Here is a 56,565-nt window from a genome sequence, read left to right on the forward strand (position 1 = left end):
ATTTCGCCACGGTTGGCGATGAGCACCTTGCGCACGATTGAGGCTCCCTCCTTGAAACAAGCCGAGTTTAGGGACTGCCGACACGGCGCATCGACCCGTCCCCACTGGTGAGCTTGCCCACACGGAGCGTGATGCGAGGCTCGCCCTACCCGTGAAATCCCTTGTCGCACCTATGTACGCGGGACTCCATCCGGAAACCCTAGCCCCCTGATGTGGTCAAGGTCTCTGTGAGAGCGTGCTGCGGCCCACTCGGTTTCTTTGTGGACACCCTACGAACGGCCCAATGATTCTTTGCCCGCCGATGAACCTCCGCCGAACCCTTGTCCGGGCGTTTACCGGTTAGTAGCGTTCAGGATGTAGCGAACGTAGTACCAACTGAACGTACTAGTGGTAACAGCAGCCTTGCTCGTACGGCGTCCGCGCGGCGGCCGTGCGCAGTCGAAAGTGGGTGGGGGCCGGTGGTCCGCAGACCGGTGGCATGGATTCTCGCGATCGTCCTCTTCGTGGAGGCGTTCGGCATAGCCGCCGTGAACTGGCTCCTGGGGATCGTGGTCGACAACCAGAAGATGTCACTCGCCGGTCTCGACCCGGACATGATGTCCGTCTCCTCGAAGATCGGCGGCGTGGTCTTCGGTCTGTACTTCGCGCTGTGCGGTGTGGTGGCCCTGCTCGTCGGCTGGCGCGACCGCTCACCGGCCGGGCTCGGCCGCATCCTGCTGATCAGTGTGGCCGTGGTGCACGCGCTGCTGGGGGCGTTCGTCTGGGGTCTCGTGGGTGTGCCGGCGTTCCTCACCATGGTCGTGGTGCTGACGCTGGTGGTGCTCCTGCTGATGACGTACGACAAGCAGAGCCCCACCGAGCCCGAGACTCCCGAGGACGCCTCCCCGCTGACGCCCCCGCCGGCCCCCAGCACCCCCTGACCGCTACGACTGCTTCTCCCGGGGCGTCCACAACTCCGTGATGCCGATGCCCAGTTCGGCCAGCAGCCTGCGTACCAGCGGCAGGCTGATGCCGATGACGTTGCCGTGGCCGCCGTCGATGCCGTCGATGAACGGCGCCGAGCGGCCGTCGAGCGTGAACGCCCCGGCGACATGGAGGGGCTCGCCCGAGGCGACGTACGCGGCGATCTCCTCGTCCGTCGGCTCGCCGAAGCGGACCACGGTGGACGCGGTGGCGGAGACGGAGCGTCCCGTCGCCGTGTCGTGGACGCAGTGCCCGGTCTCCAGGGTGCCCGACCGGCCGCGCATCGACTTCCAGCGGGCGGTGGCCTCCTCGGCGTCGGCGGGCTTGCCGTACGCCTCGCCGTCCAGGTCGAGGACGGAGTCGCAGCCGATCACCAGCGCGCCGTGCGCCTCGGGCCGCGCGGCCACCACGGCGGCCTTGGCCTCGGCGAGGGCGAGGGCCAGTTCGGCCGGGGTCGGCGCGGTCACGGCGTCCTCGTCGAACCCGCTGACGATCACCTCGGGGTCGAGTCCGGCCTGCCTGAGCAGATTGAGCCGGGCGGGGGACTGGGAGGCGAGCACGAGACGGCGGCGCGGCTGATCATCGGTCATGCGGCCAGGGTATCGGCGGGATACGGGGCCCGGACAGGTCCTACAGCACACCGAGCACGATCATCGCGAGCAGCATGGCCAGCGCCATGAGAAACCCGAGCCGCCGAAGCATCTGCTGCGCGTCGCGCAGTTCCTTCGGCGGCTCGTTCTCGGGATCGGACCACAGCATTCCACTAGCGTGGGGCTCGGCGGGTGGGGTGCGCCTGAGTACGCGTACTCAACTTGCGCCCGCGGTTCCTTCCCCGCGCCCCCACAGGGGCGCGATCGCTCAGCCCGGCCAGTAGGTCCGGCCCCAGGACGACGGGCCCGGCTGGGGCAGGTGCTGGGCGGCGATCCTTGAGGGGTCCGCCCACGCGTCCTTCGTGCCCGGTGCGCCGGGCGCCGTGGAGGACGCCGCCACGGCGCGGGCTCGGACCACCGCCAGGGCGGCGGCAAGCTCCTCGGGGGTCGGATTGCCCCGTACGACCTTGATGTTCACAACGGCTCCTGAACAGCAGTCGGGACGGCTTAGAGGGGGATGTTGCCGTGCTTCTTCGGGGGCAGGGACTCGCGCTTCGTACGGAGCTGGCGCAGGCCCCGTACGACCTGGCGGCGGGTGTCGGACGGCAGGATCACCGCGTCGACGTAGCCGCGTTCGGCCGCGATGTAGGGGTTGAGGAGGTGGTCCTCGTACTCCTGGATCAGCCGGGCGCGGACCACGTCCAGGTCCTCCCCGTTCGCCTCCGCCTCGGCGATCGTGCGGCGGTGCAGGATGTTGACCGCGCCCTGGGCGCCCATGACGGCGATCTGGGCGGTCGGCCAGGCGAGGTTGAGGTCGGCGCCCAGGTGCTTGGAGCCCATGACGTCGTAGGCGCCGCCGAAGGCCTTGCGGGTGATGACCGTGATGAGCGGGACCGTCGCCTCGGCGTAGGCGTAGATCAGCTTCGCGCCTCGGCGGATGATGCCCGTGTGCTCCTGGTCGACGCCCGGCAGGAAGCCGGGAACGTCCACGAAGGTGATGACCGGGACGTTGAAGGCGTCGCAGGTACGGACGAAGCGGGCCGCCTTCTCCGACGCGTCGATGTCGAGGCAGCCCGCGAACTGCATCGGCTGGTTGGCGACGATCCCGACCGGACGGCCCTCGACCCGGCCGAACCCGGTGAGGATGTTGGGCGCGAACAGGGACTGCGTCTCGAAGAACTCGGCGTCGTCCAGGACGTGTTCGATCACCGTGTGCATGTCGTACGGCTGGTTCGCGCTGTCCGGGATCAGGACGTCCAGCTCGCGGTCCTCGTCCGTGACGGTGAGGTCCGCCTCCTCGGGGAACAGCGGGGGTTCGCTGAGGTTGTTGGACGGCAGGTACGACAGCAGCTGCTTGACGTACTCGATGGCGTCCTTCTCGTCGCCGGCCATGTGATGGGCCACGCCCGAGGCGGAGTTGTGGGTGCGGGCGCCGCCCAGCTCCTCGAAGCCGACGTCCTCGCCGGTGACCGTCTTGATGACGTCCGGGCCGGTGATGAACATGTGCGAGGTCTGGTCGACCATGACCGTGAAGTCGGTGATGGCCGGGGAGTAGACCGCCCCGCCCGCACAGGGTCCGACGACCAGGCTGATCTGCGGGATGACCCCGGACGCGTGTGTGTTGCGGCGGAAGATCTCGCCGTACGCGCCCAGGGAAGCCACGCCCTCCTGGATACGGGCGCCGCCGGAGTCGTTGATGCCGATGACCGGACAGCCGGTCTTCAGCGCGAAGTCCATGACCTTGACGATCTTCTGCCCGTACACCTCGCCCAGCGCGCCGCCGAACACGGTGAAGTCCTGCGAGAACACGGCGATCGGACGGCCGTCGACGGTGCCGTAACCGGTCACCACGCCGTCTCCGTACGGGCGGTTGTTCTCCAGCCCGAAGTTGGTCGAGCGGTGGGTGGCGAACTCGTCCAGTTCCACGAACGAGTCCTCGTCGAGGAGCAGTTCGATCCGCTCACGGGCCGTCAGTTTGCCCTTGGCGTGCTGCTTCTCGACAGCCCGCCCCGATCCGGCGTGCGTCGCCGCCTCGACGCGGCGTTGCAGGTCGGCGAGCTTGCCCGCGGTGGTGTGGATGTCGATCTGCTGCGGCTGTACCGGCTCGGCCATCGGGATGCGGCTCCCTGCAAAGAGTGACGTGCTCAGAAGGGGGGTTGGCTACTCATCCGTAGCGTAGTGGCGCGCCTACCCATCGGCAGTGCGGCGTTTACCACATCTAGTGTGGCTTGCATGACGCCGCGAGATGACGCAGACAACACCGCAGGCATGGACGAGGACAACACCGAGGGCGCAGCGGGATCAGAGGGCGCGGGGGGTGCGGCGGGAGGCGACGGGCGCTGGTCCGACCTGGACCGGCCGCCGCTCAACGCCGTCGCGCTGCGCCGGGCGCTGGTCCGGGAGGGCGGGCTCTGGTCCGGGGTGGAGGTCGTCCGCAGTACGGGGTCCACGAACGCCGACCTGGTCGCCCTCGCGGGCGCGGGCAAGGCGGAGGAGGGGCTGATCCTGCTCGCCGAGGAGCAGACCGCCGGGCGCGGCCGGCTGGACCGGCAGTGGACGGCGCCCGCACGCTCCGGGCTGTTCTTCTCCGTGCTGCTGAGGCCGACGCAGGTCCCGGTGGCCCGCTGGGGCTGGCTGCCGCTGCTCACCGGGGTCGCGGTGGCGACGGGGCTGTCACGGGCCGCAGGCGTCGATACGTCCCTCAAATGGCCCAATGACCTGCTGGTGAACGTGGGGGGCGCCGAGCGCAAGGCGGGCGGGATCCTCGCGGAGCGTTCCGGTACGGACGGCGTGGTGATCGGCATCGGCATCAACGTCACCCTGCGCGAGGACGAGCTGCCGGTGCCGACGGCCGGGTCGCTGGCGCTGGCCGGGGCGGTGGGGACGGACCGGGATCCGCTGCTCAGGGCGGTGCTGCGGTCGCTGGAGCAGTGGTACGTGCGGTGGCGCTCGGTGGAGGGCGACCCGGTGTCGTCCGGGCTGCAGGAGACGTACGCGGCGGGATGCGCGACATTGGGGCGGACGGTGCGGGCGGAGTTGCCGGGCGATCGCAGTGTGGTGGGGGAGGCGGTTGCCGTGGACGGGGAGGGCCGGCTGGTGCTGGCCACGGGAGAAGGGGTGCAGGAGCCTGTGGGGGCGGGGGACATCGTGCACCTGCGGCCTGCCTAGGAAATTTCCCACCTGCCCACCCGGTCTCGGCCGTTTTCCAGCGCGGGTCGCATCAATTCCTGTGCGTCGTCCCTGCTGGACCTGACGGAGCGAGGCCGTATCGTTGAGGGCGGTCGATATCTGACCGTGACAGATCGGAAGGGCAGCAGGCGTGACCGTCGACGACACGGGCTCCGACACGGCGGGCAGCCGGGTGGACGGGCATGACGCCGACTCCGGCGAAGACCCGCTCGCCCTGCGCCTCGAACAGCTCATCCTCGGCGCCGAGCGCCGCTACACCCCTTTTCAGGCCGCCCGCAGCGCCGGTGTCTCCATGGAGCTCGCGTCCCGTTTCTGGCGGGCGATGGGCTTCGCCGACATCGGCCAGGCCAAGGCGCTGACCGAGGCGGACGTACTCGCGTTGCGCCGGCTCGCCGGTCTCGTCGAGGCGGGGCTGCTGAGCGAGGCGATGGCCGTGCAGGTGGCGCGGTCCACGGGGCAGACCACCGCCCGTCTGGCCGAGTGGCAGATCGACTCCTTCCTGGAGGGGCTGACCGAGCCGCCCGAGCCCGGAATGACGCGCACCGAGGTGACGTACCCGCTGATCGAACTGCTCCTGCCCGAGCTGGAGGAGTTCATCGTGTACGTGTGGCGGCGCCAGCTCGCCGCCGCGACCGGGCGGGTCGTGCAGGCCGCCGACGACGAGGAGATGGTCGACCGGCGGCTCGCCGTCTGCTTCGCCGACCTCGTCGGGTTCACGCGACTGACCCGTCGGATGGAGGAGGAGGAACTCGGCGAACTCGTCGAGGCCTTCGAGACCACGGCCGCCGACCTGGTGGCGGCGAACGGCGGGCGGCTCGTCAAGACGCTCGGCGACGAGGTCCTGTACGCGGCGGACGACGCGGGTGTGGCCGCCGAGATCGCGCTGCGGCTGATCGAGACGATGGCGCACGACGAGACGATGCCCGAGCTGCGGGTCGGGATGGCCTTCGGCACGGTGACCACCCGTATGGGTGATGTGTTCGGCTCGACGGTGAATCTGGCCTCGCGGTTGACGTCGATAGCGCCACGGGACGCCGTGCTCGTCGACGCGGCGTTCGCGGAGGAGCTGATCCGGACCGGGGACGCGCCCGCCTCCGAGGCGGAGGCGGCCGAGGCCGCGGCCGCCGCGGAGAAGGAGGGCGAGGAGCCGCCCGTGTACCGCTTCGCGCTTCAGCCGATGTGGCAGCGGCCGGTGCGCGGGCTCGGCGTGATCGAGCCCTGGCTGCTGACCCGACGGGCCGGCTCCGTCGCGTAGGACCGGCCATCGTACGTTCCCGCCGGTCAGTGGCGGTGGTTCAGCGCGTCCACGCACAGGCCGATGAGCGGTACGCACACCCCGCCGGGCGTCGAGGGCCGCGGGGCCGGCGCGGGGGCCTGCGAGGGCTCGGGCGCCGGTGCGGGGGCCGGTGCCCCTTGCTGCGGGGGCTGTGGCTGGGGCTGAGGCGCCACCGGGGCCGGCGCCGGTGCCGCCGGGCGCACCTGGCCGGGCGTGGTGACGGGCGTCGGCGCGTCCGGCTGCTGCGGGATCGTGGTGGCGTCGGCGGCGGGCCCGAGCGTCGTGGGGAGCGCGCCGAGGGGGAAGGGCCGCAGCGGGCCCGTCGCACTCGGCAGAGAGGTCGGAAGCGCTGTCGAGGGCCCCGTCGGGGCGGGGGTCGCGCCGCCCATCGGGGCGCTCGCCGACGGGTTCGCCGTGGGGACGCCACCGACGGTGGCCGCTGTGTTGCCGGTGCGGTCGGACGACGTGGCTGCGTCTGTGTCCGAGTCCGAGTCCACGTTCGTGTCGGTGTCCAGGTCGGACTGGGCCTGTGCCCTGCCGACGCCCATTCCGCCGTCGGGTGCCAGCCGTACGAGGCTCAGGACTCCGGCGGCCAGCGCGAAGCCGCCCGCCGCGAGCAGGACCTTGCGGGGGCGGGGCTTGCGGTGCCGGCCCCGGGGGCGGTTGACGAGGGGTGCGGCCGGGGCCTCGGGGGCCGGGGGCGTGGTGGGCGGCGGGGGAGGGGCCCATGGCCTGGCCGGGCCCTGGAACTGCGGTGGGACCCGGGGCGGGACCTGCGCGTGCCTGGGTGTGCCTGTCTCGACCGGCCTTGTCGTCGTGTCCGTCATCGCGATCCCTCCCCGTTGCGCTCGCGCCCCGGGTGCGCCGCGGCGGTGCGCACGTTATGCCCTCCCGGGAGGGGAATATCAGGAGATCAGCGCCATGTCACCCGAACGAGGAGAGGGCCCCTTCTCCGTCCGTTCTTCCCCTGGGCGTGGGCGGGCTGCGATGATCGGGGCGGCCGTAGTTAACCTGCGTTAACCAGGAGGGTGTCATGGGCGAGGAACGGTCCGAGGAGCGGTTCGGGGAGTTCGTCGTGGTGCGGCGGCACGGGTTCGTCGCCGAGCTGGTCCTCGATCGGCCGAAGGCCATGAACGCGGTCTCCTCCGCCATGGCCCGGTCCATCTCCGGTGCGTGTGCCGCGCTGGCCGCCGACCGCGACGTACGCGCGGTGGTGCTGACCTCCACCCATGAGCGGGCGTTCTGCGTCGGGGCCGACCTCAAGGAACGGAACTCGATGACCGACGCCGAACTGGTCCGGCAGCGGCCGGTGGCGCGGGGTGCCTACACCGGCGTACTGGAGCTGCCGATGCCGACGGTCGCCGCGGTGCACGGGTTCGCGCTGGGGGGCGGGTTCGAGCTGGCGCTGTCCTGCGATCTGATCGTCGCGGACTCCACGGCGGTGGTGGGGCTGCCCGAGGTGTCCGTGGGCGTGCTCCCGGGGGGCGGCGGTACGCAGTTGCTGCCCCGGCGGGTGGGCGCGGCGCGGGCCGCCGAGCTGATCTTCACCGCGCGGCGGGTGGAGGGGGGTGAGGCGCGGGAGCTGGGGCTCGTGGATGTGCTCGTGGAGGAGGGGCGTGACCGGGAGGAGGCGCTGGCGCTGGCGGCCCGGATCGCGGCGAACTCCCCGGTGGGGCTACGGGCGGCGAAGCGGGCGCTGCGGGTGGGGTTCGGGCTGGATCTGCGGGCGGGGCTGGAGGTGGAGGACGCGGCGTGGCGGTCGGTCGCCTTTTCGGGCGACCGGACGGAGGGGGTCGCGGCGTTCGCCGAGAAGAGGGCGCCTGTCTGGCCGGGGGAGTAGCTCTCCCGCCTCCGGTGACCTTGAAGGGACCCCTGTTCGTCCTCTCGATGTCTCAATACTGCCCAAACCTTCCTAATCTGGATCAATGGGTGAGGAAAGCCGGCTCCACGCCGTCGTGACGCTCGCGCAGGGCATGGCCGCAGCGCAGAGCTCCCGCGAGTCCTGGCGTGCCGCCGCGCTCGGTGCCTGTCATGCGCTGACGGGGAACTTCGCCGCGCTGTCCGTATGGGAGCGGGAGCTGGGGCGGCTGCGGGTTCTGGTGAACGTGGGGGAGCGGGCCGCCGACGAGGAGGAGTTCCCCGAGGGGGAGGCCTACCCCGTGCACCAGTTCCCGGAGATCACCGAGTTCCTGCACGAGCGGTGGGCGGGCGGTGGTGAGCCCGACGCGTGGGTCGAGACCGCCGAGGGGCCCGCGCACGGGTCGTCGGCCGGTCGCGCGGGGTACTGCCATCAGCGCGTCGCCGCACTGCGGCGCCGGGGGCGCGGCTGCTGTGTCGTGGCCCCCGTCGTGCTGCACGGCCGGGCCTGGGGTGAGCTGTATGTCGCCCGGCCCGTCGGTGCCCCCGTCTTCGACCGTGCCGACGCCGACTTCGCCACCGTCCTGGCCTCCGTCGTCGCCGCCGGGATCGCCCAGACCGAGCGGCTGGAGGAGGCTCGGCTGCTCGCGTTCACCGACGCGCTCACGGGGCTCGCCAACCGCCGTGCCGTGGACGCCCATCTCGACGAGGCGATCGAGCGGCACCGGCGGGACGGCGTGGTGGTCAGCCTCGTCGTCTGCGATCTGAACGGGCTCAAGCGTGTCAACGACACGCTGGGGCACGCGGTCGGCGACCGGCTCCTCGAACGGTTCGGGTCGGTGCTGTCGCTGTGCGGGGCCATGCTGCCCGGCGCCCTCGCCGCCCGTCTCGGCGGTGACGAGTTCTGCCTGCTGGTGGTCGGTGCGCCCGCGGACGACGTGGTCCGGGCAGGTGTCGAACTGTGCCGTCGTGCCGCCGAGTTGGAGCTGGGGGAGGGGGTCGCCTGCGGGATCGCGTCGACCGGCGACGCGATCGGGCCGGTGCGGACGGCTCGCCGGTTGTTCCGGCTCGCCGACGCGGCGCAGTACCGGGCGAAGGCCGTCCACTCGGACCGGCCGGTGGTCGCGGGGCGCGAGGGCCCCGACGACCCGGTCGTCCGGCTCGCCGAGGAGCCCTCCGGGGAGGGGGCGGTTGAACGGCGGCGGTTCCGTGGGCGTTCGTTGTGAGGTGCGGGGTGTCGGGGTGGGCGTCACAGGGGGTGCGGGCCGGTGTGCTGTAAGGGGTGTACCGGCCACCCGGTAGTGACATCTCCGAATTCACTGGCTACGCTCCTGAATATGGATATGCACACAGTGGTGGTGGGGACGACCGGGGCGACCGCGGCGGACGTGCTCGCCGTGGCGCGTGGCGGGGCCCGGATCGAGCTGTCCGGGGAGGCCGTCGCCGCCCTCTCGAAGGCCCGCGGGATCATCGACGCGCTGGCCGCCAAGCCCGAGCCCGTGTACGGCGTGAGCACCGGGTTCGGTGCCCTCGCGAGCCGGCACATCAGCCCCGAGCTGCGCGCCCAGCTCCAGCGCAACATCGTCCGCTCGCACGCCGCCGGCATGGGACCGCGGGTCGAGCGTGAGGTCGTACGGGCGCTGATGTTCCTGCGGCTCAAGACCGTCTGCTCGGGGCACACGGGCGTGCGGCCCGAGGTGGCGCAGACCATGGCCGACGTGCTCAACGCCGGGATCACCCCGGTCGTCCACGAGTACGGCTCCCTCGGCTGCTCCGGCGACCTCGCGCCCCTCTCCCACTGCGCCCTCACGCTCATGGGCGAGGGCGACGCGGAGGGGCCGGACGGAGTCGTGAAACCGGCCGCCGAACTCCTCGCCGCGCACGGCATCGTCCCCGTCGAGCTGCGCGAGAAGGAGGGCCTTGCCCTTCTCAACGGCACCGACGGCATGCTCGGCATGCTGATCATGGCCCTCGCCGACCTCGACACCCTCTACAAGTCCGCCGACGTCACCGCCGCCCTCTCGCTGGAGGCGCTCCTCGGCACGGACAAGGTGCTCGCGCCCGAGCTGCACGCCATCCGGCCGCACCCCGGACAGGGGGCCAGCGCGGCCAACATGCTTGCCGTGCTGAAGGGTTCGGAGCTCACCGGGCATCACCAGGACGGCGCGCCGCGCGTCCAGGACGCCTACTCCGTGCGCTGCGCCCCGCAGGTCGCCGGTGCCGGGCGCGACACCATGGCCCATGCGCGGCTCGTCGCCGAGCGGGAGCTGGCCTCGTCCGTCGACAACCCCGTCGTCCTGCCCGACGGGCGGGTCGAGTCCAACGGGAACTTCCACGGCGCTCCGGTGGCGTACGTCCTCGACTTCCTCGCCATCGCCGCCGCCGACCTGGGATCCATCGCCGAGCGGCGCACGGACCGCCTCCTCGACAAGAACCGTTCGCACGGGCTGCCGCCGTTCCTCGCGGACGACGCCGGTGTGGACAGCGGGCTGATGATCGCCCAGTACACGCAGGCAGCCCTGGTCAGCGAGTTGAAGCGGCTCGCCGTACCCGCCTCGGCCGACTCGATCCCGTCCTCCGCGATGCAGGAGGACCATGTCTCGATGGGCTGGTCGGCGGCGCGCAAGCTCCGTACGGCCGTCGACAACCTCGCCCGGATCATCGCCGTGGAGCTGTACGCGGCCACGCGGGCCATCGAGCTGCGGGAGGGCCTGACGCCCGCGCCCGCGTCCCGGGCCGTCATCGACGCCGTACGGGCGGCGGGTGTCGAGGGACCGGGGCCGGACCGGTTCCTGGCGCCCGACCTCGCCGCGGCGGACGCGTTCGTGCGGGGCGGGCACCTGGTCGCGGCGGTGGAGCCGGTGACCGGGCCCTTGCGGTAACTCCCGTACGCGGGAAGGCGAACGGGGCCCCGCCGGTGTTGCCGGACAGGGCCCCGAATCGTCTTCCGGCGGCTGCTTTCGCTTTCGCTACTTCAGTTTGGCCGACTGTGCCTTCACGACGGGGGCCGAGATGGCGTACGGCTTTCCGGACACGACCTTGCCGAGGTTGATCGTGGTGTACGCCGCGATGGTGTTCCCGTAGCGCACGACCTCGCCGTACGTGAAGCCGGTCGCGCCGTTCGGTTCCTCCGGTTCGCCGGTCGCGGAGAACGCCACGGACTCGTCACCGAACCCGGACGTCTTCACCGACGCGATCTTCGTGTACTTCGTCCTGTCCGTGCTGCCGTTGACCGAGAAGCCGCCCCCGCAGCCGGCGACCGCGTCGGAGACTGCCTTCATGGCCTTCTCGGCGCCGTCACCGTCGTACGAGGAGAGCGTCAGGAAGGTCATGTCGATGTTCATGGACTCCGCGAACTCGGCCTGCCACTCCGCGTCGGAGACGTCGTCCGTGGACTCGGAGGCGGTGTCGGTGGGCTTCTTCGCGTCCTGGGTGACCTTGCTCTGCACGACGGCCGCCTCGTCGCCGGGAGCGAAGCCCGAGACGGCGTACGCGATCGGCGCGCAGACCTCGGCGGCGACCTTGAGGTCGCTCTTGGAGTCCCCGGCCCTGGCCTCCGCGGTGGCCGATTCCGCCTTGTAGCCGGTCACCTCGGCCGTGGTGACGAGCAGCTTCTCCAGCTCGACCTCGGTCGCGGCCTTCGCGGTCTTTCCGGCCTGCGTCGTCGCCGACGCCCCGGACTCCTTGGACTTGCCGGAGTCCTCGCCGCCACACCCCGTGATGAGGGCGAGCGCCAGTACGCCCACGGTCGTCGTGGCGCACGCGCGCACCCTCGATGATCTCTTCATGGGCGGACTATGAACCGACGGTCAAATAAACGTCAAATCATTAAAGTTCCCCAAAAGCCTGCTGCCCCGCCCGGGAACCCGTCAGAACCCCAGTCGCTCCCGCCGCAGCGAATACACCACGAACCCGGCGCCCATACCGAGGCAGAACGTGCCGCCGACGACGTACGGCGTGGTGTTGAAGCTGCCGGTGTCGGCGAGACGGGTGCCGTCGTCGGCCGAGTCCGAGGTCGTCGTGGCCGTGGTGGCGGTCGTACTCGCACTCGTGCTCGTACGTGCACTCGCAGCCGTGCTCGTGCCCGCGGTTCTGGTGGTGCTCGTGATGGAGATCTGCCGGGTGTGGTCCGACATCGTGGACATGGACGTGTCCGCTCTGTGTCGCTGCTCCACCGACTTCTCTGCCGTCGCGTTGGCGGACGGGACGAACCACAGGGCACCCAGCAGGGTGCCCGCGGCGGTGGCGGTCAACAACGATCGACGTGCGGATGACACGGAATATCGATCCCCTTGTGGCGCTGGCGAATTGGCCGTGACCCCGATGTTAATGACAGGGGTGGGTCGTGGGAAAGTTGCGGGAGCTGTGAGCCGTACGCTCTCCGACCATGAGCACATCAGAGACATCACGTTTTGTACGACTTCGCGTGGAACTGATCGTCGAGGTCGACGACGTGGACGCCCTGACGAAGGCAGCCCTCCAGCGGATCGCCGGCGACACCGAGATGCCGGCCGACGAGCGGGTGCACGCCGAGGACACTGTGACGGAAGACACCGCGGAGGCGCTCGCTTACCTCGTGGACCCGTTCGACCTGGTCGGCGAGGTGCCGGGGACCGAACTGGCGCAGGCCTCCTGGAGCAGCGAGGAGATCGACTACGACCCGGATTCGCCGGATTGGGATCTGGACGAGGATGATGAGGCGGACGGCGACGAAGTGGTCGGGGAGCGGGTGGGCGGCTGACGCGGCTGGGGAAAAACCTGACCCCGGACGGCAACCGCCGACCGGGGTTTCGTCGTCTCAGGAGAAGCAGTGACCGGCAGTGGCACCACGCGACCCGGTGGAGTACGGGATGAGCGGACAGCTCCCTGTGACCCAGGCGACGTGGTGTGACCCACACATCGGGTGAATGTGGAACGGGGCGTACCGGTCGTAGCGTTGAGTTGAAGCGTGTTACGGGGATCTGCAGGTTCCGTACGGGGACCCTCGCTGGTTTTGGTTGGGGATTCGGCAACGATGGAGAAGCGTGTGATGACGGACAGTAGGCGGCGCAAGGGTCTGATGGCCGCGTCCGCCCTGCTCGGTGGCGTGCTGGTGCTCTCTGCGTGCAGCGGAGGCGACAGCGACAGTGCCTCCAAGGGCGACAGCGGTACCGACACCTCGCAGGCCAAGGCCGACGAGGCGGCGGCCGAGAAGGCCTCCGAGGCCCAGATCAAGATCACACCCGGGGACGGCTCGAACAACGCCTCCATCAACAACGCCGCCCAGGTGGCGGTGACCAAGGGCACCCTCACGTCCGTGCAGATGACGACGGCGGACGGTACCGCGGTCGCCGGTGAGATATCTGCCGACAAGACCAGCTGGAAGCCGAGCGCCCAGCTGGAGCGCGCGACCACCTACAAGGTGGCGGCGGAGGCGAAGGACGCCGACGGCCGTGCCGCGCACGAGAACGCCTCGTTCACCACGGTCGCCGCGGCGAACAGCTTCGTCGGCTACTTCACCCCCGAGGACGGCTCGACCGTCGGTGTGGGCATGCCCGTGTCGATCAACTTCGACAAGGCGATCACGGAGAAGGCGGCCGTGCAGAAGGCCGTCACGGTCTCCTCGACCAGCGGGCAGGAGGTCGTCTGCCACTGGTTCAACGACACCCGCATGGACTGCCGGCCCGACGACTACTGGCAGGAGAACTCCACCGTCACGCTGAAGCTGGCGCTCGACGGAGTGGAGGGCGCGAGCGGCGTCTACGGCGTGCAGCAGAAGACGGTCACCTTCAAGATCGGCCGCAACCAGGTCTCCATCGTCGACGCCAAGACGAAGACGATGAAGGTCATGCACAACGGCACGGTCATCAAGACCATCCCGATCTCCGCCGGTTCGCCCGAGAACAAGACGTACGAGGGCAAGATGGTGATGTCGGAGAAGTTCAAGGAGACGCGCATGAACGGCGCGACCGTGGGCTTCACCGACGACGACGGCAAGGGCGAGTACGACATCAAGGACGTGCCGCACGCCATCCGGCTGACCACCTCCGGCACCTTCGTGCACGGCAACTACTGGAGCTCCGACGGCACCTTCGGCAGCGCCAACGTCAGCCACGGCTGCGTCGGCCTGAACGACACCAAGGGCGCCAACGACAAGAACTCCGCGGGCTACTGGTTCTACGAGCACTCGATCATCGGTGACGTCGTCGACGTCCGGAACACCGGCGACAAGACCGTCGACCCGGCCAACGGTCTCAACGGCTGGAACCTGAACTGGGCGGACTGGAAGGCCGGTTCGGCCGTCTGATCCTCAAGCAGCTCACAGCTTTCCGATGCCGCCCCCAGGGGCGGCATCGGTGTTTGCCGGGACTTTCCTTGGCTGATCACAGCCTTCTCATGCATCTCTTATGCAGGACTTATCCCGCCATCACGCGCTGTACCTAGCTTGCGGCCATGTTCTTCACCTACCTGAGGCGCGAACTGCGCCGCCGCCGTAAAGCGGCTCTCGTCGTCGCCTCCGGGCTCGCGCTCGGCATCGCCCTGGTCATCGTGGTCACCTCGGTGTCCTCGGGCATGTCGAAGGCGCAGGACAAGGTCCTGGAGTCGCTGTACGGCCTCGGTACCGACATGACCGTCACCAAGGCCGCCGCGGCCCAGACCGGCACCGGTGACACACAGCGCCGACGCTTCCAGTTCGACGCGCGGCCCGACGGCGATGACTCCGCCGCGGAACAGAGCAGCGACCGGGTGATGGTTCAGGGCTTCCAGACCCTGGCGGCCTCCACGGTCACCAAGGTCGGTACGCAGAAGGGTGTCTCGGACGCCGTCGGCGGGCTGAGCCTTCAAGTCATCAAGGTCAGCGGCCAGTTCCGCCAGGGCCAGTTCCAGCAGGACCAGCAGGCCAACGGCGGCAACCAGGGCGGACGCCCCGGCGGCAACTCGACGGCCGCGCCCCAGGGGCGCGTCGAAGGCGGTGGCGCCGAGTTCGACGTCAACAACTACTCGGTGTACGGCACCGACGTCACCAAGCCGGCCCTCGGCCCGCTGACCTCCTCGAAGATCACCAGCGGCCGTACGTTCACGACCTCCGAGACCGACGCCAAGGTCGTGGTCGTCGACGCCTCCTACGCCAAGGAGAAGAAGCTCAAGGTCGGCAGCACGGTCACCATCAAGAGCGTCAAGTACAAGGCCATCGGCATCGCGACCCCCGAGAGCGGCGACGCGGCGGCCAACCTCTACATCCCGCTGAAGCAGGCCCAGACCCTCAGCGACTCCAAGGACAAGGTCACCACGATCTACGTCCAGGCGACCGACTCCCAGCAGATCAGCGCGGTCAAGTCGACGATCCAGAAGAACATCTCGGGTACGACCGTCACGACGTCCGCCGATCTCGCCGACACCGTCTCCGGGTCCCTGTCCACCGCCTCCGACCTGGCCTCCAACGTCGGCAAGTGGCTGTCCATCGCGGTGCTCGTGGCTGCCTTCCTGGTCGCGGGCCTGCTCACCTCCTCGGCGGTCTCCCGCCGGGTGCGCGAGTTCGGCACGCTGAAGGCGCTCGGCTGGAAGTCGGGCCGGGTCACCCGGCAGGTCGTCGGCGAGGCTGTCGTCAACGGGCTGGTGGGCGGCGCCCTCGGTATCGCGCTGGGCCTCGCAGGTGCGTACGTCGTCACCGCGATCAGCCCCGAACTCCAGGCGGAGGTGGGCAGTTCGGGCGGTAACGGCGGTCCCGGCGGAGGCGGTGGCTTCCCCGGCGGTGGCGGCGGCTTCGGCCGACAGGCCGCGACCAAGGCCCTGACGGTCGCGCTCACCGCGCCCGTCGCGCTCTCCACCATCGTCCTCGCGGTCGGCCTCGCCGTCGCCGGCGGCCTGATCGCCGGCGCCTTCGGCGGGTGGCGCGCGTCCCGCCTGCGCCCGGCGGACGCGCTGAGGCGAGTCGAGTAGCGCGGGGGTTCGGCCGCAGCCGACAAACGACGACGCACCACCCCGAACCTCACCCAGGAGTCACCCATGTACGAACTCAAGGGCGTAACCAAGCGCTACACCCGAGGCAAGGAAACCGTCGACGCCCTCGCCGGAATCGACCTCACCATCGCCGACGGCGACCGCCTGGTCATCCAGGGCCCCACCGGCGGCGGCAAGTCCACGCTGCTGCAAATGCTCGGCGGTCTCGACCGTCCCACCGGCGGCAGTATCGACCTCGACGGCACAGATCTCGCCAAACTGTCCGAGACCAGGCTCACCAAAGTCCGCAGCGAGAACATCGGCTTCGTCTTCCAGAGTTTCAATCTCATTCCGACTTTGTCGGCCCAGGAAAATGTCGAGACCGCTCTCGTACCACTCGGTGTGAAGGGCCGAGAACGGCGTGAACGGGCCGCCGAGGCGCTCAAGTCGGTGGGGCTCGGGGAGCGGCTCGGACATCTGCCGGGGGAGATGTCCGGCGGCCAGCAGCAGCGCGTCGCCATCGCCCGTGCGCTGGTCAAGCAGCCGAAGGTGCTGCTCGCCGACGAGCCCACCGGGAACCTCGACGAGTCGATGCGCGACGAGATCATGGACGTACTCGAAACCATGTGGAAGGAACTCGGGCTCACTTTCATCATGGTCACGCACGATTCGGCGATCGCGAAGAAAGCCCCGCGGCTGGCGATCATCCGCAAGGGGAAGATCACCGTCAAGGAGAACGCCGGTTCGTAGGGTCCTTGGGTTCCGCAAGATTTCGTAACTGGCTCGTAACAGCCAACGCGCGCAATCGTCCAGTCTATTGAGCGGCTGATCACCCCTCGGCATAATTCACGGTCGGGGGGTGTGCGCGCATGCGTACGGGACTCCCCTCGGCCGGGTGAACGGGGAAACTGCCCGGCACTTCAGCCAGCTCCAGGGGGAGACTTGCGCACAGAAGTGAAAAGAGCATGGGCGGCAACCGTGGCCACGGCGGCGGCGGTTGCCCTCGCGGCGGGCATGACCGGCCCGGCGTCCGCGAAGGCCGACGTGCAGGCGGAGCAGCAGCGTGTGACCGACGCCGCCCAGAAGCTCAAGCCCACGCACCGCATCACACTGATCACCGGTGACCGTGTCGCCGTCGACGCCAAGGGCCGCGTCGTCGGCCTGGAGCGGGCGGCGGGCCGCGACAAGATACCCGTACAGATCCGCAAGTCCGACGGGCACACGTTCGTCGTCCCGGCCGACGCGGCCCGGCTGGTGTCGAGCGGCAAACTCGACCAACGACTGTTCGACGTAACGGAGTTGAACAAGGCGGCGACCCGCAGGTCCCAGCAGAAGGGACTGAAGGTCATCGTCGGCTACACGGGGGCGGCGACCGCCACCAAGGCCGATGTCCGCGACGCGGGCACCCTCCGTCAGACGCTGAAGTCCCTGAACGCGGACGCTGTACAGACCCCGCAGAAGGACACTCCCGAACTCTGGGACGCGGTGACCAACGGCGACAGGACCGCCGCCGGGATCGCGCACGTCTGGCTCGACGGCACCCGTAGGGCCAGCCTCGACAAGTCCGTGCCGCAGATCGGCGCGCCGAAGGCGTGGGCGGCCGGTTACGACGGCAAGGGCGTCAAGATCGCCGTCCTGGACACGGGCGTCGACGCGACCCACCCGGACCTCAAGGACCAGGTGATCGCGGCCAAGAACTTCTCCGCGGCCACGAGCGCCACCGACAAGTTCGGTCACGGCACGCACGTCGCGTCCATCGCGGCGGGCACCGGGGCCAAGTCGGGCGGCAAGTACAAGGGCGTCGCGCCCGGCGCCAAGATCCTCAACGGCAAGGTCCTGGACGACAACGGCGGCGGCGACGACTCCGGCATCATCGCCGGCATGGAGTGGGCGGCCGAGCAGGGCGCCCAGGTCGTCAACCTCAGCCTCGGCGGCCAGGACACCCCCGAGGTGGACCCGCTGGAGGCGACGGTCAACAAGCTGTCCGCCGAGAAGGGCATCCTCTTCGCGATCGCGGCGGGCAACTCCGGTCCGGAGTCGATCAGTTCGCCGGGCAGCGCCGACAAGGCGCTCACCGTCGGCTCGGTCGACGAAAAGGACCTGCTGGCCGACACCTCCAGCACCGGCCCGCGCATCGGCGACGGCGCCATCAAGCCGGACGTGACCGCGCCCGGCGTGGACATCACGGCCGCCTCCGCCAAGGGCAGTCTCATCGAGACGGAGGTCGGCGAGAAGCCGGCCGGCTACCTCACCCTCTCGGGTACGTCGATGGCGACCCCGCATGTGGCGGGCGCGGCGGCGATCCTCAAGCAGGAGCACCCGGACTGGACGTACGCCGAGATCAAGGGCGCGCTCACCGGGTCCGCGAAGGGCGGCAAGTACACGCCGTTCCAGCAGGGTTCGGGCCGTATCCAGGTCGACAAGGCCATCAGGCAGACCGTGATCGCCGACCCCGCGTCGGTGAGCTTCGGCACGCAGCAGTGGCCGCACACCGACGACACCCCGGTCACCAAGCAGCTGACGTACCGCAACCTCGGCACGGCCGAGGTCACGCTGAAGCTGACGGCGACCGCGACCAACCCGAAGGGCCAGGCCGCTCCGGCCGGCTTCTTCAAGCTGGCCGCGACGACCCTGAAGGTCCCGGCGAACGGCAGCGCCTCGGTCGGCTACACCGTCAACACCAAGCTGGGCGGCACCCTCGACGGCGCGTACTCCTCGTACGTGACGGCGACGGCCGGTGCCCAGACCGTCCGTACGGGGGCCGCGGTCAACCGTGAGGCCGAGTCGTACGACGTCACGATCAAGCACATCGACAAGGCCGGTCGGCCGACGGGCGACTACAACACGATCCTCCTCGGCTACGCGGGCCTGGGCGCCGACCGCGGTTACCAGGTCCCGACGTCCGCCACCGGCACCACGACCATGCGGCTGCCCAAGGGCACGTACCTGCTGGACGGGTGGATCGCCAAGGACTTCACCAAGCCCGACCTGGGCGGTGAGGGCCTCGACTGGGTGGTCCAGCCGAAGCTGGCGGTCACCAAGAACACCTCGGTGACGATCGACGCCCGCACCACCAAGGCGCCGGACATCACGGTGCCGGACGCCGCCGCCAAGCCGCTGACCGCCACGGTCAACTACCTGTACGCCGTGCCGGGCATCAGTATCGGCGTGAGCCTCGACTCCTTCGCGAACATTCGGATGGCCCACCTCGGCGCGGAGGTCACCGGCCTCTCGCAGACCTGGTTCGGCCAGTTCACCAAGGGCGCGGGCGCGGAGTACGACGCGATCACCACCGCCAAGGTCAAGAAGATCCAGGGCGACAAGGTCCGCCACTTCAAGGCGAGCGAGTTCGCCACGGTGTCGAACCGGCTCGGCGGCGGAGCGCCCGACAAGACCGGCGCCCTCGGCGTGATCGCCTTCCTGCCCGAGGACTTCGCCTTCGGCGCACTGGTCGAGCAGGCACTGCCGGGCACGCGTACGACGTACATGTCCACGGGCGACAAGGTCCAGTGGCTGTTCGACTTCGCCCAGTTCAAGGGCAAGGACGCACAGGGCTTCCCGATCCCCGAGGCCTACTACACGCTCGGTATGGCGCAGACGCTGAAGGCGGGCGGCACGTACGCGCGCACCTTCAACACCGCGGTCTTCGGACCCCGGCTGCTTCCGGACTACGGCATCTTCCGTGACGGCAACTACCTCTACGGTGTGGTGCCGCTGTTCGCCGACGGTGCGGGCCACCCCGGCTCGTCCGACTTCACGTCGGTGACGACGACCCTCTACCGCAACGGCCAGAAGATCGGCACGAACGCCGACCCGCTGTTCGGCGAGGCGTTCACGGTTCCGGCGGGCGACGCCGCGTACAAGCTGACCACGTCGGTCAAGCGCAGCGTCAAGGTCGCCCAGGCGTCCACGCGGATCGACGCGAGCTGGACGTTCCGGTCGAAGAAGCCGGGGGAGGACGGGGCCCAGCTCCCGGCGTCCTCGGTCCGCTTCAACGCGCCGGTCGGCCTGGACAACAAGGTCGCGGCCGGTACGAAGGTCACGTTCCCGGTCGTCGTCGAGGGCTCGGCGCGCGGCAGCAACCTGAAGTCGCTGTCGGTGTACGCGTCGTACGACTACGGCAAGACCTGGAAGAAGCTGACGGTGAAGAACGGGAAGGTCACCGTCGTGAACCCGGCGAAGGGGGCGGCGATCTCCTTCCACGCGAAGATCAGCGACAAGAAGAACAACAAGTCGACGATCTCGATCTACAACGCGTACTACGGCAAGTAGGTCGCCCAAGTCGCCTTTGACGCAGGCGTTGACTCAGATGTCGACGTAGGTGTCGGCGTAGATGTCGGCGGACGGCCGGTCGGGGATTCCCCCCGACCGGCCGTCCGTGCGTTTCGGCCCTTCAGGTGCCCGTGCCCGCGCCCGCCCTCGTCGCGTCCCGGCCCCAGCTCGCCAGCAGGCGCAGACCCTCCGCCGACGGAGATCCCGGTTCGGCGTGGTAGACGATCAGGGCCTGGTCGCTGTCGTCCGGGAGTCTGAACGACTCGAAGTTCAGGGTCAGTTCACCCACCAGGGGATGCCGAAACCGCTTCACCCCGTGGTTCTTCTCCTTGACGTCGTGGGTCGCCCACAGCCGCCGGAACTCCTCGCTCTTCACCGACAGCTCGCCCACCAGCGCGGACAGCTTCGGGTCCTCCGGATAGCAGCCGGCGTCCATCCGCAGATGGCAGACGATGTCGATCGCCTTCTGCTCCCAGTCCAGGAACAGGTCGTGGTACTCGGGCCGCAGGAACACCAGCCGCGCCCAGTTCCGGTCCTGCGGCGGCAGCTCGGCCCAGTCCCCGAAGAGGGACGCGGCCATCGCGTTCCACGCCAGGACGTCCGTACGCCGGCCCGCGATGTACGCCGGTACGCCGTCCATCGTGTCGAGCAGCTGCCGCAGCGTCCCGCGCACGACCTGCGCCCGCACCGACGGCTTCTTCTTGTGCTGCTTCGGCTTGGCGAGGTGGGTGAGGTGGGCGTGCTCGGCGCTCGTCAGCCGCAGGGCGCGGGAGATGGCGTCGAGGACCTCCGCGGAGACGTTCCGCCCGTTGCCCTGTTCCAGCCGTGTGTAGTAGGCGACGGACACCCCGGCCAGCTGGGCCAGCTCCTCACGGCGCAGCCCCGGCACCCGGCGGTGCCGCCCGAAGTCCGGCAGCCCGACGTCCTCCGGCTTGAGCCGGGCCCGCCGGGTGCGCAGGAACTCGCTGAGCTCGGCGCGCCGGTCCAGAGCCCCACCGGCGTTCAGCCCGTTCCCGGAGGTGTCCGCCGGATTCGCGCGATCGGTGCGATCGGCGAAATCGGTACGATCGGTGTGATCGGCGCGGTCGGGATGTTCGTCCATACGGTCTATTATTCCCGGTCGTACGAACACAAGCCTGACCCCGCCAGTGGTAGGACCGCTGGACGTACGCAGAACCGTGGACTGGGTGAATGCGGAAACCTTGGGCAGACTGAACGTCGCACCCGGTCAGAAGGCGGCCGGGCGCGGAATCCCCCTAGGAGAACTCCCGGCATGACCACTGTCGCTGCATACGCCGCCCCCTCCGCCAAGGCTCCCCTGGAGCGCACCACCATCGAGCGCCGCGAGGTCCGCGAGTTCGACGTCCTGATCGACGTCAAGTTCGCCGGTATCTGCCACTCCGACATCCACCAGGCCCGCGAGGGCTGGGGCGAGGCCATCTTCCCGATGGTCCCCGGCCACGAGATCGCCGGTGTCGTCGAGGCGGTCGGCTCCGGTGTCACCAAGTTCGCGGTCGGCGACCACGTGGGCGTCGGCTGTCTGGTCGACTCCTGCCGCGAGTGCGAGAACTGCGAGGCAGGCCTGGAGCAGTACTGCCTCAAGGGCGGTGTCGGCACCTACAACGCCCTCGACAAGAACGGTGAGCCGACCTACGGCGGCTACTCCGAGAAGATCGTCGTGGACGAGAACTTCACCGTCCGCATCCCCGACGGCCTGGCCCTCGACGTGGCCGCGCCGCTGCTCTGCGCCGGCATCACCACGTACTCCCCGCTGAAGCACTGGAACGCCGGCCCCGGCAAGAAGGTCGCGATCCTCGGCATGGGTGGCCTCGGCCACATGGGCGTCAAGATCGCGAACGCGCTCGGCGCCGAGGTCACCGTCCTCTCGCAGTCCCTCCGCAAGAAGGACGACGGCCTGAAGCTGGGCGCCTCGCACTACTACGCGACCAGCGACGAGGCCACCTTCAAGGAGCTTCGCGGCACCTTCGACATCATCCTGTCCACGGTCTCGGCCCCGCTGAACCTGGACAGCTACCTGTCCCTCCTCAAGACGGACGGCGCGTTCGTGAACGTCGGCGCCCCCGAGGAGCCCGTCGCGCTGAACCTGTTCTCGGTGATCGCCGGCCGCAAGACCCTCGCCGGCTCCGGCATCGGCGGCATCCAGGAGACCCAGGAGATGCTGGACTTCTGCGCCGAGCACGGCCTGGGCTCCGAGATCGAGCTGATCAGCGCCTCGGAGATCAACGAGGCGTACGAGCGGGTCCTGGCGAGTGATGTGCGGTACCGCTTCGTGATCGACGCGGCGACGATCTGACGGCTGACGTCCTGACGTCCCTGTGATGCGCGGTGAGGGCCCCGGCGGGTGGTGAACGCCGGGGCCCTCACCGCTGCCCGGAGCGGTCAGGGGCCGGCGGTCAGGAGCGGGGAGAGTCCCGCCGTCCCAGCAGCCACAGCAGATACGGCCCCCCGACCAGCGAGGTCAGCGCACCCACCGGAATCTCCAGCGGAGGCAGCAGCGTACGGGCCACCAGATCGGCCCCCACCAGCACCACCGCACCCGTCAACGCCGAGCCCAGCAGCGGCAGTTGAGGCGTACGGGTGAGCCGCCGGGCCAGTTGCGGCGCGGTCAGCGCGACGAACCCGATCGGTCCGGCCGCGCCGGTCGCGGTGGCGGCGAGGACGACCCCGAGGACGGTCAGCCCGAGCTGTGTCCGCTGCACCTGTATCCCGAGCGCGGCGGCGGTGTCTGCGTCGAGCCCGAGCGGTCGCAGCGCCCGGCTCGCCCACACCAGCGCCGGCAGACACAGCAGCAGTACGACGCCCAGCGGCCCCGCCTGCTCCCAGCCCCGCCCGTTGAGGCTCCCCGTGAGCCAGAGCTTGACCTGCTCGGCGGCCTCCAGCTCACTGTCGGTGAGGTAGAGCTGGACCACCGCGGAGAGCGCGACGCCGATCCCCACCCCCGTGAGCACGAACCGGCTCGCCTGCATCCCCCGGCGCCAGGCGAGCACGTACACCAGCGCGGCGGCGCCGAGTCCGCCCGCGACGGACACGGCCGGCATGGCCCCGGGGGAGGTGACCACCCCGGTGGCGAGCGCCAGCACGGTCGCGGCGGCGGCGCCGTGCCCGACGCCGATGACGTCCGGGCTGGCCAGCGGATTGCGCGTCACGCTCTGCACGAGCGCCCCGGCGAGCCCGAGGGCGGCCCCGACGAGCGCCCCGAGCACGATCCGCGGCACCCGCAGCTCGTTGACGACGAGGTCGTACGCCCCGCCCCCGCTCCGCACGGTCGCCCACACCTCCCCGGGCGGGACGAACGTCTGCCCGACGCACGCGGACACCCCCGTCACGAGGGCGAGCAGCGCGAGGAGCCCGACGGCGACGGCGGCGGACCGCCGGTGCAGGAGAAGGGAAAGGTTGGGCCGGGGCCGCAGCACGGCGACCCCGCGAGGAAGGGAGCTGTCCCGGGCGACGGGCCGCCGTACCGGAGTGCCGGTCATGTGCTCGCCACCTTCTTCCGCCGTACGAGCACCACCAGCACCGGCACGCCCACCAGTGCCGTCATGACGCCGGCGGGGACCTCGGCCGGGGCCCGTACGACCCGTCCGGCCACGTCGGCGGCCAGCAGGAGCGCGGCGCCGAGCAGGGCGGAGAGCGGAAGGACGTGGCGATGGCCGCCGGGGACGAGGCGTCGGGCCAGGTGGGGCACGGCGAGGCCGATGAACGCGATCGGCCCGGCGGCGGCGACCGCGGCGGCCGTCAGCAGGGTCGCGCCGAGCGCCGCCGACCCCCGTACGACATGCACCCGGTGCCCGAGCGCCCGGGCCGTGTCGTCGCCGAGGGCGAGGGCGTCGAGGCCGCGGGCGCAGCCCAGCACGAGCAGCGCCCCGGCGACGAGGAACGGCAGCATCCGCCCGACCGTGTCCGCGTCCCGCCCGCTGAGCGCGCCCACCTGCCAGAAGCGGAACTGGTCGAGCGTGGCGGAGGAGGAGGTGAGGACGACGGTCGTGGCCCCGGCGGTCATCGCCGACAGGGCGGTACCCGCCAGCGCGAGCTTCACGGGGGAGGCGCCGCCACGGCCGCGCGTGGCGATGGCGTACACGAGACAGGCGGCGGCGACGGCACCGGCGAAGGCGTACCAGACGTACCCGGCGAAGCCGTTCGCGAGCCCGAGCGCGATGGCGACGACGACACCGGCCGCCGCGCCCTGGCTGAGCCCGAGGATGCCCGGGTCGGCCAGCGGATTGCGGGTGACGGCCTGCAGTGCGGCCCCGGCGAGCCCGAGGGCGGCCCCGGCGGTGAGCCCGATCTCGGTCCGGGGCAGCCGCAGCGAACGTACGACCAGCGCGTCCGGGGTGCTCCCGCCGTGCAGCAGCGCGTCGAGAACGGCACCCGGCGGCACGGGCCGGGTACCGACGGCGAGGCTGAGGAGGGCAACGCCTGCAACGCCGGCGACGGCCAGGAGAGCGAGTACGGCGGTGGCCGCTGTGCGCGTGGTACGTGCTGTACGCGCTGTACGCGCTGTACGTGCGGTCACTTGCCGAGGTGCTCGGCGAGCTGCCGTACGACGAGACGGGCGGCGGTCGGACCGGCGTTGAGGTACCAGGGATCGTCGTCGACCTTGACGGCGTGCCCCGCCGTGACGGCCTTCATCGACTTCCAGAGCGGCCCGGCGACGACTCCCCCAGAGGCATCGGTCTTGCCCGCGTCGCCCTGGACGGAGTAGAAGATCCAGTCGGCGTCGGCGGTGTCGATGCTCTCGGCGCCGATGTCCTCCGAAATCGCCCTGAACTGCTGGGACTTGGGCCGTCCGAGCCCCATGTCGACGGCGATGGACCCGGTGAAGGAGGAGACACCGAACATCCGGGTGCGGTCGGGGGTGAAGCGGACCATGGAGACGGTGGTGGAGCCGAGCGCCTTGTCCTGCTTGCCGGCGTCCGCGGCCTCGGCGGCGATGTCGTCGACCAGCTTCTGGGCTTCCTCCCCCTTGCCCACGGCGTCCCCGACGAGCAGCAGATCGCGCTTCCAGTTGATGCCGTTGCCGGCGGTGACGACGGTCGGGGCGATCTTCGAGAGCTTGGGGTAGAGATCGCCGAGGGAGTCGTTGGCGAGGATGAGATCGGGCTTGGCGGCGGCAAGGGTTTCGAGGTTCGGCGCCTGGCGGGTACCCGCGTCGGTCATGGCGGCGAGCTCCGCCTTGTCCTGCGGAAAGGCGTCGGCGAGGTAGTCGGGGACGAGCCCGGCGTTGTCGGCGCGGGTGGTGGCGGTGGGGACGAGCCCGAGGGAGAGCAGGTCGTCGAGTTGCCCGGTGCTGAGGACGGCGACCCGGGTGGGCGCGGCCCTGAGGGTGGTCGTGCCCTTGAAGTGGGTGACGGTACGGGGGAAGGTGCCGTCCGTGTCGACGTCGGAGCCCATGCCGGAGGCGAGGGCGGAGGGGGCGGCGGAGGGCCCGTCGGCGGAGCCCTCGGAGGCGCCGATGACGGGGTTGCGGGCTGCGGCGCCGGTCGCCTTGGCATCGTTGTCGGAGGCCGACGAGCAGCTGGTCAGCAGCCCTCCGGCGAGGATCGCGACCACGAGGGACTGCCACTTCGACGTACGCACTGGTTCACTCCGCTGCTCTGCTTTCCAGCCACTCCGGCATTGCTAAGGCAAGGCTTACCTTAGCTTTGCTTTCTGTGCGGGGCGGACCCGGGGTCGTGACGCGGAGGGGCAGGCGAAGCGCGTCCCCCGACGCCGGGAACGCGCCGGGGGACGTGCTTCGAGGATCGATCCGAACGGCGGCGCGGTGTGAGCGGTCTTCGGCCGTCACGTCCCACTGGTGTCGTCGAACGTCCACACGGCACGGGTGCCCGGGCCGACGACCAGGGTCGAATGGCCGAGCTGTTCCTCGTGGCGGTGGCTCACGGGCCGGTTGAGGGACATCTCGACCCGCCGCATCCCCGCGTGTTCGCGCGCGACGACGTCGTAGCGGATCGTGGTGCCGCCGCCCTTCGCGACGATGCCGCCGTTCGCCACCGGCCGGACGGCGAAGCCACCGGCCCGCAGCAGCGGCACCGTGGCGGCGAGGTCGCGTGCGGTGACCGCGAGTCGGACCGAGGTGATGTCCCGCATCAGGTGGTCGCGGTAGAGGTCGGACAGATAGCGCTCCCGCCCGACGTCACCCGGGAAGGCGGCCGGCTCGGTGTTGCTGCGCGGGTCGGCGAAGTACTCGGGCGTGTACTCCATCGCCCAGGCGCCGTACGCGTCGTACTGGACGGTGGTGAGGACCGCGTCGAACCACGGCACCGGGACGCCGTCGCCGAAGTCCCGCGTCTGCCGGAAAAGGATCGGGTCACTGACCCCCTCCGCCCGCAACCGCTCGATGACGGTGGCCCGATCGCCGGCCCGTTCGGTCGACAGCCCCGTCCCGGCGGAGCCGAGGGTGCCGTCCTGGCCCGGCACGTCGCCGACGCCGAACAGTTCGAGGTAGGTCTCACGGCCCATCAGATACCGGCCGGTCCAGGTCTCGCCGCCGGCCCCGGTCGTCGTGCGGACCTGGAAGTTGGCGAACCTCCGCAGATAGGCGGAATGCTCGACGGCGTCGGCGGTCTCCCGGTCGAACACCCCGTAGGCGTGGTTGTAGTAGAGCAACTGCCGTTCAGGCGACGGTGGTTGGTTCTCCCGGGCGGGTGTCGCGCTCGCGGCACCACCCTGCACCGCCGCTGCGAGGGCCACCGCGATGACCATGATCATCCGTAACGTTCTTCGAAGCAGCATGTCAGCGATCGTAGGACGGAGGATTTGCGTCCGCTGTCGATTTTCGTGACGTGCGGGTGCGCCGGATCGGGCCGTGATCCGATCGCGTTCGTCGCCGTCCTCGCCCCGCGACTTCGACCGCCGGTGACGCACAATGGGGCGATGACCGACGGTACTTCGCCGACGACGGCCGCCCAGCCGCTGCCTCGGCTGATCGGCGACGGCGAACTGACCGGGCTCTCCGTGGTGGCCAACAGCACCATGAACCGCGAACGGGTCCTGACCGGCGTCAACAGTTACACGCGCGAACTCGGCTTCGACCCGGCCGAGTTCCTCGACGGTCTGGGCCCGGCACCTTCCTGGCTCGACCTGTGCAGCGGAGAAGGGCTGGCCCTGCGCGCAGCCGCCCGGCAGCTCCCGCGGGCCGTGATCACCGGCGTGGACCTCGTCGGCCCGCTGCGGCCGACAAAACCGCCCAACGGCCTCGAACTCGTCACCGCCGACCTCGGCCGGTGGACCCCGGCGCGCCGGTACGACCTCATCACCTGCGTCCACGGCCTCCATTACGTCGGCGACCGCCTCGCCCTCCTGGAACGGGCGGCCTCCTGGCTCACCGACGCCGGCCTGCTGGTCGCCCACCTGGACCCGGCGACCCTTCGGCGCCCCGACGGCACCGACGCCTCCCGCCCGGTCCTCGCCGCACTGCGCGCCGCCGGGTTCGACTACTCGGCCCGGCATCATCGGCTGAGCCTGCGGGGCGGGAGGTCGGTCGGGCTCCCCTTCACCTACCTCGGGGCCGACCCGGAGGCGGGCCCCAACTACACCGGGCAGCCGGCTGTCGCGTCGTACTACGGCGACGAGCGATAGGGCCGGGAGGCGGCGAAGCCGGTACGGCTACAGGCACGGCCACGGCTGCGGGCCCGGCTACGGCTTACTCAGCGGGTCGCAGCGCCGCCGACGAGCACGAACGGGGCGCGAACCTCACTGCCGTCCGGTAGACGCCAACCGGCGGTGACGTGCCCCTGAGCCCCGGTCGGGTCGATTCCGGGAGCCTGCTGTTGTGGCTTCTCCGCCTGCTCGTGCGGGAGGACGCGCGTCACCTGAAGGGTCAGGGCGCTCCCAGGCTCGCTGGCGCCCGCCGCCGCGGTCTCCACCACGACGACGGTTCCGTACTCCCCATCGGTTACGGCGACGGACGCGACCTCGGCGGAGACCCCGGCCCCCGTGAAGTAACCGGTGACAGAGGGGTCGGGAGTGCCGCTCACACCCTGGGCCTGTGCCTCGGCGCGGCCCTGGAGGAACGCGAGCAACTGGCCGACGAGCACCGGGTCGTGGGCCCCGTCGTACACCCACCGCTTGCCCAGCACGCCATGCTCGGACGTGCCCACGAGTGCCTCGTCGGCTCCGTCGAGCGGCGCGCCCCGGTAGCTGAGCGGCACGAGGTAGGAGACCGGCTCATCACCGGACGTGTCCGTGACCACCATGAACTCGATGCCCACCTCCCCTTCCGGATCGTCGAGCCGAAAGCCCCCGGCCTTGGCCAACTCCGGCCCACGCGCCGCGCCGACATACCAGGGACGCGCGGGCAACCAGGCCGTGAGGAGCTCCAGCTTGCCCGGGGTCATGGTCGTGTTGTGGATGACAGCCATGCCTCGTGAACTTCTTGCGTCGGCGGATGATTCCCCTGGAGGCGCCGACGACTGTCAGACCGAGTACTCGATCCTCAACTCGTCGAGGTCGAAGCGGCACCAAACGGTCTTGCCGCCTCCGATCCCCGGCGACCACCACACCGACTCGGCCAGCCGCTGAGCGATCAGAAGTCCGCGTCCCCGGTCGGGCAAGAGCGCTTCGGTGAAGTCGTCCGCCGACGCAAGCGACATGAACTCGCCCGGCGGGAGCTCGGGCGGAGTCGAGTCCTCGTCGGAGACTCCGATCACCAGGAGTTCGGGGTACGTCATCAGCGATACGTCGATGCGTCGTCCGGTGCCCGGACGGGCGAGGCGATCATCGGGCACCGCGTGATGCACGACGTTGCCGACGAGCTCCGACACGACGAGCCGCGTGGCATCAACTGCGTGCGGCAGCCCCCAGATCCGGAGGTACGAGCCGACCATGTCGCGCGCGGCCTTGGCACAGTACGGAGACTCCGCCGAGAGCGTCAGTGCTCGAAAGTGCCCGCTCGCCGGATCGTGCACCGAGCGGACCGTAGTGCTCGCCGCCGAGGCATTCGTGGGGGCAGTCGCATCTGCTGCCACCCTGCTCTGAGTCGTCATGCCGATAACGCTAGGTAATGGTGCGATTGCGCATCAATGGCACTTCGATCAGGTCCCCACGCGAAGTGCCACACTGTGTTACAGCGCTGGCTACAGAGCTACGCCGATCGCGTCGGCGAGGCTCCGCATCTCGGGAGTGAGCGTGCGCCGACGGGCGATCACCCGACCGAAGATGTCCCTCGCGTACCGCTGGTTGGGAAGCCACTGAGGAGCGTCCGCACGGATGCCTTGCAGGACTTCGACGGTCTGCGCGTAGTCGCGCGAGCGGGCGTGTGCCTCCGCCACGTCCAGAAGATGGCGGTTCCGGTTGTTGGAGGTGGGGCGCATGCCTCCGGTGGGGATGCGCGCGGAGAGCTTGAGCACCAGGTCCGGCTTGTCGACGACCATGGCGTTCTCGGCACGCTTCAGCGCCACGGTGACCGGACCGAAGGCCTGCAGGAAGTCATCACGAGGAGCGAACTCGCGCCCCATCGCGACCGCCGCCGAATTGGCGTACCGCAAGGAGTCTTCGGCCTCGCCGGGCCGGTTGTCGCGGATCGCGGCGGCGGAGGAACGCAGCAGCAGCCAGCCCCACGCACTCAGCTCAGCCGGAGTCGCCCGCGAGATGCGCGGCTCGATCTCGTCCGCCCATCGCGTCGACAACTCCCGCGCCTCGGCAAGTCGACCGCGACGCAGCAACAACCAGCACTGCGTGCTCACGGTCGCCGCCGCCTGAAGCCGGTCGGAGGCATCGTCCAGAGACCGTGCCAGGGCGATGTCCGCCGCCTCGAACTGCCTGGTCTGGGTGAGCAGCCACCCCGTCAACTGGGCAAGCCGAACACGAATGGCGCGCCCCTCGTTTCCGCTGTCGGCAACGAGATCGGCATCCCGAAGCAACAGCGGGAGGATGACGCTCAGTTCGGCGAACCGGTCACCGGAGAAGAGCGGCAGGGCGGCTTCCAGAGCCTCGCGTACGCCGGCCACGGTCGGTTCGTCGCCCATTCCATCGGCGTGCACTGGAGCAACCAGTGCACGCCGTACAGCTTCCCAACGTTCAGCAGACCCCGGCGCTGTCTCCTCCGGCTCGTCCCGGTGCTCGGTGATGAGGCTTGTCGTCGGGACGCGCAGAGTCCGCGCGAGCCGACGCGCGGTCTCCAGCCGGGTGTCGGCCCGCTCTCCCTGCTCCAGCTTCCGGATCAGGGAGAGGGAGACACCGGACTCACTCGCCAGCTGACGCTGAGTCATACCGCGCCGCTTGCGCACTTCCTGGAGCCGCTTGCCGAGGTTGGCGCTCATGATTCGAGCGTACGGCGGTGGCTGGGAGTCCGTGGGGGCTTCGCGTTGCTGTCACTCCGAGGAGGGGGCTCGGGTGGTCCCTTCCGCTGTGCCGTCTCAATCGACCTGGGGCAGTTGGTACACATTGCCGTCACGTCATCGAGGGTCGATCTCAGGCCGGCGCTGTACCCGTTGGCTGAGGCTTGGTTGCCCTGACTGCCAGGACGAGCGGCGTCGGTGCCCCGCCTTCGGCGAACCGGTCGAGCTGCAGACCGGCGTCAAGAAACGCGTGCAGCAGCTCGGGCAACGGGCGGTGCATGGCGCCCACCTTGTCGCGCACCCCCTTGTTCGTCCAGGACTCCTTCGTCCAGTAGCCGCTGTCGAGGTAGCCGGGGCGGATCACCACTGCTTCCCGGTCGCTGAAGTCGGCGAATCCGCCGCAGAAGCTGGGGTGGACGCCGATATGCACGAACGTGCCGCCCGGCTGGAGGACCCGTGTGGCCTCACGCAACACCGCCGGATATCCCGGCATGTCCGTGTGGACCATCATCGCGATCACGGCTGGAACGGACTCGTCCCGCATGGGCAGTCGCTCGGCATCGGCCTGGGCGACCGGCAACCGTCCGCGGGCGTGGCGCAGCATCCGTTCGGAGAGGTCGATTCCCACCGGCGTCCAGCCCAGTTCGCGAACCAGAGCCGCATGGACGCCCGTGCCGCAGCCGATCTCCAGGCAGGTGTCACCGTCTGAACCCTCACCCTCACCTTCACCGAGCAGGTCACGCAGGAGGGCGCCCAGGCTCAGAGGGTGGCCGTCTCCCGGAGTTCTGGCGAGAAACTCCGTCTCGTACCAGTCCGCGATCTCGTCGTATGCCGCCATGGGAGCCATCTGTTCCTCCGGCACGTCGTGGTCGTTGCTCTTGAGACTGCCCACCCGGGCCACCGCTGCCCGGCATTCCGCCGGCGGTGAAACTGCCAGGGTTCACGCTTGTCGCCCCGGACAGGACATCGCCCTGCGGAATACGACTGTTCGGGCACTGCGGCCTGGCGCGGGTTCTGGTTACTCTCCAGTCACGTTGACCTGCAGGTATAGGCCGAGGTCTCGCCTTTGACGAGTGGATATGCGAGACGGTCATTGCTGGGTAGAGTCGTCTGGTTACAACTGGTTGTGGGGACAACCAAAGTGTTTCCCGGCTGCCAACGTCCTGGGGAGGGCCTGCAGCACATGAGTCGTCGCTCTACTGGTTCTGTCGGCGTCTGGGCCGAGATGCAACGGCAGCAGCAGCGCCAGCTGGATGCCGCAGCCAGACGGCAGAGGCAGGAAGAACAACAGGCGCGGGCCTACCAGAGGCGAGCCGCCCAAAGTCATCGCGAGTACCGCCAGGCAGACGCGCAGCGTCGCACGGAGGAACTGGACGCACAGGTCGCGGCACTGCAAGGTCTTCTCACCGTCGGCTGTGGGGCACCGGCCTTCAGCGCGGCGGCACTTGTGCGGGCCGAGACGGTCCAACCCTTCTCCGCCGGGTCGTTGGCCTATGCCTTGCCCATGCCCAGCCCCGATCAGTACCAGGCGCAGGGTGGCTGGACGGCGAGCCGCCGCGCGCAGGCGCAGGCCGAAGCACGGGCGCGCTTCGAGCGTGACTGGCAGGCCGCCCAGGCCGCAGAAACTCAACGGCAGCAGCAACTCGCCGCATCCCAAAGGGAGTACCAGCAGTGGGCGAGTGATCAGCTGGCGGAGATCCGTCGGCACAATGCCGGTATTCGCGAGGTGACGGAAGGCGCCAGACGTGGAGACCCCGGTTCGGTGGTCGAGTACTTCTCCGCCGCTCTCTATTCGTCGGGCGCCTGGCCCGAGGACTTCCCCCGCCACGTTTCGGCGGCTTACGACCCGGCAGCTCGACAGCTGGTTCTCGACTGGGAGCTGCCCGGATACGCGGTGGTCCCCGAAGCGAAGTCCGTGCGGTACGTGTCCTCCCTCGACCAGGACAAGGAATCCCCGCGCCCGGTCAGCCAGCGCCGTGCCCTGTACAGGGAGGTTCTCGCGCAGTGCGTGTTGCTCGTCCTGCACGAGCTTTTCGCCGCCGACGAGCTGGGCGCGCTGGAGTCGGTGTCCTTGAACGGGTTCGTGGACGAGCACGACCCGACGACCGGCCAACGCGGCCACATCTTCCTGGTGACAGCCATGGCCTCGGGGTCGGCGTTCCGTGCCCTGCATCTGGCCCAGGTGGACGCGGTCAGCTGCTTGACCGACGGACTGCGAGGGCAGCTTTCGGCGCGGCCGGACCAGCTCACCCCCGTACGGCCAAGTCGGCGGCCTCAGGATGTCGGCAATCGCGTTGTCGCCCACGGCGGCGATGACGAACCCGATCTCTTCGCCATGGATCCGATCGCGTTCGAGGATCTCGTCGCCGATCTCTTCCGGGCCATGGGGATGCAGGCGGTGACCACGCAGCGCTCGAACGACGGCGGTGTGGATGTCAACGCGCTTGATCCGACACCGATTCGCGGCGGAAAGATCGTCGTGCAGGTGAAGCGCTACCGCAACACGGTGCCACCCACCGCTGTCCGTGACCTCTACGGCACTGTGCAGGACGCCGGCGCCAACAAGGGCGTCCTCGTGACGACTTCGGGCTTCGGCCCCGGCTCGCACACCTTCGCCAACGGCAAACCCCTGGAACTGATCTCAGGAGCTGAGCTCGTCGACCTACTGCACCGTCATGGGCTGCGTGGGCGACTGGGCGATGGAGGCGGCCGCCCGACCACGACGGGACCGGCATCCGCAGGGCCTGTCACGCAGTTGCCCGCCGACTACAACATCCTCGGCATGTCCTGGACCGGAAGTGTCGCCCTGGATGTATGCGCTCTCGTCTGCCGTGGCAACCGGGTACTCAGCGACGATCATTTCGTCTTCTTCAACAACCACCAGACACCGGACGGCGCGGTGCGAGCTCTTCCCGCCGCTGCCCCGGACAAAGCCGCGATCTGTGTGACCTTCGACGGACTGCCGGAGACCGCCGACCGGTTCGTGCTCGTGGCCGCCATCGACCCCGAGGTGAATCCGGACGCCGACCTCTCCGGTTTCTCGGACGCGTGTATCCGCCTCCTCGATCCTGGGATGACCGAACTGGGACGTCTTGAGGTCTCCGACGGTCGACCTGGTGAGACTGCTCTGGTACTGGGTTCCTTCCGTCGAAGGTCCAACGGGGACTGGGACTTCGTGCTCGGCGGCAAGGGCTACAGGGGCGGCCTGGAGGAACTGGTGCAGGACTTCGGCATCGTGGTGGAGTAGGACCGCCTGAGTTCGCACACCGCTGCGGGCCGTCGCCTCAGTTGCCTTGACGGTCATTCGCACACCCCGAGTACGCCCCGAGTACGCGTCGGTGTGCCCGCCCCCGTGCCCCACAGGCCCTCGTCGAGCTGAAATCCGTACGGCGATACTCCCTCTCGTGAGACGTGATGATCTCCGCCGGGCAGTCCCGGCCGCCGGGATCCCGCGCAATCATCACGCTCAACTAGGCTGCGATGCACACGAGTTGTTCATGTTCTTGTAGCTGATCCTCACACGACGGCGCGGAGTTGAGGGCGCAGGAACGATTACCGTGCCCGGAGGTCGGCGAACCGCAGAGTCCCGGCACAGGGACATGCGTGACATCCGTGCCGCACTCACGACCTGGTTCAGATTTCCGAGTTCATAGTTCAGAAAACGTTCTGGAGACAAGCCCGATGAAACTCGCCAAGCGTCTCATCCTCACCACCACAGCTCTCGTCGCCGTATCCGCCGGCACGCTCCTGAGCGCGTCCGTCGGCCAGGCCGCGCCCGTGCAGTCCGCCCGCCCCGGCGTCGACGCTCCCGCCGCGCTGAAGGTTCCCGACGGCAACAGACTGACCGGTGTTTTCTCCGCCGAAGGCGTCCAGACCTACACCTGCACCGACGGCGCCTGGAAGCTGCTGGAGCCCGCCGCCACCCTCTGGGCCAAGAACGACCGCTCCCACCGCACCGTGGCTCTCCACTCCCGCGGCCCCGTCTGGGTTTCGACGGTGGACGGCAGCGCGGTCAACGCCGCCGCGATCGCCAACTCCCCCAAGACCGGCACGATCCCGGAGCTGCTCCTGCAGTCCACCGCCACGCGCGGCACCGGCGTCTTCGCCGGCGTCTCCTACATCCAGCGACTTAACACCCGCGGCGGCGTCGCCCCTGCCACGGCCTGCACCGGCGCCGACCAGGTGAGCGTTCCCTACTCCGCGACGTACACGTTCTACAAGCCCGCCAAGTAAGGCGGTGAGCGCCAACTGGTAAGGAAGGGAACGGGACAACGGGGCAAGGGCCGTTGGAATTCGCTGATTTCAAGGGCCCTTGCGCTGCCGGGGAATGCGGGGTGGGACCGCAGCAGCGCGTGCGATATGCCTCAACTTCATGACGTCCGTCGATGAGTGGCCTGACTTTCCCGAAGGGCTCGACCTCGAGAGTGTGTCCTTTCGGGAAGCCCGGTGCACATGGCACGGCAATACGTGCGCGGAGCCGCCAGCCAACCCCCTTACCGGGGTCGCACAGGTGACGGGTGCCTGGAAGAAGCACCAGGGCCCTGGATTGCTGTCCATCCAGCAAGGTGTGGCGGGCCGCTACCGTGGCCAGCAATAACTGTCCGGGACGAGGGCTCGGACTCTGCTCCCGCACGCGGTCATTTCCCAATTGATCGGGAGCGTGAACTGGCGCTGCCCCAGGCCATCGACGGTGTAGTCAACCCATGCGCGGCTGATGACGCCGCCGCGCTCATCGACTCTCATCACGAAGAAGAGCTCAGTAAATCCTTGACTGCCTTCCTTGGACTCGCTGCATGTCTGGCCGATCTGGGCGCCTTCGTGAAATCTGGTGTAGTCCCCCCATACCGGACTGTTGACGCCGGTGTCGGGGTTACGGAAGGAAGGCGGCTCGCCGACAGCTGATGAGACGCTGTGCGCGGTCGAGCCGACTCGGCGTAGTTGGAAGGAGACACTCAGGGGTGCCACCAGGGTCTCGTATCGGATGCGCGACAGGATGATCTTGCGCCCGGTGGTACTGCACAGGAAGAAGGACCCGAAGGATGCAGACCACGGGTGACTGTTCGGTTCGCCGACCACGACGCGGCCGCCGGTAGTTCGCGCACTGAGTTGGCCGTCGACTGCGTTATAGCTGTCGGCTGCCAATGACAGGACTGTTACTGCCGTTAGAGCCCCCGCCAGCATCGGTGAAATGGGGCGGGCGGCCCGCCCGGAGCGTGTCTGTTGCGCGCTCCAGCGGGCCGCCTGGTTGTCTGCAACGGGCGTCGGCACTGCCCGGTTCCTCACTTACCTGGAGGGAACACCCTTGCATGTCTTGCAGGACGGACTGGCGGCCGCGCTGTTCGTCGGTGGTTGTAGCCTCGCATCGGCGAGTGTAGGTGCAGATCGCGCAGTGGTCTCCGGCGCGATGGTGAATGAGATGAACCTTGGTCTGTAGATGCTGGGATCTCGGTAATGAGCGCCTTGGGCTCCGACTGTCGCGTCCAGGCTGTTGACGTTGTAAGACAGAGTCCAGAGGTCACCGGATGCGAGCGCCGGATGGACGTGTGCGTTGTAGGCGAAGATGTTCTGATCGCCGTAACTTCCGAACATGCCCGTTTCCGGCATTTCGTAGATCACGTCCTTCCCGACCGTGAATCCGAACGGGCCGAACGGGCCACAACTGGCCCACATGCGAATCTTGTTGCTGAACCCCTCGGTGCTGTTCTGGCTGATGAGAACAAATCCTCCGTTCCTCCATTTGGTGACGCTGAGCTCGTTCGCGACCCCTACCAGTACGTTGCTCCCCTGCCACTCCATCGGCATCCAGGCTTGCTTTTCTTGATTGAGGAACATCCAGTCATCGACCTTCGACAGGTCGTTCCCCTTGACGCGCGCAATCCGCAGATTCTTATTGATTGGCGAGTCTTTGATGCCATAGATGTAGGTGTATCCGTCTCCGCTTTGAGACGCCGGAACGATACCGGCACCCCACTGAATTATGGATTCGGATGTACTGAGTATCGTCTGGACGGATATCGGGTCGGTCAGATTCCCCAGTTCGAAGGTAGCGACGACCATGCGGTTGAGCCTGAAGTCCCACAGGTCGGGACCGAACTTCTCCCACAGGTGAAAGATGACCTGAAGTCGGTCCTTCCCGTCCGTGCTTCCGATCATCCCGTCACCAAGCCAGTACCAATCCAGTTCAGGACCGCTCGGGGGAGGCATGATTGCCCGTGGGTTCGAGGTGGTTCCACCAGTGATGGTCCTGAGCTGGCTTCCGTCCTGAGTCACGAAGGAGCTGTTGATGAGCGGAGCGCTTGTCGGTCTGGTCCCATCGGAGTTCAAGGGGCCGAGGAACGTGTCCGAGAACATCCAAAGGATCTTCCCGTCAGGCATTCTGACCGAGTATGTGGAGTCCCCGCCGGTCCATCCGTTGGGAGTACTCTTCGCGTAGTTGTTGAACGTATTCTCAGGCGCCGCCTTGGCCATCACGTTTTTCGCTATGGGCCACTGGAAGTTGTCGCAAACCTTTTGCACCACTTTGGAGTACTGCGCGATGCTGCTGGCCTGGCCTGGGTTGTCGTCCTTTCCGCACAGCCAGTTGGCACCCTCTGTCATCGCGTAAGTGATCTCGGCCTTGTCGGACCACTCGCGCTTTACCGACAGATCGATGCCGATCTGCAGGGCATCTTTTGCACCAACGCCCCACTCCTTGGTGTAGGCAAGGCCGACTGATCCCCCGCTTGAATCCCATCTCCCCCAGACAGGAGCGGTGGCCACAGTGCATTTGCCCATGTCCTGGCCGATCCAGTCCGGCCGACTGATGGGTTCGTCGTTGTTTCCCCCTGTGTGCTCGTGCGGTTCCCAGCTCTGCCACATTTCCAAGCCGCCGGAGTTGTAGCAGGTGTAGCGGTAGTATTCAACCTCTACTTCGTACTTCCTTGGCTTTCCTGCGTTTGCTCCTGCGGTGACACCGGATGCCGGCCATTCGAAGTTTTTTCCGCTGGACATGGTCACGGAGCCGGAAGGGGTCCAGCCTCCGATGCTAATTGCCGATTCGTACGTGGTCGTTGCCTCATTGGAGAACTTCATTCCACCTCCCCCGTCATCCAGCGGGAAGGTCTCGCCGATGTCCGCCCAAACCTTTCCCGGGCTCGAAAAAACCTTGTTGTAGCAGGGCTCGTATTCTGAAGCGCTGATCGTTCGGCTGATTTTCTCCGGACTCTTGATCATTTTCACGTCCAGGAGAACGGGATTCAGATCCTCTGTCGACTGCCTGGTTATCGGGGTGCTCTCGGGAGTTTCTATCGGATCGGCCCATGGCAGTTCGGATTCCCTTGTGTCGAGGGAGCGAACTGATCCTCCGGAAACCGCGACACGCTGGGTCTTCGGATCGTAGATCTCGATCTCGAAGTGGACCAAATTCCCATCCGAGATGTATTTGCGTCCCAGGTGGCTTCGCTGCAGCGTAACTGCGAACTCGTTCCCGCTTACAGTGACTGCCCTTTCAGGGAGGCGGAGCCGGGGGACGGCATCGCCCTTCTTCATCTTCCCGAGGATGTGCTGGTTGGGACTGACCCATACGCTGAACGAAGCCTCCTCCAGTGAGGAGTTGTCGCTGGTGCGTCCAGTGATGGCGACCGGACCGTCGGTCTTGACCGAAACCTTCTTAGGGCGGTCCGACCGTGCGGGCGCGCTTTCCGATGCTGCTTGAATTTCTTCGCGGTCGGACGGAAAAGCCGGAGTGTTCCCCATTGTCAGAGGGAGCAGGGCTATGCAGAGGACCAGCCCTAGGGCGTGTCTGAGTCGTGACAGTTTTCCCGGATGGTTCATGGCGGCTCCTGACGTGACTGTCTTACGGAATCGGCGCATGAGCAGAAGGGGGGGCGAATACCGCGTGGCAGATCGGGTGGATGCGTCGGCGAACTTGACAGGCGGTGCGGCCAATAATGTGTCAGCTCCCGTGCGCCGATATTGTCGGGGCGCGGCAGCAGGTGGAGAAGAGTCGCTGCGAGGGCACGCTTTCACTACGCGCTGCAACCCCACCCAAGGGTGCGGTCTGCGATTCTCACAGCTCGTGCGCTTCACGCGGGAAGCCAAAGGGCCTTGTTCGCCAGCAGGGTCTGGGCGCCGTCCTCATGAGCGGCGACCAGAGCGGTCTCCTCGGGCTACGCCCACTGGCCGGTTGCGACCACGGCGGTTCCACCGGGCGCCGACGTTCGGTCAGGGGCCGCCACGGCGGGCTCCGAGCTCGATGTCACGAACACGGACAGGGCTCTTCTCGCAAACCGGTTGATCATTACTATGTCCCTTCGGCAAGTCGGTACGGGATTCGCCGATCGTCGTACTTCATGGCCTGGGAGCCTTGTGCGCGGTGGCGAGCTCGTACCTCAGATCTCTGGGGCCACGGACAGTAGCCCTGTCCTCACTGTCTTTCCAGAGTCTCTTGCGCTTCACCGAAGGGCGTGGGAGTTCGGCGCCTGAAATCACCAGCTCAGCCAACCAGTGATACACACCTGTACTGGGAAATCTTCACATGCGGAGTCCACGGCGATACCTGCGGAATCTCAGATTCATCTCAACTTTCCTCAGACCAAAGCAAGTTGGCCTCGATTCACGGCTGCTGACGGCTGCGGACGAGATTGTGGGACGCTCACTTCTTTATGCCTGAGAGGGCAGGAGTGCTTTGCGTGTACTACCGGAGGCGCGCCAGGTTCGACAAGCCGGATTCGTCCTGGTGGACGGCGCCTTGGCCCAGTGTGACCGGGTCGGTAACGGGGAGGCGGCGCACTCGGCCGGGTTCTCCGCGGCTCCGCGAACGCCAACTGGCACGCGCGCTCCGGTTGCTGGTGGCGCTTCCACATGGCATGGGCACCCTCGGCCGCTCCTGGGGCCTCTATGGGGCCCTACGACGGGACAGCCGCTCCAGCGTCCGACTCGTCGGTTCCCGGATCCTGTGACGGTTCGCTGAGCTGCTCGCGCACGTAGTTCCAGACCACCGCGATCAGTGCGGCGACCGGGACCGCGAGCAGGCTGCCCACGATGCCGGCCAGGTTGCCGCCCAGCGTCACCGCCAGCAGGATCGCGCCCGCGTGGAGACCGAGCCCACGGCTCTGGATCATGGGCTGGAACACGTTGCCCTCAAGCTGCTGCACCACGACGATGATGGCCAGCACGATCAGCGCGTCCGTCAGGCCGTTGGAGACCAGCGCGATGAGAACGGCGACGAAACCGGCGAACAGGGCGCCGATGATCGGCACGAACGCGGAGACGAAGGTCAGCACGGCCAGCGGGAGCACCAGGGGTACCCCGAGGATCCACAGGCCCAGGCCGATCAGGACGGCGTCCAGCAGGCCGACGATCGCCTGGGAACGTACGAACGCTCCCAGGGTGTCCCAGCCGCGCGCGGCCACGGTCGGGACGTCGACGGCGAGCCGGCCGGGGAGTTGATGGGCGAGCCACGGCAGGAACCGCGGGCCGTCCTTGAGGAAGAAGAACATCAGGAAGAGAGCCAGGACGGCGGTGACCAAGCCGTTCACCACGGTGCTCACTCCCGTGACGGCAACGCCGACCACGCTGCCCAGGCCGTCCTGTGCGCGGGAGACCGCGGTGTCGAAGGCCTTGTCGATCTGGGCGTCACCGATGTTCAACGGCGGCCCGGCGGCCCACTCGCGCAGCTTCTGGATGCCTTCGACCACGCCGTCGGTCAGCTCGCCGGACTGGGACGCCACCGGTACCGCGATCAGTGCCACGAAGCCCAGGGCGACCAGAAGGAACAGCAAGGTCACGGTCGATGCGGCCAGCGCGGGTTTCCATCCGCGACGACGCAGGAAACGGGTCGGTGGCCAGGTCAGTGTGGTCAGCAACAGGCCGACCACGAGCGGCCAGACGACCGACCACATCCGGCCCAGGATCCACAGGGCCACGGCGAGCATCAACAGTATGAGCAGCGACTCGGCGGAGGCACGCGCCGTCGTGCGGAGCGCGGCGCGGGCTCTTGAGGAACTCAACGTGGCAGTCACGGATGCACCCTATGGGTACTCGCGACGCACCGGCATGGCTGCTCACCGCCGGCCTGGGACCACGCCCGTCGTGCGCATCTCCGCGGCTGCCGGGACCATCGCCTCCGCAGCCTCGGGAAAGCGTCCGCCGGTCCCGGACCGGCCGGCAGGAACGCCTCCGGTTTCAGCAAGGACAGCAGGGTCACAAGCCTCCTGAGGTACTGCTCTCCCGGGCCTTGAGAAGTTCGTCGGCGTGCTCGACCGCCCAGTGGCCGAGCGCCGTCATCGGGCCCTCGACCAGACTCTGTCCCAAGCCGGTCAGGGCGTACTCGACGCGCGGCGGCGCCTCGGCGTGTGCGTGGCGGTCGAGCAGTCCGGCGGCGAGCAGACGGTGCAGGGACTCGGAAAGAACCTTGTCGCTGATGCCGCCGATCGCGGTGAGCAGCTCACGGCGTCGGCGCGGCCCCAGGCGAAGAGCCGCCAGTACGACGGGATCCCAGGTGTGGGTGAAGAGATCGGTGGCCGCGCGCAGGCGGCAGTCGGCGACAAAGTCGAGGCAGTGAACGTCGTGGTCAGTCATCTCGCCGTCCATCATCGTGTGCTGGTCACCTACCGATCAGTGCGTAACGCCCTGCATACCGTGCCTACCCGGGCAAGCACTGTTTGAGAGGCGGCGACCATGCGTATCGGGATCCTGGGAACAGGGACACTCGCGGCGGCCCTGGGCGAGGGGTGGGCACGGGCGGGGCACGAGGTGGCGATCGGCGGGCGGTCGCAGGTGAAGGCGGAGAGGCTTGCCGAGCGGCTGGGGCACGGCGTGCTCGCCGTGTCGCCGCGCGAGGTGGTCGTCGGGCGCGATGCGGTGCTGCTGGCCGTGTCATGGGACGGCGTCGAGGACACGCTGAAATCGGTGGGCGCGGCAGACGGCGTACTCGACGGGACGCCGTTGATCGATCCCACGAACGCTGTGGCACACGGTGTCGGCACTCTGCTCACCGGAAACGTGGAGTCGATGGCGGGGCGGATCGCCGGGCTCGCTCCCGGAGCCCGGGTCGTGAAGGCGTTCCATCTCTTTCCCGCCGACCGGTGGACGAGCCCGCCCGACGACGGTCACTCCCGTGTGACGGTGGCGATGTGCGGCGACGACACGGCGGCACTGGACGTCGTCGGTGAACTGGTCCGTGACGTCGGCGGGATCCCGGCGACCCTGGGGGCGCTGGACCGCGTCCGCCAGTTGGAGGAGGTGGCGGGTTTCGTGATCGGCCTGGCCTTCGCGGGCTTCGACCCCAACTCCGCCGTCCCTCGGGTTCCCTCCGTCGACGGGCCCACCAGCCCGTAGGGGTAGCCGTACCTCGTACGCCCGGGGGAAAGCCGTGTACGGATGGCTGCGCACGCGGTCCGGCGGTGCGGGACCACGGCTGCTAGCGCTGGGCCGGTCGGACGGGCACGGAATCGCCTGGAACTCTCGCGCGTTGTGGGGAGAGGGCATGGAAGGCCGGCGGTGTGCGAGCCGGACAGCCCGAGTGACCGAGCCGACAGGAATTGGAGGGGCCTCGATGACTGCGCAGACGCAGAGGGCAGTGCTGGCGGGTGGATGCTTCTGGGGAATGGAGGAGCTGATCCGCCGACTCCCGGGCGTGACGGCGACCCGGGTCGGATACACCGGCGGGGACGTCCCGAACGCGACGTACCGCAACCACGGCACGCACGCGGAGGCCATCGAGATCCTTTTCGACCCCGCGGGCACCGATTTCCGCGCGCTCCTGGAGTTCTTCTTCCAGATCCACGACCCGAGCACCAAGAACCGCCAGGGCAACGACATCGGTCTCAGCTACCGCTCGGCGATCTACTACGTGGACGACGAGCAGAAGCGGATCGCCGAGGACACGATCGCGGACGTGGACGCCTCCGGACTGTGGCCGGGCAAGGTCGTCACCGAGGTGGAGCCGGTCGGCCCCTTCTGGGAGGCCGAGCCCGAGCACCAGGACTATCTGCAGCGTTACCCGAACGGCTACACCTGCCACTTCCCGCGCCCGGGATGGCGGCTGCCGGCCCGCACGGAGGGCTGACCGCCCGGGGCCCGGCGGAAGGCGGCGGCCGACCGGCCGAGGCGGTGACGCCCACGTTCGGGCCGTACCCAGGCGCTGCGGTCGGCCGGGTCAGCTCGCCCCGGGCCCGGCCCCCGTCGCCTCCTGCTCGGCCCCCGCCGACACGACCGCCTGCGCCGACAGGTTCCGGATGCGGCAGTAGCGTGCCGTCATCCCGGTGCCGTGGTAGCGCCACGGCAGGGCGTCCACGTACCCGTCGACCAGTCTGAACTGCTCGACAGCGGCCTCGTCGCGGTCCTGGAGGGAGAGGTAGTACGCCAGAAGGTGGCGGAGTTCCGGCAGGCGCGGGTGGGCCGGGTCTGCCGCTGCGGCGTCGGCGAGGCCGGCGTTCACTCGGGCGATCATCTCCGGGGTGCGGTCGGCGGCGTTGTCGTCCGACTCGTCGTGCTCGAAGTGGGCGATGAGGGGGAGGACGGTGAGCAGGCTGCCCAGAGGGGCCGTCGCCGCCGCGCGCTCGGCGAACTCGGTAGCGAGCTGCTCCGAGCCGCGCCACTTCTTGCACCAGTACTGCAGCGCCGAGAAGTGTGCCTCGTAGTGGTACGGGTCGCGGGCGGTGAGCTCCGACCACAGCTTGTCCATCTCGGAGTGCGGGTAGCCGAGCCCGAGCGCGGTCCAGATCTCCGTGACGTACGGGGTCGGGTCGTCCGGGCTGAGCGCCGCCGCCCTAGCTATCTCCTCGCGGGAGCGCTGCAGCAACCGGTGGAAGCCCGCGAACTGTTCGCCTGTCGTGTTCTTGGCCCGCTGGGCGCCCCGGATGTTCCAGGCGAGGATCACCGTGCTGCGGGCGCGGACCAGCGCCGCGTCCGGGTCGTCGGGACCGCCAGGCCCGTCCGCCTCCCAGGCGAGCAGCCAGGCGTCGTCCTCGGCGGCGATGTCCGCCAGCAGGTACGAGGCGAGGGAACGGCGGTCCCAGTCCCGTCCGATGCCGCGCAGCAGTTCCGCGGCAGGTTTCCAACTGCCGTCGCCACCACGCCGGACCGCGTCGAGCGCCGCCTCCCATCCGGCCGGCAACGGCCCCGCGTACTCGGTGTTCTGCCGCTCGGCGGGCAGCAGCCCGAGCTGTTCGGCTGCCTCGGCGCCGTCGTCGCCCTCGCCGCCGGCCGTGCCCTTCATCTGAGCGACGAACTCCTTGACGAACACCCCGCCCAGCCAGAGCACGACGATCAGCGTCGGCACGGCCAGGATGCCCAGGATCCACAGCAGTACGGTCATCGGGGAGCGTCCGTTTCTCGGGGGGAGCGGGGAGCGGGGGGAAGCAGGGCGCGCAGCGGGGCGGTGTCCGGGGGATCGGCGAGAGCCGTGTCCACGGCGATGGCGATCGCCGCGTCGAGCCCGGGGGCGCCGTCGGCCGGTGGGGCCGGTGTGCTGCCCGGCGCCGGCAGCAGACGCGCCTTCGCCGACTGCTCCCAGGAGAACTCCCAGCGCATCCGCGACCGCGCGCTGAACTCCGCCATCACCATGCTGTGCAGCGAGTTGTGCAGGGTGGGGCGTACGAACTCGCGGAACGCACGCCCCTTCGCCGCGACCGCCTCGTCCGACAGCGGCAACCGGCGTGCCAGCTGCCACAGTTGGCCGTTGTCGATGAGGGTGAGGAGCGCCGGCAGGGTGGGGCGGTCCTTCGTGTACAGGGCCAGGGCCCGGTGCAGCGGGGTGTTGAGCGCGGCGAGGTTGCCCGCCATCGCGCCGTCGAGGAGCTCCTGCCAGTCGGCGGTGCGCCGCAACTGCCGCACCTCGTCCGTCAGTACCGCGTCCTCCAGCGCGGCGAACGTACGCTCCTCGTCGGCCAGGACGGCGATGGCCGCGCCGTGGGCCTCGTCCGCGCGGCCGTCGGCGGGGAGCAGCTCGATACGGCGTACCCGGTCGGCGACGGGCGGGTGGGAGTCGTACGGCGAGGTCGCCTCCGTGGGCAACTCGCTGCGCATCCCCGCCAGTTCGAGCTGGCGGGCGGTCAGCATCCGGCCGAAGCCACCGAACACCTCACCGCGCGGCGGCAGCAGCCCGGCGTCGGTGCCCAGGGTGGCGTAGCTGCGCGCGTAGAACCCGAACGCGCCGGTCAGCACCGGGATTTCACGCAGTGCGGACGCGGTGGCGTCACGGCCGGCGATCCGGGCGGCCGAGGCGTCGGCGGCGTACTCCTGGCGGCGCGAGTCGGCGAGCGTGGCACGGAGGTACAGCTTGGCGTACGCGGTGTAGATCCGGGCCAGCGCCCGGTACGTGACGCCCGCGCCGCCCGTGTCGATCTCCCGTGCCTCCTTGCCCCTGGCCTCCGCCTTGGCGTTCTTCCGCTCCTGCCGGGCCCGCTCCCGGGCCTCCGTGCTGCCCGCGCGCTCCTCGAAGTTCCTTATGGTGCGCTGGAGTTGGACGCGTCCGCGCAGGGTGAGGGCGGCCAGGCGGGTGTCGGAGCCCGCGTAGTGGCCGAGTTCATGGGCGAGGACCGCGCGCAACTGGGCCTCGGTCAGGCCCTGCATGAGGGGTACGCCGAGGTAGAGCCGGCGTGGTCCGGGGAGGAGGCCGAGTAGACGGGCGTCCTCGCCGACGGCGGCGTTGACGTCGCCGGTGAGCACGATGCGGGACGGGGCGCGGGTGCCGACCTGGGCGGCCAACTCCCGCACCGTACGCCAGAGTTCAGGCTCTTCGGCCTCGGTCACGGGCAGGCCGGCGGGCTCCTCGCCCTTCGGCGTACGCAGCATGAGCAGGCCGCGGACCAACGGGATCGCCAGCACCACGGAGACGGCGGTCAGCTTTGTCGCGACCGCGGCCGGGGCGTGCGCGAAGAGCAGGTGGTCGGTGCCGGCGAGCGCCGCCAGCAGGAGCACGCCGAGCAGATAGAAGCCGGCGAGCAGTACAAGAGCGCGCAGCGCGCGCAGGGTCGAGCCCATCGGGCCGGGATCCCTCCACGGGGAACGGGGACGGTAGGAAGGGCGCGCGGCCGAGCGGTGGGGTCATGACCGGCGGGTGGGGGAAAGCGGAGTATCGCCTACGGGCACGCGGGCAGGCAAGACATGATCATGCCACCGGGTACGGAGTGGGAACCAAGATGTCAGGAGGGGAGTTCTCTGCCCTCTTTCCCTTACCCGCGGGCGCCTTTGACCGGCATTGCGGCTACCCGCGGCCGTGTCTGCGACCGGCACTGCGACTGCCCGCGGGCGCCGCTGGCCGGCACCACGACCGTCACCGCCGGCGCTCCGCCACCGCCCTCACCGCAGCAGCGTCGCCGGGCTTCCACCGTTCGCCTCGTACCCCGCCACCGCCAGCGCCCGGTACACCGCGAACTCCGCCGCCGGGTCGGCGGTGAGGGTCCAGGGGAGGGCTCCCACGTGGCCGTCGACGTGCACCAACTGCCCCATGGCCTCCGCCCAGCGCTCGGAGCGCACCAGGAAGAAGATCAGCAGATGGCGTACGTGAGCGAGCATCGGGTCCTCCGGCCGGGCCGCGTGGACCGCGTACATCGCGCCGTGGATCGACTTCGTCACCACCTCGCTCTGGTAGAAGCCGCTGACCAGGTTCAGCTCGGGCATGTGCTCGAAGACCGCGAACAACGGCATCGCCGCCAGCAGCGAGCCCTGCGGAGCCCGGGCCGCCGCCGCTTCCGCGAACGACATCGCCAGCGCGCGCGAGCCGTGCCACTTCTCGCACCAGTAGTGCAGGGCCGCGAGATGCGCCCCCATGTGTTCCGGCGCGCGGTCGAGGATCTTCAGCCAGAGCTGCTCGAACTCCGGCCGGGTGTACGCCAGTCCGCGCGCCACCGACAGCTCGACGATGTACGGGACCGGGTCGCCGGGGGAGAGGAGCGCCGCGTCGGCGCACGCGGCCTTCGCCTCCTCCATGATGATCCGGAACTCGTCGGTGCCGGGCGTCGACGTCCGCCACGCCTGCTGCACCAGGAACTCCGCGTGCACCGCCGCGCCGCCCGCGTCCTTGGGCACCTCCGTCCGCCACACCCGCAGCCACTGGCCGCCCGGTGACTCGCTCACCCCGCCGGGACGCTGCCGCAGCTCCAGCGACGCGGCGCCCGCGAAGGCCTGCACGCGCTGCCAGCGCCGCTCGCCGTCCTTCTCCGTGCCTGCCAGCAGCTGTGCCGCGGCTCTGTAGTCCTGCGTGCGCTGCACCACGTCCAGGACGTCCAGGAGATCCTGGTCGGGGCCGGGCATCCGGATGTCCAGCGCCTCCTGCCGGACGAAGCCGTAGTTCGCCGGGTCCGCGGCGTCCGGGTCACCGGGGGCGACCTGCTGAATACCGGCACTCCTGCGCCGTACGAACGGCAGCACCACGAAGCCGAGCATGACCAGCGCCATCAGGACCCAGAGAATCTCCATGCCTCAAGCGAACCAGACGCCTCCGACAATTGGCCAACCCGGCCGGGACAAAGGCCACAGGAAGCCCTCCGGAGCCTCCCGGAGCCCTTCTGGAACCCCCCGGCCCCCGGGCCCGCTCGCCCGGTCCCAGGGCCTCAGCCCCGCCTCCGCCGCCGTCCCCGGGGCCGTGGCCGTCACCAAAGCGCCGGGCGGACTACCCTCGGTGCACATGAGCGACAGGCACATCAGTCAGCACTTCGAGACTCTCGCGATCCACGCGGGCAACACCGCGGATCCCCTCACCGGCGCGGTCGTCCCGCCGATCTACCAGGTCTCGACCTACAAGCAGGACGGCGTCGGCGGGCTGCGCGGCGGTTACGAGTACAGCCGCAGCGCCAACCCGACCCGTACCGCCCTCGAAGAGAACCTCGCGGCCCTGGAGGGCGGTCGCCGCGGTCTCGCGTTCGCGTCCGGACTGGCGGCCGAGGACTGCCTGTTGCGCACGCTGCTCAGCCCCGGCGACCACGTCGTCATCCCGAACGACGCCTACGGCGGCACGTTCCGCCTCTTCGCGAAGGTCGTCGCCCGGTGGGGCGTGGAATGGTCGGTCGCCGACACCAGCGACCCGGCCTCCGTACGGGCAGCCCTCACCCCGAAGACCAAGGCCGTGTGGGTGGAGACGCCCTCCAACCCCCTCCTCGGCATCACCGACATCGCCGCCGTCGCCCAGATCGCCCGCGAGGCCGGCGCCCGGCTCGTCGTCGACAACACCTTCGCCACGCCCTACCTCCAGCAGCCGCTGGCCCTCGGCGCTGACGTCGTCGTGCACTCCCTGACCAAGTACATGGGCGGCCACTCCGACGTCGTCGGCGGTGCGCTGGTCACCGGCGACCAGGAACTCGGCGAGGAGCTGGCGTACCACCAGAACGCGATGGGCGCGGTCGCCGGGCCCTTCGACTCCTGGCTGGTGCTGCGCGGCGCCAAGACGCTCTCCGTACGGATGGACCGCCACAGCGAGAACGCCACCAGGATCGCCGACATGCTCACCCGGCACGCGCGCGTGACGCGCGTTCTCTACCCGGGGCTCCCCGAGCACCCGAATCACGAGGTCGCCGCCAAGCAGATGCGGGCGTTCGGCGGCATGGTGTCGTTCCAGGTCCAGGGCGGCGAGGAAGCCGCCGTCGAGGTCTGCAACCGCGCCAAGGTGTTCACGCTCGGCGAGTCCCTCGGCGGCGTGGAGTCCCTGATCGAGCACCCGGGACGCATGACGCACGCGTCCGTCGCCGGGTCGGCCCTGGAGGTGCCGGGCGACCTCGTACGCCTCTCCGTGGGCATCGAGAACGTCGACGACCTCCTGGAGGACCTCCAGCAGGCCCTCGGCTAGACACCGGCCGAGACCCGGTCCCCGCGACCGGGTCTCACCAGCCCGACACGGGTGGAGTCGTCTCCGACGGCGGCAACACCCAGGGCTGGACCGTCGCCGCCCACACGGCGAAGACGAATACCGCGACGACCAGCAGCAACCACATCAGCCGCCGTGCCGCCCGCCTGCGCCGCAGCATGCGACTGCCGCGCCGTACGACCTCCATGTACAGGTCGGGCGGCACCGGAGGCGGCGCCCCCTCCATGCGCTGCCGCGCGGCGATCTCCCGGTCCCGCCGGCTCACGACGGCACCACCTTCGGGCCGGCCACGGCCGGCGCCGGGTCCCGCGGCGGATGCAGAAGCGTCGCCGTCGCCCGGTCGCAGATGTGGTGCACGCGTTCCGTGGGCAGGCCGAGCAGCGCCGCCGTCTGCTCCTCGCCCACACCCTCGTACAGCCGCAGGACCAGGATCAGCCGCTGCTGTGGGGTGAGCAGCGCCAGCGGGCTGCCGGGATGGGGACGTGCCCGGCCGAGGCCGCCGTACTGGTGCCAGGCCCCGCGCGCGAAGCGGACGGCGAGGTACTGGCGGGCCCGGTCGTACGGGTCCTCGCCGCGCATCCGGTCCCAGCACGCGTACGTGTGCGCGAAGGCGTATGTGAGCAGGCGCCGCGCGCGCGGGTTGTCGCGCGGCGCCTCCGCCGTGAGCAACGTGGCCGTGTGCAGCAGCCGGCCCGCCGCGCCCGCGACGAACGCCTCGAAGTCCCGGGCCGGTCCGGCACCTGGGGACACCTGCCGTTCTCGCACCGTGCCTCCCGCCGTACGACAAGGACCCGGTCTCATCTGAGGATAGGTGCCGCCCGCTGGTCAATAGCCGGGAAGCAGGAGCCCTCGGCAGTACGTCAGGAGGCGGACTCCGCTTCGCCCACCGGGATGCCCTGGGAGGCCTGGCGGGCGGAGAGCGCGGTGTTGAAGCGCGTGAGGAGCGTGCAGAACGCCTCGCGCTCCTCCGGCGCCCACTCCTGCGTCAGCTCGGCCATCAACTGACGCCTGGACGAACGGACTTCCTCCAGCCGCGAGAGCCCACGCGGGGACAACTGGAGGACCACCGCCCGCCCGTCCTCGGGGTGCGAGGTGCGCTTGACGAGGCCCGTGTCGACGAGCGGAGCGACCTGCCGGGTGACCGTCGACGAGTCGATGCCCATGCTCGCGGCGAGCGCCTTGACGCCCATCGGGCCTTCCTTGTCGAGGCGGTTGAGCAGCAGATATGCGGCGCGGTCCATCGAGTTGCGCACCTGCCCGACTCCCCCGAGCCGGGTCTGTTCGGCACGGCGCGCGAAGACCGCGACCTCGTGCTGCAACGTGTCGAGGAGACCGCTGTCACCGACGGTCGTCATGTCCATCGACATTTCAGGTGTTGTGGGCATGGCCGGGGGCTCGCTTCATCAAAGGGGGTGCTGGGTTGGGGGACAGGGTACGCGGCCGAAAGGCGGGCCGTACCGACGCTGCGAAAACCGATCTCGGTGCTTGGTCACACCGCGAGCCCGCGCCTGTGAACTGCGAGACTTGAGTCATGAGCTACAGCACGGCTGACTCCTTGCACTCCTTGAGGCCCGTCACACTCGACGACGTACGCGGTGCCCAGAAGATGCTCATGGGTGTGGCGCGGGTGACGGCCATGGAGGGCAGCAGGCATCTGTCCCAGCTGGTGGGCGCGCCGGTGCACCTCAAGTGCGAGAACCTCCAGCGGACCGGGTCCTTCAAACTGCGGGGCGCGTACGTCCGTATCGCCGGGCTGCTTCCCGAGGAGCGGGCCGCGGGTGTCGTCGCGGCCAGTGCAGGCAACCACGCGCAGGGGGTCGCGCTGGCCTCGGCACTGCTCGGCGTACGTGCCACCGTGTTCATGCCGCACGGCGCCCCGCTGCCGAAGATCAGCGCCACCCGCGAGTACGGCGCCGAGGTGAGGCTGCACGGTCAGGTCGTCGACGAGACGCTGATCGCCGCCCAGGAGTACGCGGACCGGACGGGCGCGGTGCTGATCCACCCCTTCGACCACGCCGACATCATCGCCGGGCAGGGCACGGTCGGCCTGGAGATCCTGGAACAGTGCCCCGAGGTACGCACGATCCTCGTCGGGATCGGTGGGGGCGGTCTGGCCGCCGGGATCGCGGTCGCCGTGAAGTCGGTGCGGCCCGACGTACGGATCGTGGGCGTACAGGCGGCGGGCGCGGCGGCGTACCCGCCTTCGCTGGCGGCCGGGCGGCCGGTGTCGGTCGCCAACCCGGTCACGATGGCCGACGGGATCAAGGTCGGGCGGCCCGGCGACGTGCCGTTCGGGATCATCGGCGAGCTGGTCGACGAGGTCCGCACGGTCAGCGAGGACGAGCTGTCGGCCGCGCTGCTGCTCTGCCTGGAGCGCGCCAAACTCGTCGTGGAACCGGCGGGGGCGAGCCCGGTCGCGGCGCTGCTGAGCGAGCCACGAGCCTTCGAGGGGCCGGTCGTCGCCGTGCTGTCCGGCGGCAACGTCGACCCGGTGCTGCTGGAGCGCATCCTGCGCCACGGCATGGCCGCACAGGGCCGCTACCTGGCGGTTCGGCTGCGGCTGACGGACCGGCCGGGCGCCCTCGCGACGCTCCTCGGGGTGTTGTCAGTGGTCGACGCTAATGTCCTCGACGTGAGCCATGTCCGGACCGATCCGCGGCTCGGGCTCACGGAGGCGGAGGTCGAGCTGCACCTGGAGACGAAGGGACCGGCGCACTGCGCCGAGGTCGGCCTGGCACTGCGCGAGGCCGGTTACCTCGTGATCGACTGAGGTCACTCACTCGGACGGGTGGCTTCGGAAAAATGCATTGAGAGACGCGATACATCGCGTTATGGTGTGTCACGCCGCTGTGCCCGCCCGGCCGCACTCTCATCCTCCCCTTGTTTCGCCGGGCGGCGCAAAGAAGAAAAATCTAGGCTTTTGCGGTAATCCTCAACGACGTGGAGAACTGATATGCCAGGCGCCATCTATGCCGAAGGCCTGGTGAAGACCTTCGGCGACGTAAAGGCTCTGGACGGCGTCGATCTGGACGTCCCGGAGGGCACGGTCCTCGGTCTGCTCGGGCCGAACGGAGCGGGCAAGACCACCACCGTCCGCTGTCTGACGACCCTGCTGCGGCCCGACCGCGGCTCGGCGGTCGTCGCGGGCATCGACGTCCTGAAGCACCCCGACGCAGTCCGCCGCTCGATCGGCCTCTCCGGCCAGTTCGCGGCGGTCGACGAGTATCTGACCGGCCGCGAGAACCTCCAGATGGTCGGCCAGCTGTACCAGATGAAGGCGAAGGCGGCGAAGGCCCGCGCGGACGAACTGCTGGAGCAGTTCCATCTCGCGGACGCCGCCGACCGCTCCGCGAAGACCTACTCCGGCGGCATGCGCAGGCGGCTCGACCTCGCGGCGGCCCTGGTCGTCTCGCCGCCGGTGATGTTCATGGACGAACCGACGACCGGCCTCGACCCGCGCAACCGCCAGCAACTGTGGGAGGTCATCAAGCAGTTGGTCTCCGGCGGGACGACACTGCTGCTGACCACCCAGTATCTGGAGGAGGCCGACCATCTCGCGCACGACATCGCGGTGGTCGACCACGGACGGGTCATCGCCCGCGGCACCTCCGACCAGCTCAAGGCCCGCACCGGCGGCGAGCGCGTCGAGGTCGTCGTGCACGAGCGTGAGCACATAACGACCGCGTCCGAGGTGCTCGCCGCCTTCGGCAAGGGGCAGGGCGAGGTCACCGTGCAGGAGCACATGCGCAAACTCACCGTGCCCGTCACCGGCGGCGCGAAGCTCCTCGCCGAGGTCATCCGCGAACTGGACTCCCGTGGCATAGAGATCGACGACATCGGCCTGCGACGCCCGACCCTCGACGACGTCTTCCTCTCCCTGACCGGCCACCTGGCCGAGGTGAAGGATGAGGAGAACGGCGGGAAGAGCGGAAGCCAAGGCGGAAAACAGGGCGCGAACCAGAGCGAAAAGGAGACCGACAAGTGAGCGCCGTGAACGATTCCCTGGTCATGGCCCGCCGGAACCTGATTCGGATGACCCGGATTCCCGAAATGATTCTGTTCGGGCTCATCCAACCCATCATGTTCGTGGTGCTGTTCACCTACGTGTTCGGCGGTTCCATGCAGATCGGCGACAGCAGCGATCTGGACGTCTACAAGAACTTCCTGATGGCGGGCATCTTCGCGCAGACCGTCACGTTCGCCACCGCCAGTTCCGGCGCCGGCATCGCCGACGACATGCACAAGGGCCTCATCGACCGCTTCCGCTCACTGCCCATGGCGCGGGGTGCCGTGCTGACCGGGCGTACCGTCGCGGATCTGGTGCAGACGGCCTTGACGCTGCTCGTCCTCGCGGTCGTCGCGCTGCTCGTGGGTTGGCGCCCCGGCTCCGTGGACCCGACCAACTTCGGGAAGATATTGGGCGGCTTCGGCCTGCTCCTTCTTCTGGGGTACGCCTTCACGTGGATCGGCGCGCTGATCGGCCTGTCGGTGCGCACCCCGGAGGCGGCCACCTCCGGCGGACTGATCTGGCTCTTCCCGGTGACCTTCATCTCGAACGCGTTCGTGGACTCCAGCAAGATGACGCCCTGGCTGCGCCACATCGCCGAGTGGAACCCGTTCAGCGCGACCGTGCAGGCGAGCCGCCAACTCTTCGGCGACCCCGGCCTGTCCCCGTCCGATGCCTGGCCCATGCAGCATCCGGTGTGGGCGTCACTGCTCTACTCGATCCTGATCATCGTTGTCTTCCGTACGCTCGCGGTCCGTAAGTACCGCAGGGCGACCGGGTGACAGCGGCGTCTCCCCGGGGAATGACGACGCCCCCGGCGCCAGGAGGGCGCCGGGGGCTCGTAAAGGGCGAGGCAGTGAATTCCGAAAGGTCGGATCCGAGAGGTCAGCTCTGGTAGGGCACGGCCTTCAGGATCTTCACGGATGCGAGCTTGCCGTTGGGCAGCTCGTACTGGGCGTCCGCGCCGACCTTCTTGCCGCTCACCCCGCGGCCGAGCGGCGACTGGGGCGAGTAGGTCTCGATGTCGGAGCTGGCGTACTCGCGCGAGGCGAGCAGGAAGGTCAGCGTGTCGTCCTCGTCGCCGTCGAAGGCGATCGTCACGACCATGCCGGGCGCGACCGCGCCGTTCGCAGCCGGGGCCTCGCCGACCTTCGCGTTCTCCAGGAGCTGGGTCAGCTGGCGCACACGGAGCTCCTGCTTGCCCTGCTCCTCCTTGGCGGCGTGGTAACCGCCGTTCTCGCGCAGGTCGCCCTCCTCGCGTGCAGCGGCGATCTTGGCGGAGATCTCCGTGCGCGCAGGACCAGTAAGGTGCTCAAGCTCGTCCTTGAGCTTGTTGTACGCCTCCTGGGTCAGCCAGGTGACGTTCTCGCTGGTCTGGGTCACAGGTGCTCCTCGTAGGTACTGGGAATACAAAGCAACGCCCTACCAGAAGAATGTTCCTTCACGGATGGGCGAAACCACGAGCCTAACAATTCGGCGGCGGCAGGGGGAGGACATAAGCCATCAGAAAAACATCAACGCAGGTCAGCGCTTATGTGATGAGTGTGACCCCGGTTGATGACCCCAGTTGATGGCTCCGGCTGACGACTCCGGCGGGGCCTCAGTCGCTGTGACACCCGAGCAGCTCGGCCGTGGTGCCCTGGGACGTCGTACGGAGCGTGACGAGCCGGTCGATGCGGGTGGCGTCACCGTCGAAGCGGAAGTCGGCGCGGCCGACCTCGGCACCGTTCTCGGCCTGGGAGCGGACCGTGCAGTAGCCGTTCGTTCCGGAGTCCTTGCGGACCTCCAGGTGAACCTTGACCGAGTCCTCGTACGTCTTGAAGGTGATGATCTCGGCGCTGATCTTGTTGCCGACGACGTAGTGGTAGCCGAACCAGCCGACCACGACGAGCAGTACCGACCCGAGGACGGCGGCGACGATCTTGAGCTTGTGGTCGGCGCGCTCGTCCGTGGACCGGCCGTACCGTCCCTCGGGCGGTCGCGTGGTCGCCGTACTCATGATCGTCCTCTCCGCGAGGCCTTGGAAAGCCGGGCCCCGGAATTATTGGCCGCTCGGTTCGGTCACTATAGAAGCCGCTCATCGCACCCGCTCACACCGGATGCCGACTTACGAGGATTGAGTCTTGACTGACCAGCTGCGACTGATGGCCGTGCACGCGCACCCCGACGACGAGTCGAGCAAGGGTGCGGCCACCATGGCGAAGTACGTGTCCGAGGGGGTGGACGTGCTCGTCGTGACCTGCACGGGCGGGGAGCGCGGGTCCATCCTCAACCCGAAGCTGCAGGGCGACAAGTACATCGAGGAGCACATCCACGAGGTACGCAAGAAGGAGATGGACGAGGCCCGCGAGATCCTCGGCATCAAGCAGGAGTGGCTCGGTTTCGTCGACTCCGGCCTGCCCGAGGGCGACCCGCTGCCGCCGCTGCCCGAGGGCTGCTTCGCCCTGGAGGACGTGGACAAGGCGGCCGGCGAGCTGGTGAAGCAGATCCGCTCGTTCCGCCCGCAGGTGATCACGACGTACGACGAGAACGGCGGGTACCCGCACCCCGACCACATCATGACCCACACGATCTCGATGGTGGCCTTCGAGGGCGCAGCGGACACCGAGACCTACCCGGAGTCGGAGTACGGCCCGGCGTACCAGCCGCGGAAGCTCTACTACAACCAGGGCTTCAACCGGCCGCGTACCGAGGCGCTGCACAACGCGCTGATCGAGCGCGGCATGGAGTCGCCGTACGGGGACTGGCTGAAGCGGTGGTCGGAGTTCGAGCGCACCGAGCGCACGCTGACCACGCATGTTCCGTGCGCGGAGTTCTTCGAGATCCGTGACAAGGCGCTGCTCGCGCACGCCACGCAGATCGACCCCGACGGGGGCTGGTTCCGGGTGCCGCTGGACCTTCAGCGGGAGGTCTGGCCGACGGAGGAGTACGAGCTGGCGAAGTCGCTCGTGGACACTTCCCTCCCCGAGGACGACCTCTTTGCGGGCATCCGCGACAATGCCTGACATGAGCGCAAGCGCAAGCCTGGCAATGACGCATCTCCTTCCGTTCGCTGCGGAGGTCGACGAGGACAAGGTGACCCCCGGTGTCCTCGGCTTCATCGTGTTCGCGGTGATGGCTCTCGCCGTGTGGGCCCTGATGAAGTCCATGAACAAGCAGATGGGCAGGATCGAGTTCAAGGAGGCGCCGGACCCCCGGAAGACTCCCGACGCCGCCAGGGAACAGGCCGGGCAAACGGCCACGGGAGCGGCCAAGGGAACGGTCAAGGGCTCCGCGCAGGAGTGAGGCGCGGTCGCCGGGTGCCCGGCACCGGGTGACCACGCTTCCCCCTACCGTCGGCCGGCCGCCGCCACCGGCACCCCCATGACCTCCCGGGCGTGCCGGTTCGGGATCATGCCCAGACGCCACCCCTGCCAGCCCGACTCCAGCGCCACACCGCGCTCCAGGAGGAGCTGGTAGGCATCGACGAAATCGTCGAGCTTCTCGTCGCGGGACGGATGGCGGCCACGGGAGAGCTGGGACAGCTCCTCCTGGGCCACCGCCGTGCCGATGTCGACGCCACCGGGAGCCGCGTACGGCAGCAGGGTGCAGCGCAGGAAGCGCGCCCAGTCCTCGCCGCGCCGGTCGCCGTACGAGGTGAACAGGCCGATCGCCTCGTCGCACAGGGCCAGCGCCTGCTGGGTGCGGGCGTTGCCCGCGTCGACCACCGCGAGCTCCAGGCAGGTCCAGGCCTCGCCGTGAGCCACCCCGATGCGCTGGAAGTCGGCGCGCGCGTCCACCAGGAGCTGGCGGGCGAAGCCCGAGTTGCGCAGCGAGCCCGTCTGGACGGCCCGCTGGTCGCGGGTGACACGGGCCGAGTGATGGCGGGCGCAGGCCAGACCGTAGACGTCCCGGATACGGGAGAACATCGTGCGGGAACGTTCCAGCTCGCGGACCGCCAGATCCAGGTTGCCCGTCTCCTCCAGGGACTGGCCCAGGTAGTAGACCGACCAGGCCTCGCCGCGCGCGTCCTCGTTGTCCCGGTGGACCGCCGCCGCCCGCCGCAGCCCGTCCACCGCCGCCGACGCGTCCCCGGCGACCAGCCGGGCCCGGGCCAGCTGGGTCAGGGCCCAGGCCTCGCCACGGGCGTCGCGCGTACGGCCGTAGAGATCGAGGGCCGTGCGCAGTTCGGACTCGGCGCGCGGCACGTCGCCCATCCGCAGGCCCAGCTGACCGAGCTGGAAGTGGGCCCACGCCTCGCCGTGGATCGACTCGCCCTCCTTGTGCAGGACCAGGGAACGGGTCAGCAGGTCCCACGCCTCGGCGAGGCGGGAGCGGTCGCGTTCGACGGCGGCGAGGGCGTGCATCGTCCAGGCGCGGTCGGTCGCCAGTTCGGGGGCCTGCTGGAGGTCCAGGGCCTCCTGGAGCTT

53 protein-coding genes (2 of these 53 running past the window's edge) are annotated in these 56,565 nt (G+C 69.2%); 23 read left to right on the top strand and 30 right to left on the bottom strand.

Annotated features, from left to right (window positions below; all coding sequences use genetic code 11):
* Positions 1-35: the 5' portion of an acetyl/propionyl/methylcrotonyl-CoA carboxylase subunit alpha gene (locus OHN74_RS27855; protein ID WP_327697319.1), read on the bottom strand. Its footprint begins 1,738 nt before the window's first position; 35 of the gene's 1,773 nt are visible here — the first part of the coding sequence; the start codon lies at positions 33-35; its stop codon lies off the left edge, out of view.
* Positions 36-473: 438 nt separating this feature from the next.
* Here OHN74_RS27855 and OHN74_RS27860 point away from each other — a divergent pair, with 438 nt between their 5' ends.
* On the top strand, positions 474-920 hold the full coding sequence (locus tag OHN74_RS27860; RefSeq protein ID WP_327697320.1) for a hypothetical protein: 447 nt from the start codon (positions 474-476) through the stop codon (positions 918-920).
* A gap of 3 nt (positions 921-923) precedes the next feature.
* On the opposite strand, the gene OHN74_RS27865 is transcribed toward OHN74_RS27860, so the two are convergent.
* From OHN74_RS27865 to OHN74_RS27880, 4 genes are all read right to left on the bottom strand, one after another.
* A complete protein-coding gene (locus tag OHN74_RS27865; protein ID WP_327697321.1) occupies positions 924-1,553 on the bottom strand; it encodes a nucleoside triphosphate pyrophosphatase in 630 nt (209 codons plus the stop codon).
* Between the two features lie 40 nt (positions 1,554-1,593).
* Positions 1,594-1,722 (bottom strand): morphogenic membrane protein MmpB, encoded by a 129-nt coding sequence (gene mmpB / locus OHN74_RS27870; RefSeq protein WP_268240764.1) that lies wholly within the window; start codon positions 1,720-1,722, stop codon positions 1,594-1,596.
* Positions 1,723-1,821: 99 nt separating this feature from the next.
* A complete protein-coding gene (locus OHN74_RS27875) occupies positions 1,822-2,031 on the bottom strand; it encodes an acyl-CoA carboxylase epsilon subunit (RefSeq protein ID WP_327697322.1) in 210 nt (69 codons plus the stop codon).
* 29 nt (positions 2,032-2,060) lie between these two features.
* On the bottom strand, positions 2,061-3,665 hold the full coding sequence (locus OHN74_RS27880; protein ID WP_327697323.1) for an acyl-CoA carboxylase subunit beta: 1,605 nt from the start codon (positions 3,663-3,665) through the stop codon (positions 2,061-2,063).
* A 156-nt stretch (positions 3,666-3,821) separates the two neighbouring features.
* Here OHN74_RS27880 and OHN74_RS27885 point away from each other — a divergent pair, with 156 nt between their 5' ends.
* Both OHN74_RS27885 and OHN74_RS27890 read left to right on the top strand, forming a co-directional pair.
* Positions 3,822-4,721 (top strand): biotin--[acetyl-CoA-carboxylase] ligase, encoded by a 900-nt coding sequence (locus tag OHN74_RS27885; RefSeq protein ID WP_327700306.1) that lies wholly within the window; start codon positions 3,822-3,824, stop codon positions 4,719-4,721.
* A gap of 151 nt (positions 4,722-4,872) precedes the next feature.
* Complete coding sequence (locus tag OHN74_RS27890) at positions 4,873-5,997, top strand: adenylate/guanylate cyclase domain-containing protein (protein WP_327697324.1); 1,125 nt, start codon at positions 4,873-4,875, stop codon at positions 5,995-5,997.
* Between the two features lie 26 nt (positions 5,998-6,023).
* Here the strand turns inward: OHN74_RS27890 and OHN74_RS27895 are convergent, their stop codons facing one another.
* Positions 6,024-6,845, bottom strand: a complete 822-nt coding sequence (locus OHN74_RS27895; protein WP_327697325.1) for a hypothetical protein — start codon at positions 6,843-6,845, stop codon at positions 6,024-6,026.
* Positions 6,846-7,051: 206 nt separating this feature from the next.
* On the opposite strand from OHN74_RS27895, the gene OHN74_RS27900 reads away from it, so the two are divergent.
* The 3 genes from OHN74_RS27900 to hutH all read left to right on the top strand — a co-directional run bounded on the left by OHN74_RS27900 (position 7,052) and on the right by hutH (position 10,757).
* Positions 7,052-7,858: an enoyl-CoA hydratase/isomerase family protein gene (locus OHN74_RS27900; protein WP_327697326.1), complete on the top strand. Its 807-nt coding sequence runs from the start codon at positions 7,052-7,054 to the stop codon at positions 7,856-7,858.
* Positions 7,859-7,943: 85 nt separating this feature from the next.
* Positions 7,944-9,101, top strand: a complete 1,158-nt coding sequence (locus tag OHN74_RS27905; protein ID WP_327697327.1) for a GGDEF domain-containing protein — start codon at positions 7,944-7,946, stop codon at positions 9,099-9,101.
* A 117-nt stretch (positions 9,102-9,218) separates the two neighbouring features.
* Positions 9,219-10,757, top strand: coding sequence for a histidine ammonia-lyase (hutH, locus tag OHN74_RS27910; protein ID WP_327700307.1), 1,539 nt, complete (start codon positions 9,219-9,221; stop codon positions 10,755-10,757).
* A gap of 87 nt (positions 10,758-10,844) precedes the next feature.
* On the opposite strand, the gene OHN74_RS27915 is transcribed toward hutH, so the two are convergent.
* A complete protein-coding gene (locus OHN74_RS27915) occupies positions 10,845-11,663 on the bottom strand; it encodes a hypothetical protein (RefSeq protein WP_327697328.1) in 819 nt (272 codons plus the stop codon).
* Between the two features lie 81 nt (positions 11,664-11,744).
* Positions 11,745-12,152 (bottom strand): cell wall protein, encoded by a 408-nt coding sequence (locus OHN74_RS27920; RefSeq protein ID WP_327697329.1) that lies wholly within the window; start codon positions 12,150-12,152, stop codon positions 11,745-11,747.
* A gap of 110 nt (positions 12,153-12,262) precedes the next feature.
* On the opposite strand from OHN74_RS27920, the gene OHN74_RS27925 reads away from it, so the two are divergent.
* From OHN74_RS27925 to OHN74_RS27945, 5 genes are all read left to right on the top strand, one after another.
* The gene (locus OHN74_RS27925) at positions 12,263-12,616 is read left to right on the top strand and encodes a hypothetical protein (protein WP_327697330.1); all 354 of its coding nucleotides are present in this window, start codon (positions 12,263-12,265) and stop codon (positions 12,614-12,616) included.
* A gap of 273 nt (positions 12,617-12,889) precedes the next feature.
* Positions 12,890-14,161 (top strand): L,D-transpeptidase, encoded by a 1,272-nt coding sequence (locus OHN74_RS27930; RefSeq protein ID WP_327697331.1) that lies wholly within the window; start codon positions 12,890-12,892, stop codon positions 14,159-14,161.
* A 146-nt stretch (positions 14,162-14,307) separates the two neighbouring features.
* The gene (locus OHN74_RS27935) at positions 14,308-15,795 is read left to right on the top strand and encodes an ABC transporter permease (RefSeq protein ID WP_327697332.1); all 1,488 of its coding nucleotides are present in this window, start codon (positions 14,308-14,310) and stop codon (positions 15,793-15,795) included.
* A gap of 66 nt (positions 15,796-15,861) precedes the next feature.
* Positions 15,862-16,545, top strand: a complete 684-nt coding sequence (locus OHN74_RS27940) for an ABC transporter ATP-binding protein (RefSeq protein WP_327697333.1) — start codon at positions 15,862-15,864, stop codon at positions 16,543-16,545.
* Between the two features lie 204 nt (positions 16,546-16,749).
* Complete coding sequence (locus tag OHN74_RS27945; RefSeq protein WP_327697334.1) at positions 16,750-20,067, top strand: S8 family peptidase; 3,318 nt, start codon at positions 16,750-16,752, stop codon at positions 20,065-20,067.
* A gap of 121 nt (positions 20,068-20,188) precedes the next feature.
* On the opposite strand, the gene OHN74_RS27950 is transcribed toward OHN74_RS27945, so the two are convergent.
* Entirely contained in the window at positions 20,189-21,169 is a 981-nt protein-coding gene (locus tag OHN74_RS27950; RefSeq protein WP_327697335.1) for a helix-turn-helix transcriptional regulator, read from the bottom strand.
* Positions 21,170-21,340: 171 nt separating this feature from the next.
* On the opposite strand from OHN74_RS27950, the gene OHN74_RS27955 reads away from it, so the two are divergent.
* Positions 21,341-22,381, top strand: a complete 1,041-nt coding sequence (locus OHN74_RS27955) for an NAD(P)-dependent alcohol dehydrogenase (RefSeq protein WP_327697336.1) — start codon at positions 21,341-21,343, stop codon at positions 22,379-22,381.
* A 100-nt stretch (positions 22,382-22,481) separates the two neighbouring features.
* Here OHN74_RS27955 and OHN74_RS27960 read toward each other — a convergent pair whose 3' ends face one another.
* The 4 genes from OHN74_RS27960 to OHN74_RS27975 form a co-directional block, all read right to left on the bottom strand.
* A complete protein-coding gene (locus tag OHN74_RS27960) occupies positions 22,482-23,564 on the bottom strand; it encodes a FecCD family ABC transporter permease (protein WP_327697337.1) in 1,083 nt (360 codons plus the stop codon).
* Positions 23,561-24,526: a FecCD family ABC transporter permease gene (locus tag OHN74_RS27965; protein ID WP_327700308.1), complete on the bottom strand. Its 966-nt coding sequence runs from the start codon at positions 24,524-24,526 to the stop codon at positions 23,561-23,563. The genes OHN74_RS27960 and OHN74_RS27965 overlap by 4 nt, the downstream gene beginning before the upstream one ends.
* A 71-nt stretch (positions 24,527-24,597) precedes the next feature.
* Positions 24,598-25,665 (bottom strand): iron-siderophore ABC transporter substrate-binding protein, encoded by a 1,068-nt coding sequence (locus OHN74_RS27970; RefSeq protein ID WP_327697338.1) that lies wholly within the window; start codon positions 25,663-25,665, stop codon positions 24,598-24,600.
* 204 nt (positions 25,666-25,869) lie between these two features.
* Complete coding sequence (locus OHN74_RS27975) at positions 25,870-26,796, bottom strand: DUF5829 family protein (RefSeq protein ID WP_327700309.1); 927 nt, start codon at positions 26,794-26,796, stop codon at positions 25,870-25,872.
* Between the two features lie 165 nt (positions 26,797-26,961).
* On the opposite strand from OHN74_RS27975, the gene OHN74_RS27980 reads away from it, so the two are divergent.
* The gene (locus tag OHN74_RS27980; protein ID WP_327697339.1) at positions 26,962-27,666 is read left to right on the top strand and encodes a class I SAM-dependent methyltransferase; all 705 of its coding nucleotides are present in this window, start codon (positions 26,962-26,964) and stop codon (positions 27,664-27,666) included.
* Positions 27,667-27,734: 68 nt separating this feature from the next.
* Here OHN74_RS27980 and OHN74_RS27985 read toward each other — a convergent pair whose 3' ends face one another.
* From OHN74_RS27985 to OHN74_RS28000, 4 genes are all read right to left on the bottom strand, one after another.
* Positions 27,735-28,448 (bottom strand): maltokinase N-terminal cap-like domain-containing protein, encoded by a 714-nt coding sequence (locus tag OHN74_RS27985; RefSeq protein ID WP_327697340.1) that lies wholly within the window; start codon positions 28,446-28,448, stop codon positions 27,735-27,737.
* A 54-nt stretch (positions 28,449-28,502) separates the two neighbouring features.
* Entirely contained in the window at positions 28,503-28,994 is a 492-nt protein-coding gene (locus tag OHN74_RS27990; RefSeq protein WP_327697341.1) for an ATP-binding protein, read from the bottom strand.
* A 168-nt stretch (positions 28,995-29,162) separates the two neighbouring features.
* The gene (locus tag OHN74_RS27995; RefSeq protein ID WP_327697342.1) at positions 29,163-30,347 is read right to left on the bottom strand and encodes a helix-turn-helix transcriptional regulator; all 1,185 of its coding nucleotides are present in this window, start codon (positions 30,345-30,347) and stop codon (positions 29,163-29,165) included.
* 151 nt (positions 30,348-30,498) lie between these two features.
* The gene (locus OHN74_RS28000) at positions 30,499-31,257 is read right to left on the bottom strand and encodes a class I SAM-dependent methyltransferase (protein WP_327697343.1); all 759 of its coding nucleotides are present in this window, start codon (positions 31,255-31,257) and stop codon (positions 30,499-30,501) included.
* Between the two features lie 291 nt (positions 31,258-31,548).
* Between OHN74_RS28000 and OHN74_RS28005 the strand changes: the two genes are divergently transcribed.
* Both OHN74_RS28005 and OHN74_RS28010 read left to right on the top strand, forming a co-directional pair.
* Positions 31,549-33,612, top strand: coding sequence for a restriction endonuclease (locus OHN74_RS28005; RefSeq protein WP_327697344.1), 2,064 nt, complete (start codon positions 31,549-31,551; stop codon positions 33,610-33,612).
* A gap of 434 nt (positions 33,613-34,046) precedes the next feature.
* Positions 34,047-34,598: a DUF3455 domain-containing protein gene (locus OHN74_RS28010; protein WP_327697345.1), complete on the top strand. Its 552-nt coding sequence runs from the start codon at positions 34,047-34,049 to the stop codon at positions 34,596-34,598.
* Positions 34,599-34,943: 345 nt separating this feature from the next.
* Here OHN74_RS28010 and OHN74_RS28015 read toward each other — a convergent pair whose 3' ends face one another.
* The 4 genes from OHN74_RS28015 to OHN74_RS28030 form a co-directional block, all read right to left on the bottom strand.
* Positions 34,944-35,633, bottom strand: a complete 690-nt coding sequence (locus OHN74_RS28015) for a hypothetical protein (protein ID WP_327697346.1) — start codon at positions 35,631-35,633, stop codon at positions 34,944-34,946.
* 15 nt (positions 35,634-35,648) lie between these two features.
* Positions 35,649-38,177, bottom strand: a complete 2,529-nt coding sequence (locus OHN74_RS28020) for a hypothetical protein (RefSeq protein WP_327697347.1) — start codon at positions 38,175-38,177, stop codon at positions 35,649-35,651.
* A gap of 1,073 nt (positions 38,178-39,250) precedes the next feature.
* Entirely contained in the window at positions 39,251-40,366 is a 1,116-nt protein-coding gene (locus OHN74_RS28025) for an AI-2E family transporter (RefSeq protein ID WP_327697348.1), read from the bottom strand.
* Positions 40,367-40,547: 181 nt separating this feature from the next.
* Positions 40,548-40,925, bottom strand: a complete 378-nt coding sequence (locus OHN74_RS28030) for a winged helix-turn-helix transcriptional regulator (RefSeq protein WP_327697349.1) — start codon at positions 40,923-40,925, stop codon at positions 40,548-40,550.
* A gap of 99 nt (positions 40,926-41,024) precedes the next feature.
* On the opposite strand from OHN74_RS28030, the gene OHN74_RS28035 reads away from it, so the two are divergent.
* Both OHN74_RS28035 and msrA read left to right on the top strand, forming a co-directional pair.
* A complete protein-coding gene (locus tag OHN74_RS28035) occupies positions 41,025-41,684 on the top strand; it encodes an NADPH-dependent F420 reductase (RefSeq protein ID WP_327697350.1) in 660 nt (219 codons plus the stop codon).
* Between the two features lie 217 nt (positions 41,685-41,901).
* The gene (gene msrA / locus OHN74_RS28040; RefSeq protein ID WP_327697351.1) at positions 41,902-42,414 is read left to right on the top strand and encodes a peptide-methionine (S)-S-oxide reductase MsrA; all 513 of its coding nucleotides are present in this window, start codon (positions 41,902-41,904) and stop codon (positions 42,412-42,414) included.
* 90 nt (positions 42,415-42,504) lie between these two features.
* Here the strand turns inward: msrA and OHN74_RS28045 are convergent, their stop codons facing one another.
* The 3 genes from OHN74_RS28045 to OHN74_RS28055 form a co-directional block, all read right to left on the bottom strand.
* The gene (locus OHN74_RS28045; RefSeq protein ID WP_327697352.1) at positions 42,505-43,665 is read right to left on the bottom strand and encodes a hypothetical protein; all 1,161 of its coding nucleotides are present in this window, start codon (positions 43,663-43,665) and stop codon (positions 42,505-42,507) included.
* Complete coding sequence (locus tag OHN74_RS28050; protein WP_327697353.1) at positions 43,662-45,332, bottom strand: M48 family metallopeptidase; 1,671 nt, start codon at positions 45,330-45,332, stop codon at positions 43,662-43,664. The genes OHN74_RS28045 and OHN74_RS28050 overlap by 4 nt, the downstream gene beginning before the upstream one ends.
* A 318-nt stretch (positions 45,333-45,650) precedes the next feature.
* A complete protein-coding gene (locus OHN74_RS28055; RefSeq protein WP_327697354.1) occupies positions 45,651-46,769 on the bottom strand; it encodes a hypothetical protein in 1,119 nt (372 codons plus the stop codon).
* Between the two features lie 208 nt (positions 46,770-46,977).
* Between OHN74_RS28055 and OHN74_RS28060 the strand changes: the two genes are divergently transcribed.
* Positions 46,978-48,132, top strand: coding sequence for a cystathionine gamma-synthase (locus OHN74_RS28060; protein ID WP_327697355.1), 1,155 nt, complete (start codon positions 46,978-46,980; stop codon positions 48,130-48,132).
* A 34-nt stretch (positions 48,133-48,166) separates the two neighbouring features.
* Here OHN74_RS28060 and OHN74_RS28065 read toward each other — a convergent pair whose 3' ends face one another.
* The 3 genes from OHN74_RS28065 to OHN74_RS28075 form a co-directional block, all read right to left on the bottom strand.
* A complete protein-coding gene (locus tag OHN74_RS28065) occupies positions 48,167-48,415 on the bottom strand; it encodes a hypothetical protein (protein ID WP_327697356.1) in 249 nt (82 codons plus the stop codon).
* On the bottom strand, positions 48,412-48,915 hold the full coding sequence (locus tag OHN74_RS28070; protein WP_327697357.1) for a sigma factor-like helix-turn-helix DNA-binding protein: 504 nt from the start codon (positions 48,913-48,915) through the stop codon (positions 48,412-48,414). The genes OHN74_RS28065 and OHN74_RS28070 overlap by 4 nt, the downstream gene beginning before the upstream one ends.
* 95 nt (positions 48,916-49,010) lie before the next feature.
* The gene (locus tag OHN74_RS28075) at positions 49,011-49,517 is read right to left on the bottom strand and encodes a MarR family winged helix-turn-helix transcriptional regulator (RefSeq protein ID WP_327697358.1); all 507 of its coding nucleotides are present in this window, start codon (positions 49,515-49,517) and stop codon (positions 49,011-49,013) included.
* A 164-nt stretch (positions 49,518-49,681) separates the two neighbouring features.
* Between OHN74_RS28075 and ilvA the strand changes: the two genes are divergently transcribed.
* The 3 genes from ilvA to OHN74_RS28090 all read left to right on the top strand — a co-directional run bounded on the left by ilvA (position 49,682) and on the right by OHN74_RS28090 (position 52,938).
* Positions 49,682-50,920, top strand: a complete 1,239-nt coding sequence (gene ilvA, locus OHN74_RS28080) for a threonine ammonia-lyase (protein WP_327697359.1) — start codon at positions 49,682-49,684, stop codon at positions 50,918-50,920.
* A gap of 183 nt (positions 50,921-51,103) precedes the next feature.
* Entirely contained in the window at positions 51,104-52,135 is a 1,032-nt protein-coding gene (locus tag OHN74_RS28085; RefSeq protein WP_327697360.1) for an ATP-binding cassette domain-containing protein, read from the top strand.
* A 23-nt stretch (positions 52,136-52,158) separates the two neighbouring features.
* A complete protein-coding gene (locus OHN74_RS28090; protein WP_327700310.1) occupies positions 52,159-52,938 on the top strand; it encodes an ABC transporter permease in 780 nt (259 codons plus the stop codon).
* 103 nt (positions 52,939-53,041) lie between these two features.
* On the opposite strand, the gene greA is transcribed toward OHN74_RS28090, so the two are convergent.
* Both greA and OHN74_RS28100 read right to left on the bottom strand, forming a co-directional pair.
* Positions 53,042-53,539 (bottom strand): transcription elongation factor GreA, encoded by a 498-nt coding sequence (greA, locus tag OHN74_RS28095; RefSeq protein WP_327697361.1) that lies wholly within the window; start codon positions 53,537-53,539, stop codon positions 53,042-53,044.
* Between the two features lie 217 nt (positions 53,540-53,756).
* Complete coding sequence (locus OHN74_RS28100; RefSeq protein WP_327697362.1) at positions 53,757-54,155, bottom strand: DUF4307 domain-containing protein; 399 nt, start codon at positions 54,153-54,155, stop codon at positions 53,757-53,759.
* 145 nt (positions 54,156-54,300) lie between these two features.
* Between OHN74_RS28100 and mca the strand changes: the two genes are divergently transcribed.
* Together mca and OHN74_RS28110 are read left to right on the top strand one after the other, a co-directional pair.
* Positions 54,301-55,161, top strand: coding sequence for a mycothiol conjugate amidase Mca (gene mca, locus OHN74_RS28105; RefSeq protein ID WP_327700311.1), 861 nt, complete (start codon positions 54,301-54,303; stop codon positions 55,159-55,161).
* Positions 55,154-55,441 (top strand): hypothetical protein, encoded by a 288-nt coding sequence (locus tag OHN74_RS28110; RefSeq protein ID WP_327697363.1) that lies wholly within the window; start codon positions 55,154-55,156, stop codon positions 55,439-55,441. Before mca ends, OHN74_RS28110 begins: the two co-directional genes overlap by 8 nt.
* Positions 55,442-55,485: 44 nt before the next feature.
* Here OHN74_RS28110 and OHN74_RS28115 read toward each other — a convergent pair whose 3' ends face one another.
* Positions 55,486-56,565, bottom strand: partial view of a tetratricopeptide repeat protein gene (locus OHN74_RS28115; protein ID WP_327697364.1) — the final stretch only. The gene runs 2,169 nt beyond the window's last position; 1,080 of the gene's 3,249 nt are visible here — the last part of the coding sequence; its start codon lies beyond the right edge, outside the window; its stop codon occupies positions 55,486-55,488.

The organism is Streptomyces sp. NBC_00459 (assembly GCF_036013955.1).
Lineage (GTDB): Bacteria > Actinomycetota > Actinomycetes > Streptomycetales > Streptomycetaceae > Streptomyces.

Bases quoted from the DNA above. Each gene is read 5' to 3' on its own strand.
- OHN74_RS27885 (WP_327700306.1), top strand. From the start codon at position 3,822: ATGGACGAGGACAACACCGAGGGCGCAGCGGGATCAGAGGGCGCGGGG.
- hutH (WP_327700307.1), top strand. From the start codon at position 9,219: ATGCACACAGTGGTGGTGGGGACGACCGGGGCGACCGCGGCGGACGTG.
- OHN74_RS28035 (WP_327697350.1), top strand. From the start codon at position 41,025: ATGCGTATCGGGATCCTGGGAACAGGGACACTCGCGGCGGCCCTGGGC.
- OHN74_RS28050 (WP_327697353.1), bottom strand. From the start codon at position 45,332: ATGGGCTCGACCCTGCGCGCGCTGCGCGCTCTTGTACTGCTCGCCGGC.
- OHN74_RS28010 (WP_327697345.1), top strand. From the start codon at position 34,047: ATGAAACTCGCCAAGCGTCTCATCCTCACCACCACAGCTCTCGTCGCC.
- ilvA (WP_327697359.1), top strand. From the start codon at position 49,682: ATGAGCTACAGCACGGCTGACTCCTTGCACTCCTTGAGGCCCGTCACA.
- OHN74_RS28085 (WP_327697360.1), top strand. From the start codon at position 51,104: ATGCCAGGCGCCATCTATGCCGAAGGCCTGGTGAAGACCTTCGGCGAC.
- OHN74_RS27905 (WP_327697327.1), top strand. From the start codon at position 7,944: ATGGGTGAGGAAAGCCGGCTCCACGCCGTCGTGACGCTCGCGCAGGGC.
- OHN74_RS27935 (WP_327697332.1), top strand. From the start codon at position 14,308: ATGTTCTTCACCTACCTGAGGCGCGAACTGCGCCGCCGCCGTAAAGCG.
- OHN74_RS28030 (WP_327697349.1), bottom strand. From the start codon at position 40,925: ATGACTGACCACGACGTTCACTGCCTCGACTTTGTCGCCGACTGCCGC.
- OHN74_RS28060 (WP_327697355.1), top strand. From the start codon at position 46,978: ATGAGCGACAGGCACATCAGTCAGCACTTCGAGACTCTCGCGATCCAC.
- OHN74_RS27980 (WP_327697339.1), top strand. From the start codon at position 26,962: ATGACCGACGGTACTTCGCCGACGACGGCCGCCCAGCCGCTGCCTCGG.
- mmpB (WP_268240764.1), bottom strand. From the start codon at position 1,722: ATGCTGTGGTCCGATCCCGAGAACGAGCCGCCGAAGGAACTGCGCGAC.
- OHN74_RS27915 (WP_327697328.1), bottom strand. From the start codon at position 11,663: ATGAAGAGATCATCGAGGGTGCGCGCGTGCGCCACGACGACCGTGGGC.
- OHN74_RS27865 (WP_327697321.1), bottom strand. From the start codon at position 1,553: ATGACCGATGATCAGCCGCGCCGCCGTCTCGTGCTCGCCTCCCAGTCC.
- mca (WP_327700311.1), top strand. From the start codon at position 54,301: ATGGCCGTGCACGCGCACCCCGACGACGAGTCGAGCAAGGGTGCGGCC.
- OHN74_RS27925 (WP_327697330.1), top strand. From the start codon at position 12,263: ATGAGCACATCAGAGACATCACGTTTTGTACGACTTCGCGTGGAACTG.
- OHN74_RS27880 (WP_327697323.1), bottom strand. From the start codon at position 3,665: ATGGCCGAGCCGGTACAGCCGCAGCAGATCGACATCCACACCACCGCG.
- OHN74_RS27950 (WP_327697335.1), bottom strand. From the start codon at position 21,169: ATGGACGAACATCCCGACCGCGCCGATCACACCGATCGTACCGATTTC.
- msrA (WP_327697351.1), top strand. From the start codon at position 41,902: ATGACTGCGCAGACGCAGAGGGCAGTGCTGGCGGGTGGATGCTTCTGG.
- OHN74_RS27895 (WP_327697325.1), bottom strand. From the start codon at position 6,845: ATGACGGACACGACGACAAGGCCGGTCGAGACAGGCACACCCAGGCAC.
- OHN74_RS27955 (WP_327697336.1), top strand. From the start codon at position 21,341: ATGACCACTGTCGCTGCATACGCCGCCCCCTCCGCCAAGGCTCCCCTG.
- OHN74_RS27900 (WP_327697326.1), top strand. From the start codon at position 7,052: ATGGGCGAGGAACGGTCCGAGGAGCGGTTCGGGGAGTTCGTCGTGGTG.
- OHN74_RS28100 (WP_327697362.1), bottom strand. From the start codon at position 54,155: ATGAGTACGGCGACCACGCGACCGCCCGAGGGACGGTACGGCCGGTCC.
- OHN74_RS28045 (WP_327697352.1), bottom strand. From the start codon at position 43,665: ATGACCGTACTGCTGTGGATCCTGGGCATCCTGGCCGTGCCGACGCTG.
- OHN74_RS27975 (WP_327700309.1), bottom strand. From the start codon at position 26,796: ATGATCATGGTCATCGCGGTGGCCCTCGCAGCGGCGGTGCAGGGTGGT.
- OHN74_RS27985 (WP_327697340.1), bottom strand. From the start codon at position 28,448: ATGGCTGTCATCCACAACACGACCATGACCCCGGGCAAGCTGGAGCTC.
- OHN74_RS28005 (WP_327697344.1), top strand. From the start codon at position 31,549: ATGAGTCGTCGCTCTACTGGTTCTGTCGGCGTCTGGGCCGAGATGCAA.
- OHN74_RS27940 (WP_327697333.1), top strand. From the start codon at position 15,862: ATGTACGAACTCAAGGGCGTAACCAAGCGCTACACCCGAGGCAAGGAA.
- OHN74_RS27930 (WP_327697331.1), top strand. From the start codon at position 12,890: ATGGAGAAGCGTGTGATGACGGACAGTAGGCGGCGCAAGGGTCTGATG.
- OHN74_RS28090 (WP_327700310.1), top strand. From the start codon at position 52,159: ATGGCCCGCCGGAACCTGATTCGGATGACCCGGATTCCCGAAATGATT.
- OHN74_RS27995 (WP_327697342.1), bottom strand. From the start codon at position 30,347: ATGAGCGCCAACCTCGGCAAGCGGCTCCAGGAAGTGCGCAAGCGGCGC.
- OHN74_RS28020 (WP_327697347.1), bottom strand. From the start codon at position 38,177: ATGAACCATCCGGGAAAACTGTCACGACTCAGACACGCCCTAGGGCTG.
- OHN74_RS28075 (WP_327697358.1), bottom strand. From the start codon at position 49,517: ATGTCGATGGACATGACGACCGTCGGTGACAGCGGTCTCCTCGACACG.
- OHN74_RS28110 (WP_327697363.1), top strand. From the start codon at position 55,154: ATGCCTGACATGAGCGCAAGCGCAAGCCTGGCAATGACGCATCTCCTT.
- OHN74_RS27960 (WP_327697337.1), bottom strand. From the start codon at position 23,564: ATGACCGGCACTCCGGTACGGCGGCCCGTCGCCCGGGACAGCTCCCTT.
- OHN74_RS28055 (WP_327697354.1), bottom strand. From the start codon at position 46,769: ATGGAGATTCTCTGGGTCCTGATGGCGCTGGTCATGCTCGGCTTCGTG.